The following is a 54,838-nucleotide window of genomic DNA, read 5'->3' as shown; positions in this document are numbered from 1 at the left end:
CGTTATCCGCTGACACCCTCCGCTGTCGCCCGGCGTATCGACAGCCTGGAAAACGCCGTGGGCAGCCAGCTTTTCATCCGCAGCACCCACGCGGTGCGGGCGACACCGGCAGGCCTGGCGTTTGCCGAGCGCGCGCGGCGGATCGTCGCCGAACTGCGCCTGGCCCGAGCCGAGGCGGTTTCCCTGAGCAGTGCACCGGAAGGCCTGATTCGTATCGACGCGCCTGCCGCGTTCGGGCGACGACACCTGGCGCCAGTGATTGCCGACTTCCTGATGCTCTACCCTGGCCTCGATGTGCAACTGCACCTGATCGACAGTTTCGTCGACATGCAGGGCCTTAACCTGGGCAAGGTCGACCTCGTGCTGCGCGCCGGACAAATGGCCGACACCCGCCTGGTCGCCACACCTCTGGCGCGGATGGTTCGAATTGCGTGCGCGAGCCCCGCCTACCTGAAGCTCCGTGGCGTGCCGGCGGAACCGGCGCAGTTGATCGAGCATGATGGCCTGGACTGGGACGGCCTGGCGCCGCCCTTCGCCTGGCGCTTTGAACAGCACGGACAGATGCAACTGCACCGCCCGGCGCGCATCCGCATGAGCGCCAACAATGCCGAAGCACTGGTGTGCGGTGCGTTGGCCGGGCTGGGCATTGCCCATCTACCCACCTGGCTTGCCAGCGAATACCTGCTGCGCGGCGAACTGCAACCGTTGTTTTGTGACAACGGACTGCCGCCGCCGGAAAGCACCGGGATCTACGCGTTGCGCCTGCAGCAGCAACCCAACCCACGCAGTCGCCTGCTGCTTGAGTACCTGAAGACCCGTTTCAGCCCGATCCCGCCCTGGGACCTGGTGCTGCAAAACACCCTGGGTCGGCACTGACCGCGAATTATCTGGCGCATTAAAGATTCGCCCACTAGATTGATGACGATGACTGATCAAGGCTTTGAAATGACCGACAAGCGCAACACTCCGGATAACTGTGACCACCTGCTGCTGGACAATCAGGTGTGTTTCGCCCTGCACTCCACGTCACTGATGATGACCAAAGTCTACAAACCGCTCCTGCAGGCGTTGGGCCTCACCTATCCGCAGTACCTGGCGATGCTGGTGTTGTGGGAGCGCGACGGCTTGACCGTAAGTGAAATCAGCGCCCGTCTGTTGACCGATCCCGGGTCACTGACGCCGCTGCTCAAGCGCCTCGAAGTCGAGGGCTTGCTCAGTCGTACCCGCAGCCGTGAGGATGAGCGGGTAGTGATTGTCGAGTTGACCGGGCCAGGCCGTGCATTGCGGGACAAGGCCCGCGATATTCCACAGTGCATCCTGGGGGCGAGTGGCCACACCTTGCAGCAGTTGCAGAAGCTGCAGGCCGAGTTGCAAGCGCTGCGTAGTCATCTGCAGGACAGCCTCTGAAGGTGAGAGCGAACGCCTCTGAAGGTGAAGCCCATTGCGGGAGCAAAGCTTGCCCGCGATAGCGGTATAACATCCAACATTGATGTCGACGGGTACTGCGCTATGAGGCGCTTCAAAATTTATCTTGCGCGCAAACTATTAGCGCGATACATTCATCTCGCACTTAATTTGCGCGCAAACATTTAGCGCGAAACATATCTGATCTGGCGAGTCCTAAATCATGCAAACGCTCTACACCGCAATCGCAACTTCCACTGGCGGCCGTGATGGTCGTGCGGTTTCCAGCGACAACGTCCTCGACGTCAAGCTCGCCACGCCTAAAGAGCTGGGCGGTGCGGGTGGCGCAGCAACCAACCCCGAGCAGCTGTTCGCGGCCGGCTACTCCGCCTGCTTCATCGGCGCACTGAAATTCGTTGCCAGCCAGACCAAGCGCAGCATCCCCAACGATGCCTCGATCACTGCCCATGTCGGCATCGGCCAGATCCCCGGCGGTTTTGGCCTGGACATCGACCTGCACATCAGCCTGCCGGGTCTTGAACAAGCCGACGCGCAATCGCTGGTAGAGGCGGCTCACCAGGTGTGCCCTTACTCGAACGCCACCCGCGGCAACGTTGAAGTGCGCTTGCACGTCACGGTTTAACAGCAAAAGATCGCAGCCTCGTTTCACTCGACAGCGCCTACAGGAAGAACCAGGAAGAACGTGATTCCCTTGTAGGAGCTGTCGAGTGAAACGAGGCTGCGATCCTGTGATTTTGCAGGCACAAAAAAGCCCGACTCAATGGTCGGGCTTTTTCATTCCTGAAGCTGTGCTTATTTAGCACGGCCTTTGTAGGAACCGCCTTCGCGGGTGTCGATCTCGATGCGGTCACCGATTTCGATGAAGTCAGCCACTTGCAGCTCGGTACCGTTGCTCAGCTTGGCAGGCTTCATCACCTTGCCGGAAGTGTCGCCACGAGCCGAACCTTCGGTGTAGTCAACTACGCGCACGATAGTGGTCGGCAGCTCTACGGAAACCAGACGCTCTTCGAAGAAGATCGCTTCGCAAACATCGGTCATGCCTTCTTCAACGAAAGGCAGAACGGCTTCGATGTCTTCAGCGTTCAGCTCGTACATGGTGTAGTCGGTGGTGTCCATGAACGTGTAGGTGTCGCCGCTGATGAAGGACAGGGTCGCTTCTTTGCGGTCGAGGATTACGTCGTCCAGTTTGTCGTCGGCGCTGTAAACGATCTCGGTCTTGTAACCGGTCAGCAGGTTTTTCAGCTTGGTCTTCATGATCGCGCTGTTACGACCGGATTTGGTGAATTCAGCTTTCTGAACCAGCCAAGGATCGTTTTCGAGACGGATCACGGTACCGGGTTTCAGTTCTTTACCAGTTTTCATTGCGAATATCCGAATTTGGATGGGATTTACAAAAATCTAGGCCGCGTATCATATCCAATTTACATAAAACTGTACCAGCGCCGCGGCAAGATCATCTTGCAAGGCCTGTTCCAGACACCACGCCTCGGCGTGTTGCTGCAGTTCTGGCGAGTGTTTACGGGTGGCCAGCCAGTGATCGCTCATTGTTACACCGGCATTCCAGGCTCGCCATAGACCGCTGATCGCCTCGCTGGCCGGCCGCGTCAGGCCCTTGGTGTACAGCGTGAGGAAGGCTTCGAGCTTGTCCAGGTGAATATCTTCGTCCTGCCGATAGATGTGCCACAGCAGCGGGCGCCCGGCCCATTGGGCACGCACGAACGAGTCCTCGCCGCGCACCGCATTAAAATCGCAGCTCCACAGCAACAGGTCGTATTGATCCTGTCGGACGAATGGCAGCACCTGCACGGTCAAACCGTCGCGAACGTGCACGTCCCCCGCCGCGAGCCCCTCGACCCCAAGCCAGCGCTCGACGTCGCCGAGGATCCGCCCTTCCGGCACCAGCATGTGCGAAGGCGTGGAATCGCTCGCCAGGCAATCAAGCCAGCTGGCCAACCCGGCATTCTCATAGGCGAACAGCGAAATCAACTGTCTGCCAGGGGCGCGATCGACGCCCAGGCCCTGGAGGAATTCGCGCTGCGCTGAAGCATCCTGCTGGAACTTGCGCCGTCGCTCGAGCAAGCCACGCTCGCGCAGCAAGCCGCCCGTGTCCTGGCGGAAACCGGGGAAGAAAAAGTACTTCTGCACGTGTCGGTATTTGACCGACGGCAAGCCGTGACAACCCACCACCCAGTCTTCGGCACTCAGGTAATCCAGGTTCAGCCACAGCGGTGGTTGTGCCCGCGCGGCCATGGCGTCCATATAGGGCGCCGGCAATTGGCAGGCAAATGCGGCGATGACCACATCAGCGGCATCAACCGGCAGCCATTCCGCCGGCCATTGCCGCACCTCGACGCCCTGCTGCCATTGCTGCGCCAGCTGAATGTCGATCTCCGGGCACAGCCGCTCGAAGGCGCGCAGGTCGTCGACCCACAGGCGCACTTGCACCGAGTGCTCGGCCACCAGTTGCCGGGCCAGCCGCCAGGTCACCCCGATGTCGCCAAAATTGTCGACCACGGTACAGAAAATATCCCAGCGGGGGTTCGTTTGAGGCATTCCAGGCTCCCGTTGGCAAAGGTAGCGATTGTCCGCATAAATTACCCCGCGCAGAAGAGCCGACGGCGATTAATCTTCATGCGACAATCGCCCTTCGCTTGCAACCACCCGCCAGGAGGCCGCCATGCCCTACCGCCCCAACCCGCGCCGCCCACTTGCCGTACGACTCAATGTGCTGCAACTGAGTGCCAGCATCGCTCTGGGCCTGTGGCTTGGATTCATGGCGATCGCCCTGACTTGCTGGCTCGCCTCACGCCTGTTGTTCAGCGAGCAGTTGGCGCCCGTGGCCACGGCGGTGGAGCAACTGGCCAGACCGCCCGTTCCGGCGCAGGTGCAACCACGACCTGACATTGCGCCGCAGAGTCCATTGTTCGAACAATACGAAGAAAACCTGCGCAAGAACGAGCAGCAGCAGCGACTGGATCAGGCCCGGGGCAGCAGCCGCAACCTGGCCAATCCGAAGTGCCAGTTCTGGCTGCAACAGGACCAGAACGCACCGAGTGAAAAGAGTCGCGCCAACGTCCAGCAATTTTGCGATTGATGAAGCCAGCCATGCACAAGAAGACCGTCCACCAACTCATACTCGACAAGCTGCGCATTGATCTCGACATCGCCGAGCGCGCGGCGCAGACCGCCTATGAGACCGCGACTCACGAAGAGAACATCGCCGAGAACAAGTACGACACCCTGGGCCTGGAAGCGTCCTACCTGGCAGCCGGCCAGGCCAGGCGCGTGGAGGAGATCAGGCAGTCACTGACCCTTTGCCAGAACCTGGCCCTGCGCCCCTACGACGAGCAACGCGGCATCGAAGTCGGTGCGCTGCTGGGGCTGGAAGACGAAAAGGGTCGCGAACAATGGCTGTTCCTCGCACCCGACGCGGCGGGGTTGAAGATCGATATGGTGGGGCAGATCATCACCGTCATCACCCCCCGCTCGCCCCTGGGCAAAAGCCTGCTGGGCAAGTTCGAAGGGGACGAGGTAGACATTCTGGTGGCGGGAACCCGGCAACAGTTTGCTGTTACCGAGGTGATCTAGACCGGGATCAATGCACCGGCAATTCGACTCCGTCGAACAGCTCTTCGAGCTCCTGCTTGTTATGGCACTGGATGGCCTTGGCCATGACTTCGCGCGTCAGGTGCGGCGCGAATTTCTCGATGAAGTCGCACATGAAACCGCGCAGGAAAGTACCGCGACGGAAGCCGATCTTGGTAATGCTGGACTCGAACAAATCGCTGGCATCGAGCATCACCAGGTCACTGTCGAGCTTGGCGTCAACGGCCATCTTCGCCACGATGCCCACGCCCAGGCCAAGCCGCACGTAGGTCTTGATCACGTCAGCATCGGCGGCGGTGAACACCACTTTGGGTGTCAGGCCACGGTGACTGAAGGCCTCGTCGAGCTTGGAGCGACCGGTGAAACCGAACACATAAGTTACGATCGGGTATTCGGCCAGCGCTTCGAGGGTCAGCTTCGACAGCTTGGTCAACGGATGGCCCTGGGGCACTACAACGCAGCGATTCCAGCGGTAGCATGGCATCATTACCAGGTCGCCGAAAAGCTCCAGCGCTTCCGTGGCAATGGCAAAATCCACTGTGCCGTCGGCGGCCATTTCGGCGATCTGCATCGGCGAACCCTGGTGCATGTGCAGGGCCACATCGGGGTATTGCTTGATGAAGTTGCTGATCACCGGCGGCAGTGCGTAGCGCGCCTGGGTGTGGGTGGTGGCGATCGACAGGGTGCCCTTTTTCTCGTTGGAGAATTCCTGGGCGATCTGCTTGATGCTTTCGACCTTGCGCAGGATCTCGCCGGCGGTGGTGATGATGCGCTCGCCTGCAGGGGTGACGCGGGTCAGGTGCTTGCCGCTGCGGGCGAAGACCTCGACGCCCAATTCGTCCTCCAGCAGTCGAATCTGCTTACTGATGCCCGGTTGCGAGGTGTAAAGGCTTTGGGCTGTAGCTGAAACGTTGAGGTCGTGGTGCGCCACTTCCCAGATGTAGCGCAATTGTTGAAGCTTCATATGAATCCCTCAAAGCAGGTAGACGCCACGGGCATCAGCGACGGTATATAACTATATTAATGGTTTGAAGAATAAATCTAGAACTTTTTATCAGTTCGCCACGATTCGTGTTCTAGCGATCTCCCAGGCGCCGACGCTCAACCAGCGGTACCAGGTAGACCGGCACCCTCGCCAGTTGCAACACCCGCGCAGCGGTGCGGCCCAAGGGTGTTTCCGCGCCGGCCCCGTGGCTGTGACTACCTACGATCAGCAAATCCACAGAGAGTTTCTGCGCCTGGTCAAGAATCACCTGTGAGGGATCTCCCTGGATCACCCGCACCGCCTGGATGCGCGCCAGGTCCTGGTCCCCCTCCTCACCCAGCTCCTCGCGGAAGCTGTCGAGCACCCGCTGCTCGATGTTGGCAATCACCGTATTCAGGCCCTGGCTGTGAAAATCGTTCAACGCCTGCTCATCAAGGTAGCTCTGCAGTACCGACTCGGCGAACAGCCCCATCGGCTCCACCGCATGCACCACATACAACTGCGCATCAAATGTCCGGGCCAGCGCCAGGGCATGCTGCATCACCAACGGTGCGTAAAGGCCGAGGTCAGTGGCATACAGCATCGAACGAATCATATGACCTCCTCGTGTGCCAACATGGCGGAGATGGGTTGAGCTTAGCAGTGCCTTGGCGAGTACGGCGGCCGGTGTAACGCATTGAACGGCGGGCTTAAACCTTTTGCTCGTTGCTTATGCCATGGGGCACATGGCCGGTCGCAACCACTTCACGGGCCAACTCGCAGTGCCCGGCCTGATCGTCGAAAAATACATCGGCAGCGAACGCTTCGAGAAAAGCCGACTTGGTCAGGCCGCCAAGGAACAGCGACTCATCGAGACGGATATCCCATTCGCGCAATGTGCGGATCACCCGTTCATGGGCCGGCGCCGAACGTGCCGTCACCAGGGCGGTGCGGATCGGACAGGCGTCGTCTGGAAATTCACGCTGCAACAAATTAAGTGCCGCGAGGAAGCCCTTGAACGGTCCACCCCGCAACGGTTGCCGGGCCGACTCCCGCTCGCTGGCCTGAAAGGCTTCCAGGCCACCGGCCTGGTAAACCCGCTCGGATTCATCGGAAAACAGCACCGCGTCACCGTCGAAGGCAATCCGCAATTCTTCGCTGGCCGCCCGGCTGGCACCACCGGACAGGATGGTCGCCGCAGCGAAACCGGCGTCCAGGGCACTGCGCACGTCTTCGGCATGGGTCGACAGGAACAGGTCACAGCCGAAGGCCTTGAGGTAGGGGTACGGACTGCGCCCGCCGACAAATGCTGCGCGCGAGATCGCCAGGCCGTAGTGGTGGATGGAGTTGAACACCCGCAGCCCGGTGTCGGCACTGTTGCGTGACACCAGGATCACCTCGACCCGGGCACGGCCCAGGCTGTTGTTGAGGTTGAGCAGTTTCTGCACCAAGGGAAATGCATCGCCCGGTTCGAGGATTTCGTCCTCGTGCTCGATCTGATATTGGCGGTAGGCCTCAACGCCACTGGACAGGTACACCTTGTGGCTTTCGCTCAGGTCGAACAGCGCTCGCGAGGAAATCGCCAGCACCAGCTTGTCATCGATAGTCTTTGCCATACCTTCCCTCACTGAATGACCGACTCAGGCAGGACGTCGATCGATGAAAGCCAAACTGCGGAACAGGGCTTCGATTCGCGGCATGTCGCATCCCGCGGCTTTCGCGGCTGCCAGGGGCCGGGCGTAGATCGCCTCCAGCTCCAGTGGCCGCCCGTGCAGATGATCGTGATACATGCTCGGCCAATAATCGGGCATCTTCTCGGTCATCATGAACAGATGCTCGGCGTACCCGGCGGGCACCTGATAACCACAGGCGGTGGCGCCCTGCACCACTTCGGCCATCAACGCCTTGATCAGTTCCCGGCTATTGGTATCGGCCATCAACGGCACAGTGCTCGCGCGCAACAGCACCGAGAGTCCGTTGTAGGGGATATTCCAGACCAGTTTCTGCCAGCGTGCCTGATGCAGATTTGCCATGGCCTGGGAGTCGATGCCGGCGAAGTGGAACAGTCCGGCGCCTTCTTCGGCTATTGCCTGGCGCGCCGGCAGGTCGGCGGCAGGACCGCTGTGATAACCGACATGCACTGCGCCAAGGGCCTGATGAGTAATAACCCCGGGCGCCTCGCGATGGACACAGATGTAACAGAGACCTCCGAGCACGTGCAGCGAATCAGGCAGCGATTCGCGCAGGCTGTCTTCGACGCCCAGGCCATTTTGCAACAGCAGCACCTTGGCGTCAGCCGCGCCAGCTCGAACGATGGTGGATGCCAGCTCGGCGTTACTGGTGGTTTTCGTCCCCACCAGCAACCAGTCACAGGGCGGCATGTCGTCGACCGAGGAATAGGCTTGCACCGGGAAAACGTTCAATGTCCCATGCTGCGCACTGTGCACTTGCAGGCCACGTTCGGCCACGGCGTGGAACTCGCTGCGCACCAGGAAATGCACATCGAAGCCGGCATGCGCCAACATCGCCCCGTAAAATCCACCGATCGCCCCGGTGCCTATAATGCCGATTGTCGGCCTCGCTGCTGCCCCCGTCATGGCAACTCCTCTGCTGTTCGTGTCAGCGCCTTAGTCAGCGCCTCATTGAGTTCAGTAGTCTCAAGGCGCGAATTCAGTGCCCCGAAGAATTCACCGTCACGCACGACAAACAGCGCTGGCAAGTGAAAGACCTGGTAACGCTCGACCACGCCACCGTTGCTGCCGGCATCAATCCAGCACAGCCGGTCGACCTCCAGCGCCTGCCCGGGCAAGCGAGCCCTGGCATAACGGCAACTGGCGCAGCCGACGCTGGTGAAAATCACCAGCGAAACACCGCTCAGCGCCAGCAGCCGTTGGTCGGCATCGAAATCGGTCAGTTCCAATTCGACCACTATACTGGGGGAAACGCTGTCAGATGACCGACACATGGAGTCTGTGTTCATGGGACGTTTTCTTCCTCACCCTGACGATGTGCCCGTTGAATTAACGTTGCTCAAACATGAATGCATATCGCGACAACGGCTGCACACTATCAGCCTCGGCGGCATGGCTTGCAATTATCACCGCGCCTGGCGCCACGGCACGGCGCTTGAAGTGCGCATGCCGACCCTCAACCCGGACCTGCGCTACCTGGGCTATGTAGCCTGGTGCCTGCGCCGCAAGCGCGGGTATCTGGTAGGCATAGCCTTTGTCGACGAACAGATGCTGTTCAGCGCGAGAATGGGCGAGCAGATTTGCCAGATCGAACGCTATTGCCGCCTGCATGAACCGCACAGCGAGCGCCAGGACAACCAGGCACTGGCGCTTGAATGGGTGCAGCAGCATGCCGATGAGTTCTCCCACGACACGGTAAGCAAGGCTTTTGCGCAGCCTGTGCTGGATTAAACCCACTTCTGCCCATTGTCGAGCCACGGTGTAACGCGCTAAGGTTCCGCTCCCCGACGCGCTTAATTTGCTGTGCTCCGCCGCGCGGGTTCGCTGGCGGCCGGCACCCGTGACCTGACGAGTAAACGATGGCTGATTTACCGATCAACGACCTAAACGTCGCCTCCAACGAGACGCTGATCACTCCTGACCAGCTCAAGCGTGATATGCCCCTGAGCGACGCTGCCTTGCGCACCGTCACCAAGGGTCGCGAAGTCATTCGCAACATTCTTGATGGCACCGATCACCGCCTGTTCGTCGTTATCGGGCCTTGCTCGATCCACGATATCAAGGCCGCCCACGAATACGCCGAGCGCCTCAAGGTGCTGGCCACCGAAGTGTCCGATACCCTGTATCTGGTCATGCGAGTGTATTTCGAGAAGCCACGTACCACCGTTGGCTGGAAGGGCCTGATCAACGATCCGTACCTGGATGACTCCTTCAAGATTCAGGACGGTCTGCATATCGGTCGTCAATTGCTGCTGGACTTGGCCGAGATGGGCCTGCCCACCGCCACCGAAGCCCTTGACCCGATCTCCCCGCAGTATCTGCAGGACCTGATCAGCTGGTCGGCCATTGGCGCGCGCACCACCGAATCCCAGACTCACCGTGAAATGGCTTCCGGCCTGTCCTCGGCTGTCGGCTTCAAGAACGGCACCGACGGCGGCCTGACCGTTGCGATCAACGCCCTGCAGTCGGTTTCCAGCCCGCACCGTTTCCTGGGCATCAATCAGGAAGGTGGCGTGTCGATCGTCACCACAAAGGGCAATGCCTACGGTCACGTGGTACTGCGCGGCGGCAACGGCAAACCGAACTACGATTCGGTTAGCGTCGCGCTCTGCGAGCAGGCACTGAACAAGGCGAAGATCAAGCCGAACATCATGGTCGACTGCAGCCACGCCAACTCCAACAAGGACCCGGCCCTGCAACCGCTGGTGATGGAGAACGTGGCCAACCAGATCCTCGAAGGCAACCAGTCGATCATCGGCCTGATGGTCGAGAGTCACCTGAACTGGGGCTGCCAGGCCATTCCGAAGGATCTGGCCGACCTGCAGTACGGCGTGTCGATCACCGACGCCTGCATCGACTGGTCTGCCACCGAGACGACCTTGCGCAGCATGCATGCCAAGCTCAAGGACGTACTGCCAAAACGCGCTCGCGACTGAGCACGGCCAAGCGGGTCAGTAAACGCAACGCAAAAAAAACGCCGGGGCAGCCCGGCGTTTTTTTGCGTTGCGTTTACTGGCTCAGCTTGGCGGCATGGCGCTGGTGACGTTCCATGTAGCGCTCCACATAGGAGCACGATGGAATGACCGTGTAGCCCATTTCCTCGGCGTACTGCAGCGCCTGCTCGGTCAACGCGGCGGCAATACCGCGACCACGCAACGCGTTGGGTACGAAGGTACGATAAATATCCAGGGTCTGTTTACCCAGGTCCATATAGGTCAGGTAGGCACGATGACCGTCCACATTGGTCTCGAACTGATGACCAGCCTGGTCATGGTGGATGGACAACGCCTCGCTCATCACTACTCCTCGCGGGTCTTGAATTTTGACCCCTACCTTACCGATGTTTTTCCGGCGAAGGAACATCTACGCCACCCCGTGCCTGAAAGGACACCGAGAAGAGCTGCACCAATCTCGCGCAACCGGGCACGTACAAATAGTAGGCACCATTGGCAAAAATGCTCAAGGTACGCTCGTCATTACGCAGATTGGCGGGTGCTGCTCCAGAGGAGACGCAGGGACTTCAAGACCGGGGATTTCCCGCAGCCGATTACCTGAACATTGCCGGATGTTGAGACTTAAGACGAGCGCCCGTTGTTAAAGTCACCTCAACTAGCAGAAAGATAAGCGAAGCACTGCACAATTCCCGAACAAAAGTGTAGACGAAATCATTTAGACAGACTTTACCCTAGACCGCAAAAACAGCGCTGCAGATCGGGAACTTTTTCCGGGGGGCTCGCTCATATCGGGGCTCGCAGCTGGATATTTTTTATACAAAGCAGTTAAAAGTTGCTCGAAAAAGAATCAACGCCTACAATTTTTTTTGCTTCTTGCTACACGTCAGTTTACTTACTACAAGTAATGGGTAGTATGTACGCCGGCTATTTCCTCACTCTGAGGAGACAGCTACTTAATAGAAAGTCCTTGAAGGGGAACACGATGAACAACGTTCTGAAATTCTCTGCTCTGGCCCTGGCCGCAGTTCTGGCTACCGGTTGCAGCAGCGCATCGAAAGAAACCGAAGCACGTCTGACTGCTACCGAAGACGCAGCAGCTCGCTCCCAGGCTCGTGCAGACGAAGCTTACCGTAAAGCTGATGAAGCTCTGGCTGCTGCTCAAAAAGCACAACAGACTGCTGACGAAGCTAACGAGCGCGCTCTGCGCATGCTCGACAAAGCTAGCCGCAAGTAATAATCCCTCGGGATTGTTATCAAGCCGACCCATTTTTGGGTCGGCTTTTTTATTGCCCGGATTTTCCTGCGGACAATAAAAAACCCGTCGACGCGATTCACGTCGACGGGCTTTTGCACAGGCCTACTGCTGCAGGTCGATAGGTGAGCTGGTCACCATCGGCGCCGCACCATTGGGTACGGCGATCTCCACCGGCAAGCCATCTTCGGCTGCGACCACATCACGCACCACATCCCAGTTCATGCGCAGGTTGTTGGTGATGTCCTCACGCTTGAGCATCGCGTTGATCACCGCCGTGTGCTTGTCGACCACCGACGGGTTGCCGTTGTCGTCAAGCGGCGTGTGCGCCTCGAGGTAGACCTTGCCGCCACTCACGCCGAACTTGTACGGGTCGTTGATGATACGCACCGAGGTACCCACCGGGACCATGCTCGCCATTTCCAGGACGTTATTGTTGAACATGCGGAAACAGCCATGGCTGGTGCGCATGCCGATGCCGAATTTCTTGTTCGAGCCATGGATCAGGTAGCCCGGGGTACCCAGGTTGAACTTGAACGGCCCCAATGGGTTGTCCGGACCGGCCGGTACGACGTTGGGCAGCGGATCGCCCTCGGCAAGGTGTTCGGCCTTGATCGACGCAGGCGGCGTCCAGGTCGGATTGTGTGTCTTGGCGGTGATGGTGGTATGCGCAATCGGCGAGCCCCAGCCTTCACGGCCAATGCCCAGCGGGAAGGTGTACACCACGTCCCGGCCTTTGGGGTAGTAATAAAGGCGGTACTCGGCGAGGTTGATCACGATGCCTTCACGCGGCCCTGGGGGCAGGATGAAGCGCGTTGGCAGAATGATTTCGGTGCCCACGCCAGGCAGCCAGGCGTCGACGCCCGGGTTGGCGGCGACCATTTCCGAATAGCCCAGGTCGTAGGTGGTGCCAAGGTCGGCGAAGGTATCTTCGTACTTGGCCTTGATCACTTGCACCTGGCCAATGATGTCTTCACCGGGTGGCGGAAGAGGCAACTCCAAGGCTGCCACGGGGCCTGCGGCACAGAGCGCGGCAAGAGTCAGGCAGCGGGTGACGGCGGGAAAGCGCGGCAACATCCGGAAAATCCTTCGCATGATCGACAAGGTATAAAAACGCGATTGTACACTGGCGCTTCGCTATTCGGGGAGACGCACCGATAGAGCGCGCATTGGCTGGGGGGCTTGGTGGGTGGGGGGTTCGGTTTATTTCGACACCCCTGCTAACGAATTCGGCCTGAGGTGATGGGGTCCCTGGGGTCCGGTGGAGCTGGGTAGCTGCGGGAGCCGTAGGAGCTGTCGAGTCAAACGAGGCTGCGATCTTTTGATCTTGCTTTGCGTACATATCCATTGCTGCGGTCAGGGCTGCTTATGGTTCCGCCCTTACGGCGGGTCACTTTCGAAAAGGCTGCGCGCCCCGGCGCAAAGTAACCCGCTGTAAGAGCGGAACCATCAGAAGCCGTTACCGCAAAAATGGATATGTACACAAAGCGGGATCAAAAGATCGCAGCCTCGTTTCTCTCGACAGCTCCTACGGCTCCTACAGCTCAAACCGCAACTCCGGCCAGATCGGCGAAGTCCCGCGTTTCTGCGATTCCAGAATCGCACGACACAACGAACACAAGCGCTGGTCCTGAAACACCCGACGATCCACACTCGACCAACGTGGCTGCGCCGGCAGGAGGCTGCCGCAGAGGGTCCGGTCTGCCGAGCCGCCCAGTTCAAGCTGTCGGGTCACCAGATGCACACGCACTTCCTGGCAGGCGAACAGATCCAGCTGCTCGTCAGGCTCGATCAGTTGATAGGCGAAAAGTGACCAGGCGGGACGCGGCATCGGGGGCTCCAAATCGGGGGCGCCACCTTAGCCGAAACGCAGCCAGTAGAAAAGCGTCAAAGCAGCGGTTTCAGTGTCGGCCAGACATTTTCCAGCAACTTGCCCTGAGCCCCTGCAGCCGGGTGCAGGCCGTCGCTTTGCATCAGGTCCGGATGCCCACCCACCCCCTCCAGAAAAAAGGGTACCAGCGGGATTTTTTTCTCGTCGGCCACGGTGCTGTAGACCTCGGCAAAAGCCTTGGTATAGCGAGCACCATAATTGGGCGGCAATTGCATGCCCAGCAGCAACACTTTTGCTCCGCTGGCGCGCGAGCTGTCGATCATCGACGCAAGATTTTGTTGCAATTGAGTTGGGAGCATCCCGCGCAAGCCATCATTGCCACCCAGCTCGAGGATCACCAACTCCGGCTTATGCTCTGCAAGCAGCGCCGGCAGGCGCGCCTGGCCTCCGGCACTGGTGTCGCCACTGATGGATGCGTTGACCACCTTATCGTCGAAACCTTCGCGCTTGAGCCGCTGCTCAAGCAAAGACACCCAGCCTAAGCGGGTATCCAGGCCGAAACCCGCGCTGATACTATCGCCAACGATCAGGACTGTACCCGCCGCTGCGTTCTGGGCCATGCACATCAAGGCCAGGCCAGCACTCAAAAACCACACTCGCATCGGATTCTCCATGGGCGCAAGCATTCTCACCGCGAAGAACCTCAGCAAAGTGGTACCCAGCGCGGAAGGTGAACTGACTATCCTGCACGAACTCAGCCTGGAACTGAACAAGGGCGATAGCCTGGCTATTGTCGGCGCCTCAGGATCAGGCAAATCCACCCTCCTCGGTTTGCTCGCCGGCCTCGACCTGCCCAGCAGCGGCGAAGTCACACTGGCCGGCCAGGCCCTGAGTAATCTTGACGAAGACCAGCGCGCGCGCATCCGGGCCGAGCACGTCGGTTTCGTGTTCCAGTCGTTCCAGCTGCTCGACAGTCTCAACGCCCTGGAAAACGTCATGCTGCCGCTGGAGCTGGACGGTCGCAAGGACGCCCGCGAACGGGCCACGCAGTTGTTGCAGCGGGTAGGCCTGGGCCAGCGCCTGACCCATTCACCGCGCCAGCTCTCTGGTGGCGAACAGCAACGCGTGGCAATTGCCCGCGCGTTCGCAGCCGAGCCCGACGTACTGTTTGCCGACGAGCCCACGGGCAACCTCGACAGCCACACGGGCGAGCGCATCAGCGACCTGCTGTTCGAACTCAACAAAGAGCGCGGCACCACGCTGGTGCTGGTGACTCACGACGAACGCCTGGCACACCGGTGCCGGCGCCTGATCCGCCTTGAAGCCGGCCTGCTGGTCGCCCCTCTGGAGCCTTGATGGCACGCCTGCCGCTATTGCGCCTGTTCAGCCTTGCCCTGCGCCAACTGCTGCGCGACGCCCGCGCCGGTGAGCTGCGGGTGTTGTTCTTCGCCTTGCTGGTCGCCGTGGCGGCGAGTACGGCCATTGGTTATTTCGGCGCCCGCCTGAACGGCGCCATGTTGCTGCGGGCCACCGAGTTCCTCGGCGCCGACCTGCTGCTCGAAGGCAGCTCGCCAGCGCGACCGGAACAGATCACCAGCGGCGTCGAGCTGGGACTCGAACACGCCCAGGTGGTCGAGTTCTCCAGCGTGATCGCCACCGACAACGGGATCCAGCTGTCGAGCATCAAGGCGGCAGATAACGCCTACCCATTACGCGGCGAACTGAAAAGCGCGCCTGCGCCCTTCGCCCCGGAAGAACCCGGTGGAGGTCCGAAACCCGGCGAAGCCTGGGTTGAAGCGCGACTGCTGACAGCCCTGGACCTGAAGATCGGCGACAGCATCGACGTCGGCATGAAAACGCTCAAACTCGCCAGGGTACTGACCTATGAACCCGATCGAGCGGGGAATTTCTACAGCCTGACGCCTCGGGTCATGATCAACCTCAGCGACCTGGCGGCCACTGGCGTGGTCCAGCCCGGCAGCCGGGTCAGCTACCGGGAACTGTGGCGCGGCAAGGCCGAGGCACTGGAAAGCTATCGACAAGCGATCAAGCCCGGCCTGGCGCCGAATCAGCGGCTGCAGGATGCCCGCGATGGCAATCGGCAAATCGGTGGTGCGCTGGGCAAGGCCGAGCGCTACCTGAACATGGCCAGCCTGGTCGCGGTGCTGTTGTCCGGAGTAGCGGTGGCCCTGTCGGCCACGCGCTTCGCCACTCGCCGCTTCGATGCCAGCGCACTGCTGCGCTGCCTGGGCCTGTCACGCCGGGAAACCCTGCTGTTGTTCAGCGTGCAGCTGGCTGTGCTGGGCTTGCTGGCGAGTATCAGCGGCGCGGTGATCGGTTGGCTGGCGCAGCTCGGGTTGTTTGCATTACTGCATGACCTGCTGCCTACCGATGTCCCGCCTGGCGGCCTGTTCCCGGCCATCGCCGGGATCGGCACCGGGCTGGTGGCGTTGGCCGGCTTTGCCCTGCCGCCCCTGGCGGCGTTGGGTCGGGTGCCGCCGCTGCGCGTGTTGCGTCGAGACATGCTGCCCATACCGTCCAGCACCTGGATGGTCTATGGCGCGGCGTTGGGGGCACTGGGGCTGATCATGTGGCGCCTGAGCCTGGACCTGGTGCTGACCTTCGCCCTGCTCGGCGGCGGCGTCATTGCCGCGCTGGTCCTGGGCGGCTTGCTGTTGCTGCTGCTCAAAAGCCTGCGGCGCATGCTGGCAAGCGCTTCCCTGCCCTGGCGCCTGGGGCTGGGCCAGTTGCTGCGCCACCCCCTGGCAGCTGCGGGGCAGTCCCTGGCGTTCGGCCTGATCCTGCTGTCCATGGCGTTGATCGCCCTGCTGCGCGGCGAATTACTCGATACCTGGCAGAACCAGCTGCCGAAAAATGCTCCAAACTATTTTGCACTGAATATTTTGCCGGCAGACAAGCAGGCATTCACCGACCGCCTGATCGAACTCTCGGCACAGGCAGCACCCTTGTATCCGGTGGTGCCCGGAAGGCTGATCAGTATCAATGGCGAACCGGTGCAGCAAATCGTCAGCAAGGACTCAGCCGGAGATCGGGCCATCCAGCGCGACCTGAGCCTGACCTGGGCGGCCGACCTGCCAGCGGGTAACAAGCTCACCGCCGGCAACTGGTGGACCGAACAGACGCCCGACGAGATTCCCGGGGTATCGGTGGAGGGCAAGGTTGCCGAAAGCCTGAAGCTCAAGCTGGGCGATCACATGGTTTTCACCGTTGGCGGCGTCAATCGCGAAGCGAAAGTCACCAGCTTGCGTGACATCAACTGGGACAACTTCCAGCCCAACTTCTTCATGATCTTCCAGCCCGGCACCCTTAAGGACCTGCCGGCCACCTACCTGACCAGCTTCTACCTGGCCGCTGGGCATGACCAGCAGATCGTCGACCTGTCCCGAAGCTTTCCGGCAGTGACCATCCTGCAAGTCGAAGCCCTGCTGGAACAGCTGCGCAGCATCCTCGCCCAGGTCACCCTGGCGGTGGAGTACGTCCTGCTGTTCGTCCTGGCGGCTGGCATGGCGGTGCTGTTTTCCGGATTGCAGGCAACACTGGATGAACGCATTCGCCAGGGCGCCCTGCTACGTGCGCTGGGCGCGGAACGGAAGCTGTTGGTCAAGGCCCGGCGGATCGAGTTCGGTCTGCTGGGGGCAGTGAGTGGCCTGCTCGCGGCACTGGGCTCGGAACTGGTCAGCCTGGTGCTGTACCGCTATGCATTTGACCTGCCGTGGCAGCCGCATCCATGGCTGCTGGTATTGCCATTGATCGGTGCCGTGCTTATTGGCGGCGCGGGCGTATTCGGTACCCGTCGGGCCCTGAATGCCAGCCCGCTGACCGTGCTGCGCGAGGGTTGATCGACGCCTGAGCGGTCGCCCTACCCTGGGGGATCGTTTGGCGTTTGCCCGTAGGAGATGGCGTTGATCCACCACAACGTTTCGCCCCCCGGGGTCTGCACCACCGCCTCGTCACCCACTTCCTTTTTCAGCAACGCGCGCGCCATCGGTGAATCGATCGAGATGTAATCGTTGCGCCCGTAGATTTCGTCATACCCCACCACGCGAAATTTCTTGATGTCCCCGGCCTCGTTTTCAATCTCGACCCAGGCGCCGAAAAACACCCTTCCCTCCTGCTCCGGCGAGTACTCGACCACCCGCACATCCTCCAGCCGCTTGCGCAGGTAGCGCACCCTGCGATCAATTTCGCGCAGCAGCTTCTTGTTGTACTGGTAATCGGCATTCTCACTGCGGTCGCCCAGGGAGGCGGCCCAGGTGACCTTGCGAGTCGTGTCCGGACGCTTCTCCCGCCAAAGGTAATCGAGCTCCTGTTTCAGGGCGTCATGCCCTTCTTTTGTGATGATGTTGGTACTCAAGTCGAGGGCCTCCTTGGGGCGAGTCACGAATGCATGGCACTGAAAAAAAATTTTCCTTTTCTACCCAGGCTTGCGGGAAATGAACGTCTGACAACTCAGGTAGTTAGCTGCAAGTACTCAACTGACTCTACGGAACGTCTGTCGGGTATCGCTAGTTTTATGACGCTTTCCCGGGCAAAAGCAAAATACCTTGCTAACATCTTGTTACATAGGCCAATAAATTGGCACCTTGAATTCACGCAAATTCCCTTTCATCCACAAGATCCATCGGGAGGACGGCATGATCGTGCAGCAGCTGCTTGAGAAAAGCCAAACGAAGATTCGAAAGATTGGGTTATCCAGCGCGAGTCATCAGCTTTTTTTGAAGACGGTCAACGCCTTCATGCTGTTCAAGATACTGCGCGGGGTCACGCTGCAGAAAGTCGACCCCGCGTTCCTCGACTACCCATCGCACTTCAAGCCGATGTTCCTGAGTGAACAGATGATGCGCCACTACGCGCGCGATCCAGTCAATGAGATGCCCGAGAGCTTTATCGAAGAATCCCTGGCCAAGGGCGATCAATGCTTCGGCATCTTCGATGGCGCGGTATTAGCCTCTTATGGCTGGTATTCACGCAAACCGACGCACATCGATCCGCCAGAACTGTTCCTGCACTTCAGCCCCTCTTACGTCTACATGTACAAAGGCTTCACCCATCACGAGTATCGCGGTCAGCGCCTGCACGCCATAGGCATGAACCTTGCTCTCAAGCATTACCTGGAGAAGGGTTACAAAGGCCTGGTCTCTTATGTGGAGTCGAGCAACTTCGATTCGTTGAAGTCCATTTACCGCCTGGGCTATCTGAACGTAGGCTCGATCTACCTGATCCGTCTGTTCGGTAACTACCAGAGCTTTGCCAGCAAAGGCTGTGACGCTTTTGAGTTGGCCCTTAAGACGCTCGTCTGATTGATTCGCGCGAATACCGACGCCAGTGCCAGCCGCTGGCACGCGCCGTCAATCGACAAAACGGTAACATTCAGCGTCGTGTGATCAGGCCCTGGCGGGCCACGCGGATCAATTGGCTGATCATTTCGCTGGCCCCTTCAACAGTCGGTGACTGAATCACCGCCAGGTCGAAGCTGTCGCTGGCGAAACGCGCCAGGGTCTCACCGTCTTCGACGAACTGGATAAGGAATGCCGCAGGACCACCCGTGCGGCGAGGCCAGCCATCGAGATAACGCAGGAGCGTTGGCTGATGTTTGCCGCCAAGCAGGATTTTGGGATTGCGCTGGGTGAGGTGTGCCGTGATCGGCGCGGGGCGTACAACGGGGCTTAATGCATTCATCGTGTCGTGTCTCTGCTTCAAAGGTCTGCATGGCAGGTGAGAGGCAACACCGAACCAGCGCTTTAGCGGAATTTCGAAGCCTGTTTCCAAGCTTTTGTCGGTAACTGATCGAGTCACCTGGCGCCCCGCAAGTAGCTGTTTAAATCGGCGCATGAGCAGCATCCTAGAGAAGCCGACACGGCAGTGTCAAGAATTGCGAGCAACAAAAAAGGCCCGCGTGATGCGGGCCTTTTGGTTGATCCAGAGCGGTTAGCCGGCGATGGCGCGGTCTGCCGACAGCTTGCCGGCGCCTTCGATCAACACCGCAATGGAGCCACCGAGCAGGGCCAGGGCGAATTCGTAACCGTTGTTGGCCATGAACAGGCCGTTGCTGATGTGCACGCTGAAGATGGCAACCAGCGACACAAACGTGAGGCCCAATGCCGCCGGGCGCACCAACAGGCCGATGATCAATGCCAGGCCGCCAAAGAACTCGGTGCCTCCAGCCAGCGTCGCCATCACATAGCCAGGCGTCAGGCCCAGGCTTTCCATGTACTGCGCAGTGCCGGCCAAACCGTAACCGCCAAACGCACCAAAGAGCTTCTGCGCGCCGTGGGCGGCAAAGATGATGCCGACGAAGATCCGCAGGACAGTCAAGCCGTAGCCGGCGCGGGTAAACAGGACCTTGTTGATCAGTGTGCTCATGCTGTGTCATCCATTCTTGGTTTGAGTGTGGTTGGCCGCTATATTAATCGGTTATTTTTATGTTAAAAGCGTAAATATCTCAGCATAACAATCAGTTTAGTAGATCATTTCCGTGTGACAACCTTTTGCCCCTGAGGCTCCAGCGATTCTCGCTCCCGATCGAACGCCAGGTAATACTTGTTCACGCTATTAACATAGCTGACCGGCCCCATTCCAACCTGCTCCATGGCAATGCGCTCCACCTGGAAAAACCATTGATTAGGGTTCAAGCCTCGACGTCGTGCCTCGGCGCGCATGCCCTGGACCCGCTCCGGCCCAATGTTGTAAGCGGCCAGCACAAACGCCATGCGCTCACGCTCATTGAGCTTGGGGCTGGCAAAGAATTTGCGGCGAATCATCGCCAGGTACTTGGCCCCGGCCTGAACATTGGCATCCAGTTCCTGAATGTTATTGACGCCTACCCGTTGCGCCGCCGCCGGGGTGATCTGCATCAGCCCGGTCGGGGCACCGCCGCTGCGGGCACTGGGTTGCAGCCCGGATTCCTTGAATGCCAGCGCCGCCAGATTCAGCCAGTCCATGCCTTGGGCCGCCGCGTGCTTCTGCAGCACCGGGCGCAGCTTTTCCAGGCGCTGACGATTGGCCTTGGCCAAGGGATAGTGCACTTGATACAGCCGACGGTAGATGCGCAGGAAGGCCACATCCTGGTCCGAAGGTTTCTTGTAGGTGAGTAGAAAGCGGTCGATGCTGGCCCGCAGCATTGAAGCATCGCGCCGCACGAACCAGAACTCTTCTCCCGGCTCGCTGATCAGCACCTTCCGGTCGAGGCGCAACTTGGGCAGAATCTTGCCCCAGCGCTCGGCAATCGGTTGTTCGACTATCGTCAGGTGGAAGATGCCGCCCTGGACCATTTCCAACACATCCTCGACCGCGAGGCTGGGGTCGACCCACTCGACGTTCACCGGCGGCAATTTATGCAGCGCCAGTTTCTGATTGATCTGGCTGAGCGCATCCCCGGCAGCGCTGCCCGTCGGCAGGGCCAGGGTCTTGCCGGACAACTGCTCCAGGCGGGTGTAACTCCGCTCGCCCTTGATCCCGACCAACACCAACGGAATATTGCTGGCAATGGGTTGACTGGTGCTGATGGCGTGGCCGGGCTGCAGGTCGAGCAATTCCCCTGGCGCCACCAGGTCACCCTCCCCGCGCTGCAATGCGCCGATCAGTTGATCTTTGCCTTTGGGGATTATCTTGAGGGAGATTTCCTGACCGTCACGGGCGTGACCATTGAGGTATTGCTCAAAGGCGCGCAGGCGGTGGTATTCGACGCCGATCGCCTGGCCTTCGACTTCCCCGGAGCTGTTGCGGCTTTGGTTAACCAGCACGCGCAGCACCCGGCTGCTGCGGATTTCCGCCAGATCACGGACCTTCGCGGCGGGTACGGCTTGCAGCGGGCCGGCCAGACGCGCAACCGCCGGCATCGGCAGTAGCAACGATAAACACAGCAACAGCAACACCGAGGGACGGGTCATCCACTCTCCGGAAAGAAAACTGGGCCGATTTCAAGGAGTGAGCGAAATCGAACGTCAGAAACAGCGCTGACAAGGCGCGAGAAAACGGCTTCATGCGGGCCAACTGACCAGCACGACCTCCCTCGCGGAATCAAGAGACAGCTACAACTGATTGTAGTTCTTGGCTTTTCTTATAAATCTGCAGCTCTGATATGCTTTCCGGCCTTTGGTCCGAGGTAGCACCATGCAACTCATCGATATCGGCGTCAACCTGACCAACCCCAGTTTTGCCGACAAGCACCAGGCGGTACTCGACCGTGCGTACGCCGCCGGCGTGTGCCAACTGGTCCTTACCGGCACCAGTGTCGAAGGCAGCGAACAGGCCTTGGAGCTGTGCCAGCAGCTGGACGAAAGCAACCAGCGGCTGTTTGCCACTGCCGGCATCCACCCGCATTCCGCCAGCGACTGGAACGCCGATAGCGCCCGGCGCCTGCGCAGTTTGCTCAAGGAACCCAACGTTGTCGCCGTGGGCGAATGCGGGCTGGACTTCAATCGCGACTTCTCGCCGCGCCCGCAACAGGAGAAGGTGCTGGAGGAGCACCTGGCCATGGCGGTCGAACTGCAATTGCCGGTGTTCCTGCACGAGCGCGATGCCAGCCAGCGCCTGCTGGACATCCTGCGCGACTATCGGGATCAGTTGCCGGCTGCCGTGGTGCATTGTTTTACCGGGGAAAAAAAGGCCTTGTTCAGCTACCTCGACCTGGACTTGCACATCGGCATTACCGGATGGATCTGCGACGAACGCCGGGGCACGCACCTGCACCCTCTGGTAAAGGAGATCAAACGCGGTCGATTGATGCTGGAGAGCGATGCGCCGTACCTGTTGCCCCGCAGCTTGCGGCCCAAACCGAAGAATGGCCGTAACGAACCCGCGTATCTGACGGAGGTGTTGCGTGAGGTGGCATTGCATCGGGGGGAAAGCGAGGAAGACCTGGCAGCACACACCACCGCGTGCGCCCGCACGTTCTACGGGCTGCCCGAGGTGGATACTCACTGAACTCGCCCTCTGTAGGAGCGAGCTTGCTCGCGATGAACTCAGAGGCGCCGCATTAACCAGCATTAACGCGTCTTCGTTGACGACCATCGCGAGCAAGCTCGCTCCTACAGTGAATCTCGTGGGGGGGTGATGCACCACGTTTGTTTAGTGGCCGCTGCGCAGCATTTCCTTCGGCACATACTTGCCGATCTCGAACTTGCCAATGGCGGCGCGGTGCACTTCGTCCGGGCCATCGGCCAGGCGCAAGGTGCGTTGCATCGCGTACATGTAGGCCAGCGGGAAATCGTTGGAAACCCCGGCGCCGCCGTGAATCTGAATCGCGCGGTCGATCACGCGCAAGGCCACGTTGGGAGCAACCACCTTGATCTGCGCGATCTCGCTCCTGGCCACCTTGTTACCGACGGTGTCCATCATGTAAGCGGCCTTCAAGGTCAGCAGGCGCGCCATGTCGATTTCCATACGCGAGTCGGCGATCTTGTCGATGTTACCGCCCAGGCGCGCCAGTGGCTTGCCGAACGCGGTACGGCTCACTGAACGTTTGCACATCAATTCCAGCGCACGTTCGGCCATGCCGATAGAACGCATGCAGTGGTGAATCCGCCCCGGGCCAAGGCGACCCTGGGCGATTTCAAACCCGCGGCCCTCGCCCAACAGGACGTTTTCAAACGGCACCCGGACATTTTCAAACAGCACTTCGGCGTGACCATGCGGTGCATCGTCGTAACCGAACACCGGCAGCGGACGCAGGATCTTCACGCCAGGGGCATCCACCGGCACCAGGATCATCGAGTGCTGGGCATGCCGCGGTGCGTCAGGATTGCTCAGGCCCATGAAGATCAGGATTTTGCAGCGCGGATCACAGGCGCCGGAGGTCCACCACTTTTTGCCATTGATGACCCACTCATCGCCGTCACGCACGGCGCGGGCGGCCATATTGGTAGCGTCGGAGGACGCCACGTCGGGCTCCGTCATGGCGAAGGCTGACCGAATTTCGCCACGCAACAGGGGCTCGAGCCAGCGCTGCTTCTGCTCATCGTTGGCGTAACGCACCAGCACTTCCATGTTGCCGGTGTCGGGAGCCGAGCAGTTGAAGGGCTCAGGGCCGAGCAAGGAGCGACCCATGATTTCCGCCAGCGGCGCGTATTCCAGGTTGGTCAGGCCGGCACCCAGCTCGGACTCGGGCAGAAACAGATTCCACAAGCCCTCGGCCTTGGCCTTGAGTTTGAGTTCTTCCATGATCGCGGTCGGCTGCCAGCGATCGCCTTCGGCGACCTGACGCTCGAACACGGCTTCAGCGGGATAAACGTAGGTGTCCATGAACGCGGTCACGCGCTCACGCAGTTCTTGCACCTTGGGCGAATAAGCGAAATCCATGGGCAGCTCTACCTTTTAACGGGGGTTTTAATAAGTTGTTCAGGTCATGGATTTGATGCTAGAACAGTGACGAAAATTTACCTAGCCTATTCTCGGCGTGTATTAACATTCATCACCGATATATGATCCACTGATCGCCAAGGCCACCGAGCCCACACAATAAGAGTGCAGCGCCATGAATCTGAGCAAGGTCGACCTCAACCTTTTCATCGTCTTTGACGCGATCTACACCGAAGCCAACCTGACTCGCGCCGGACAGATCGTTGGCATCACCCAGCCGGCGGTGTCGAACGCCCTCGCCCGCCTGCGCGAGACATTCAACGACCCGTTGTTCGTGCGCACCGCCCAGGGCATGGTCCCGACGCCCATGGCGCAGAACATCATCGGGCCGGTGCGCAATGCGCTCTCGCTGCTGCGTGTATCCGTTCAGGAAAGCCGCATATTCAACCCGCTGCAGGCAGTCAAGACGTATCGCATCAGCATGACCGACCTCACCGAGGCGGTGATCCTGCCCCCGCTGTTCCAGCGCCTGCGTCGCCTGGCGCCGACCGTGATCATCGAGAGCTTTCTGTCCAAGCGTCGCGAGACGACCAAGGAACTGGCGGCCGGGCGCCTCGACTTCGCCGTCGATGCCCCGCTCAATACCGATCCTCAGGTACGCCATGTCAAGTTGATGGAGGACCGCTACGTGTGCGCCATGCGCAGGGGGCATCCGCTGGCGAACAAGGAAAAATTCAGCCTCGATGACTACTTGTCCCTGACCCACATTCATATTTCCAGCCGGCGCAGTGGCCTGGGCCATGTCGACCTGGCGCTGGGCAAGATGGGCATCCAGCGCAAGATCGCCCTGCGCTCGCAGCATTACCTGATGGCGTCGCAAGTGCTGCAGCAGACGGATATGGTAATGACCGTGCCCGAGCGCTTTGCCCGTCGCAACGATCTGCATGCCTTCAGTTTACCGGTCAACGATGTGCCCCCGGTGGAGACCCACCTTTACTGGCACGAAAGCACTGACCAGGACCCGGCCAACCGCTGGATGCGCGAGCAGATGATCGAGTTGTGCCAGCAGGTGACGGCGCATGAGAAGAAACTGGATAAGGTGTAGGGCTTTTGCCCTTGACGTAAACGTCAACCTGCCTTTAGCTTAGCGCCATGACCCTTTTTCGAGCGCGCCCATGAGCAGCCTGACCTACAGCATCTCCGACCTCGCCCGCGAGCTGGACATTACCACCCGGGCGATCCGCTTCTATGAAGAACAAGGCCTGCTCAGCCCCGAGCGACGCGGCCAGGAACGCATCTATTCGCCCCGGGACAAGGTCAGCCTGAAGCTGATCTTGCGCGGCAAGCGCATCGGTTTTTCACTGGCCGAATGCCGCGAGCTGATCGAACTCTACGACCCTGCCGGGGGCAACCAGAAACAGTTGCAGACCATGTTGAACAAGATCGCCGAGCGTCGTGATCAACTGGAACAGCAGATGCTCGACATCGAGCAGATGAAGCTGGAACTGGACACGGCGCAGGAGCGCTGCACCCAGGCCCTGGAACAGACGATCAAGAGCCAGCAAGCACTTCAATAATCCCACACATCTCCCCTGCAGGAGCAAGCTTGCTTGCGATGGAGTCAAGGTCAACGCGTTTAATCAGGAAACCCGCGTTATCGCTAACGACCATCTCGAGCACGCTCGCTCCTGCAGGGCTATCAGCACAGGTCTATTCCCATGTCCCTTCCAACTCACGTGCGCCTGATCGAAGTGGGTCCCCGCGACGGTTTGCAAAATGAAGCCCAGCCCATCAGCGTCGCCGACAAGGTGCAACTGGTCGACGCGCTGAGCGCCGCTGGCCTTGGTTACATCGAGGTCGGCAGTTTCGTTTCGCCCAAATGGGTGCCGCAGATGGCAGGTTCGGCAGAAGTCTTTGCGCAGATCCAGCGCAAACCAGGCGTCACCTACGGCGCACTCGCCCCCAACCTGCGTGGGTTCGAAGACGCCATTGCTGCCGGGGTCAAGGAAGTTGCGGTGTTCGCCGCCGCCTCCGAAGCCTTCTCCCGGCGCAACATCAATTGCTCGATCAGCGATAGCCTGGAGCGCTTCGTTCCCATCATGGACGCAGCCCGACAACACGGGATAACGGTGCGCGGTTACGTGTCCTGTGTGCTGGGCTGCCCCTACGAAGGAGATGTAGCACCCGAGCAAGTCGCACGGGTTGCTCGCGAGCTGTACGCGATGGGCTGTTACGAGGTCTCCCTGGGCGACACCATTGGTACCGGCACCGCAGGCGCCACTCGCAGGATGTTCGAAGTGGTTTCGGCCGATGTCCCTCGAGACAAACTCGCCGGGCATTTCCATGACACCTACGGGCAGGCCATGGCCAATATCTACGCCAGCCTGCTGGAAGGCGTCTCGACCTTCGACAGCTCCATCGCCGGCCTCGGCGGCTGCCCCTATGCCAAAGGCGCCAGCGGTAACGTGGCTACCGAGGATGTGGTCTACCTGCTTAACGGCCTGGGCATACACACCGGTATTGACCTGGACGCCTTGATTCTGGCAGGCCAGCAGATCTGTACCGTGTTGGGCCGCCCTACCGGATCGCGGGTTGCCAAGGCACGCAGTGCACAGTGAGCGAGCGGTTGTGTCGGGGTGTTACCGCCAGCCGTGAAATGTGGGCGCAATCGAGTAACACGGAAACAGATTATGAGAGTCAGAGCCTTCGGCAAAAACCAGTCAAATCATAAGTATCTGTTTTTAAAGCTTTTTTAAAAGTTGGCACGGCTCCTGCTATCTCTTTGGCATAACAAGAATAAAAAGCAGCAAACCAATAAAAATAAGACGTAACGACTCTGACATAACAAGAACAACACGGCAGAGACGCAGCTAACAGATTTTTTTGGAGAAGGTGTGCTTTTCAGGGTGCTTTTCGGAGTAACCCGCAACCGGGCAGAGAACAATAAAACTACCTTCAGGTAGCTCCCGAACTGGTTGGATCGCTTGGCGAAAAAGCAGATCAGCGCTCAAAAAAATACGTTTGCTCTTGATCCCGGATGGGGATCGACAAAAACAGCGGTAAAGGGTCACGGTTACCAAAAACAACAACAGACCGCCCCTCAATAATAAAAAAAGAGCACGCGCAACGACAAATTAAAGGGGAGCTTCGGCTCCCCTTTGTGCTGTCTGGGATTCGGGTTTTCGACATCACCACCACCAACAATGAATTTACCCTGTGGGAGTAACAGTCTTCCCCCTGCCACATCAGTATCGAATGTGCAGACGCCATCGCGGGCAAGCCCGGCTCCCACAATCGTCATCTCCCGAGAAGGGTCCGCTTTCTATCCTCATCCGCCCTACTGCCGCCCAAGTTGACGTTAACGTAAAGGGTGATTGACAGCGCTTCGTCACAGGCTTACGTTAACGTAAAGGTGAGAGCTGCAGCACCGCCCTCCCCACCCAACAAAAAAGCCAAAAGGTGTCCCATGAGCTACCCATCCCTGAACTTTGCCCTCGGTGAAACCATCGACATGCTGCGTGATTCGGTTCAGTCCTTTGTTGCCAGCGAGATCGCCCCGCGCGCCGCCCAGATCGACATCGACAACCTGTTTCCAGCAGACCTGTGGCGCAAGTTCGGCGACATGGGCCTTTTAGGCATCACTGTCAGCGAAGAATACGGTGGCGCTGGCCTGGGTTACCTGGCGCACGTGGTGGCCATGGAAGAAATCAGCCGCGGCTCGGCTTCAGTTGCGCTGTCCTACGGCGCGCACTCCAACCTCTGCGTCAACCAGATCAACCGCAACGGCAATCATGAGCAGAAGACCAGGTACCTGCCCAAGCTGATCAGCGGCGAGCACATCGGCGCCCTCGCCATGAGCGAACCGAACGCCGGGTCCGACGTCGTATCGATGAAACTGCGCGCCGACAAGCGTGGTGATCGCTACGTGCTCAATGGCAGCAAGACCTGGATTACCAACGGCCCCGACGCCAACACCTACGTGATCTACGCCAAGACCGACCTGGAAAAAGGCCCTCACGGCATTACTGCTTTCATCGTCGAACGCGACTCGAAAGGCTTCAGCCGCAGCAACAAGTTTGACAAGCTCGGCATGCGTGGCTCGAACACCTGCGAGCTGTTTTTTGATGACGTCGAGGTGCCGGAAGAAAACATCCTGGGCGTACTCAATGGCGGCGTGAAAGTATTGATGAGCGGTCTCGACTACGAGCGCGTTGTGCTGTCCGGCGGCCCGACCGGCATCATGCAGGCCTGCATGGACCTAATCGTTCCCTACATCCATGACCGCAAGCAATTTGGCCAGAGCATCGGCGAGTTCCAGCTGATCCAGGGCAAGGTCGCCGACATGTACACCCAACTCAATGCCAGCCGAGCCTATCTGTACGCAGTGGCCCAGGCCTGCGAGCGCGGCGAGACCACGCGCAAGGACGCCGCCGGCGTCATCCTGTACAGCGCCGAACGCGCCACGCAAATGGCCCTCGACGCGATTCAGATTCTTGGTGGAAACGGCTACATCAATGAATTCCCCGCGGGCCGTCTGTTGCGTGACGCCAAGCTCTACGAAATCGGCGCGGGTACCAGTGAAATTCGTCGCATGCTCATCGGTCGTGAATTGTTTAACGAAACCCGCTAACCGGAGTTGTCCATGGCTATCCTGCATACCCTGCTCAACCCCCGCTCGGCGGAGTTCGCGGCCAACAGCGCGGCGATGCGCAAACAGGTCGACGCCCTGCACACCCTGCTCGCCCAGGTGCAGCAAGGTGGCGGCCCCAAAGCGCAAGAGCGACACACATCAAGGGGCAAGTTACTGCCTCGTGAGCGCATCAACCGGCTGCTCGATCCCGGTTCGCCCTTCCTGGAAATCAGCCAGCTGGCAGCCTACGAGGTGTACGGTGAGGATGTTCCGGCGGCTGGCGTGATCGCCGGAATTGGCCGCGTGGAAGGCGTCGAATGCATGATCGTCGCCAACGATGCCACGGTAAAAGGTGGCTCGTACTACCCACTGACCGTGAAAAAACACCTGCGCGCCCAGACCATCGCCCAGCAAAATCGCCTGCCTTGCATTTACCTGGTGGACTCCGGTGGCGCGAACTTGCCACGCCAGGATGAAGTGTTCCCGGACCGCGAGCACTTTGGCCGAATCTTCTTCAACCAGGCCAACATGAGTGCCATGGGCATTCCGCAGATCGCCGTGGTCATGGGCTCCTGCACCGCTGGCGGCGCCTATGTTCCGGCCATGGCAGACGAGGCAATCATGGTGCGCAACCAGGCGACCATCTTCCTTGCCGGCCCGCCTTTGGTGAAAGCCGCGACGGGTGAAGTGGTCAGCGCCGAAGACCTTGGTGGCGCCGATGTGCACTGCAAGGTTTCCGGTGTCGCCGATCATTACGCCGAGAGCGACGAGCACGCCTTGGCCATTGCCCGGCGCAGCATTGCCAACCTTAACTGGCGCAAGCTCGGCGAAGTGCAGCAACGCACCCCGATCGCCCCGCTGTATGGCAGCGATGAGCTCTACGGCGTTGTATCGGCTGACGCCAAGCAACCTTTTGATGTGCGTGAAGTCATCGCACGGCTGGTGGACGGCTCGGTGTTCGACGAGTTCAAGGCGTTGTTCGGCACGACGCTGGTCTGCGGTTTTGCCTACCTGCACGGTTATCCGATCGCGATTCTCGCCAACAACGGCATTCTGTTCGCCGAAGCCGCGCAGAAAGGCGCGCACTTCATCGAACTGGCCTGTCAACGCGGCATCCCATTGCTGTTCCTGCAGAACATCACCGGCTTCATGGTTGGCCAGAAATACGAAGCCGGAGGCATCGCCAAGCACGGTGCCAAACTGGTGACCGCCGTGGCGTGCGCCAAGGTGCCAAAGTTCACCGTGATCATTGGCGGCAGCTTCGGCGCCGGCAACTACGGCATGTGCGGACGCGCCTACGACCCACGCTTCCTGTGGATGTGGCCAAATGCGCGGATTGGCGTGATGGGTGCCGAGCAGGCTGCCGGCGTGCTGGTGCAAGTCAAGCGCGAGCAGGCCGAGCGCGGTGGCCTGAGCTTCAGCGCCGAGCAGGAAACCGAGATCAAGCAACCTATCCTCGATCAGTACGAACAGCAGGGACATCCCTACTACTCCAGCGCCCGGCTGTGGGACGACGGCGTCATCGACCCCGCGCAGACCCGCGATGTGTTGGCCCTGGCCTTGTCGGCCGCGCTGAACGCGCCAGTAGAACAGAGCCGTTTCGGCGTATTCCGGATGTGATTTTCTGTGTGAGCGGGCTTGCTGGCGAAGGATTCACCGCGGTCTTCCATGTACCGCGCTATCGTTCTTCGCCAGCAAGCCCGCTCACACATGAGTTGTGGAGACAGACAAAATGAGCGACTTCAACACCCTCCAATTGCACACCGACCCCCGGGGTTTCGCGACCTTGTGGCTCGCTCGCGAAGACAAGAACAACGCCTTCAACGCGCAGATGATCCGCGAGCTGATCATCGCCCTGGATAAGGTTTCGGCCGATACCAGCCTCAGATTCCTGCTGTTGCGCGGCCGCGGCAAGCATTTCAGCGCCGGCGCCGACCTGGCCTGGATGCAGCAGTCCGCCGAACTGGATTACCACACCAATCTCGACGATGCCCGCGAGTTGGCCGAGTTGATGTACAACCTCGCCAAACTGAAAATCCCCACCCTGGCCGTAGTGCAAGGGGCGGCGTTTGGGGGAGCACTGGGTTTGATCAGCTGCTGTGATATGGCCATTGGTGCCGATGACGCGCAATTGTGCCTGTCGGAAGTGCGCATCGGCCTGGCGCCTGCCGTGATCAGTCCGTTCGTGGTGCAAGCGATCGGCGAACGCGCAGCGCGTCGCTACGCCCTGACGGCCGAGCGGTTCAACGGCCAGCGGGCACGGGAGATCGGCTTATTGTCAGAAAGCTACCCGCTGGCAGAGCTGGAATCGAAGGTCGAGCAGTGGATCGACAATTTACTGCTTAACAGCCCCGCCGCCATGCGCGCCAGCAAGGATTTACTGCGCGAAGTGGGGAACGGCGCGCTGACACCGGCGCTGCGGCGCTACACAGAGAATGCTATTGCGCGGATCCGCGTCAGCCCTGAAGGCCAGGAAGGCTTGCGTGCCTTCCTGCAAAAACGCCCGGCGAACTGGCTCGCCACCCCAAACACGAAGGAGCCGCGTTGATGAGCACGCCCGTCATTACCACTTTACTGGTGGCCAACCGCGGCGAAATCGCCTGCCGGGTGTTGCGCACCGCCAAGGCCCTGGGCCTGACCACCGTGGCCGTGCACAGCGCCACTGATCGTGAGGCCAGGCACAGCCGCGAGGCCGATATCCGGGTGGACCTGGGTGGCAGCAAAGCCGCCGACAGCTACCTGCAGATCGACAAACTGATTGCTGCTGCACTGGCCAGTGGTGCCCAGGCGATTCATCCGGGGTATGGTTTCCTGTCCGAGAACGCCGGATTTGCCCGGGCCATCGAGAATGCCGGCTTGATCTTCCTCGGCCCTCCCGCCTCGGCGATCGATGCAATGGGCAGCAAATCCGCCGCCAAGGCGTTGATGGAAACCGCCGGCGTGCCACTGGTGCCTGGTTATCACGGCGAAGCCCAGGACCTGGAAACCTTCCGCACAGCCTGTGAACGCATCGGTTATCCAGTGCTGCTCAAGGCCACGGCAGGCGGCGGCGGTAAAGGCATGAAAGTGGTCGAGGATGTCAGCCAACTGGCCGAAGCCCTGGCCTCGGCGCAGCGTGAAGCCCAATCGTCATTTGGCGACTCACGCATGCTGGTAGAAAAATACCTGCTCAAACCGCGGCACGTGGAGATCCAGGTCTTTGCCGATCAGCAGGGCAATTGCCTGTACCTCAATGAGCGCGACTGCTCGATCCAGCGTCGCCACCAGAAGGTTGTTGAAGAAGCCCCTGCTCCAGGCCTGAGCGCGCAATTGCGCCGCGCCATGGGCGAAGCCGCCGTACGCTCGGCACAGGCCATTGGCTACGTCGGAGCCGGTACGGTGGAGTTCCTGCTGGACTCTCGAGGCGAGTTCTTCTTCATGGAGATGAATACTCGTCTGCAGGTCGAGCACCCGGTGACCGAAGCCATTACCGGGCTCGACCTGGTCGCCTGGCAAATCCGCGTGGCCCGGGGTGAAACCCTGCCGATGACCCAGGAGCAGGTGCCCCTGATCGGACACGCCATTGAAGTCAGGTTGTACGCCGAAGACCCTGGTAATGACTTCCTGCCAGCGACCGGACGTCTGGAGTTGTATCGCGAGTCGGCGCCCGGCGACGGACGTCGAGTCGACAGCGGCGTGGAAGAAGGTGATGAGATCTCGCCGTTCTACGACCCGATGCTGGGCAAGCTGATTGCCTGGGGCGAAGACCGCGAACAGGCGCGGCTACGCCTGCTGGGCATGCTCGACGAGTTCGCGATTGGTGGCCTCAGGACCAACATCAACTTCCTGCGCCGGATCATCGGCCATCCAGCTTTTGCCGCCGCAGAACTGGATACCGGGTTCATCCCGCGATACCAGGAGCAGTTGCTGCCAAAACCGGCAGAGCTGGGTGAGGATTTCTGGCAAGCCGCTGGCCAGGCATTTGCCCAAAGTCAAACCACCGCGCCGCGCACTGACGACCTGGCGTCGCCTTGGGCGAGCGGCAACGGTTTTCGTACCGGGCTGCCAACGCAGATCAGCCTGCACCTGAGCTGCGAAGGCCAGGACCGTGCTCTTACGCTGGGCGCAGTCGATGCAAGCACAGCACAGCTCAAGGGCGAGCAACTGCTGACCGAGCAAGAAGGCCTGCGCCGACAGCACCGGGTCATTCGCCGCGACGGCGTGGTCTATCTGCAATGGGATGGGGAGCTTCGCCGCATCGAATCCTACGACCCGATCAGTGCCGTGGAAGCCAGTCATAGTCATCAGGGCGGCCTGACCGCACCCATGAACGGCAGTATCGTGCGGGTCCTGGTAGAGGTCGGGCAATCGGTTGAAGCCGGCGCGCAGCTGGTAGTGCTGGAAGCCATGAAAATGGAACACAGCATTCGTGCGCCGCACGCGGGAGTGATCAAGGCGCTGTACTACCAGGAAGGCGAAATGGTCAGTGAAGGCAGCGCGCTGGTCGAGCTGCAAGAGGCTTGAAACAAGGAACGGTCCTACCCCCTGGCAGGGCCGATCTGATCAGAACTTGGCGGTGGCCTGTACGACCACGCCGATGATTCGGCAGTCGGCAGTGTACAAAGCCTTCGGATAAGTAGGGTTGAGCGGGACCAGGTAACGTTGGCCGCCCTCCTCGATCAATTTGCGGAAAGTGGCTGCGGCGCTGCCGGGCCATTGGGCAATCACCAGCTTGCCGGGCAGCACCTCAACCTCCGGATCGACCAGGATCAGCATGTCGTGGGCAATGCTCGGCCCACTGGGCGCGTTCATCGCATCACCCTCTACCTTGAGCCAGAACGCGCCGCCACGAGCGTGGTAGTCGGACAGCTCGAACTGCGTCGCACCGTACACCGGCAACTCCCCATCGCGCAGCTGCTGTGCGTCTTGCCAATCACTGATCGGGTAGCGAAATGAAGGGTTATAGCGCTGCGCCAAGGGAGGATTATCTTCCTCGTAAGCCTCGACCTCCCGGAGCACCATTGCCACTTCGAGGAAATCCAGGCCCAAGGCTTGCAGCACACGGTTCATGTCGTCGACAGCAGGCTGACGTCGTTTATTCAGCCAGTGTCCAACACCACCCTGCGACATCCCAAGACGATCTGCGAGTATCTCCTGAGTGATATTGAGCTCACTCATCTTGGCCTTGACCAATTCAATCCATTTATCCATGTCGGCACGATACGCGGGCTCCTATCCGCGCTCAAAACACAATCTGTATTATTTAATTGGTCGAAACAAATACGTTTTGTACTAATCTGGTTTTACGGATTTGACCATAAAAAAGGAGTTTACGTCACCATGGCAATCACCAGCACCGACCTGCCCGACGAGCCAATGGATACCACCCTCAACTCGCCACAGGGCTTCGCTGCCGCACAGCGCGCGCTCGATCATTACTTGAAACCAGCCGTGTCAGCAGAGCCCGAACAACCGCGCTTTTTTGCTGTAAACAAGAACGTCAGCAGCGAGGAGGCACTTGTACATGCCTCTGACCTGATGCGGTGCGCGGCCTCCGTTGCCTATGAGTCGGCCAGTAACCTTCGAGGCGCCAGCCGGGACCTGACGCTGTCGACGGTGCACCTGATCGATATGGCCAGGGCCATGGTGGATCGGTCGCTTGACGAAGGTAAGAAGGGCTGAAACGAAGGCACCAGGAAAGAATTTCCCTGGCGAACAGCGAAAAGCGTTTGACTTGCAAACGAGAATGATTATTATTGCATCATCTGGTCGCGAGATCAGTCGATGGACCAAGAGACCTTAGGTCGGTCTCCTGGACTATCTCCTCATCAGGCTAATCACGGTTTTTGACCCGGCTTTTTGCCGGGTCTTTTTTTGCCAGTTATTCTGGCTTTTGGCTTCAGGCTAATGAAGTCTTCAGGCACTGCAAATTCGATGGCGCGGATGATATCAAAAGAATGTTCCTTGGCAAGGGAGGCCCGGTAACATTGGGCCAAACTATTGATAAATAGCACTTGAGAATCAATCGCACAGTCTCTAAGCTGCGTCGGCGTCAAGGAGGACGCCCCCCAAATTCCTGGCAATTTCCCCGATTTTTCCCTTCCCTGCGTGTAAAGTAACAGCCATAAAAATCATATTCAGGAATCGACTATGACCGTGGCTAAATCCTCTTTCGACATCAGCGCAAATTTCGACAGCGGCAATATTGAAGTGATCGATATCAGCAATCCGCTGCAAGCGTTGCTGGCCATTCGACCCGATACCCGCAGCCCGCACTTCCAGTGGTTCCACTTCAAGGCCAGCGGCCTGCACGTGGGCCAGGAGCACTGGTTTCGCCTGAGTAACGCCAGCAAGTCCTCCTATAACAAGGCCTGGGACGGTTACCAGGCCGTTGCCTCGTATGACCACGTCAATTGGTTCCGGGTACCCACCATCTTCGAAGGCGACTGCCTGCGCTTCAGCCTGGAAGCCACTGCTACCCATGCCTGGTTCGCCTACTTCGAACCCTACAGTCGCGGGCGGCACGACTGGCTGATCGAGCAGGCGCTGACCAAGGCCGGCACCGAGCTGCTGGCTACCGGTAAAAGCGTCGAAGGCCGGGACATCCAGCTTCTGCGCAAAGGCACCGGAGCCGAGGGTCGACGCAAGGTGTGGATGATTGCCCAGCAGCACCCGGGCGAACATATGGCCGAATGGTTTATGGAAGGTGTGATTGAGCGCCTGGAAAAACACGACGACCCGGTCCTCAACAAACTACTGGCCAGTGCCGATCTGTACCTGGTGCCGAACATGAATCCGGACGGCGCCTTCCATGGCCACCTGCGCACCAATGCCATGGGCCAGGACCTGAACCGCGCCTGGCAGAACGCCAGCCAGGAAGTCAGCCCCGAAGTGCTGTTCGTGCAACAACGGATGGAACGCTACGGCGTTGACCTGTTCCTCGACATTCATGGCGACGAAGAGATTCCCTACGTGTTCACCGCCGGCTGCGAGGGCAACCCTGGTTACACCCCGCGGCTCGCCAAACTCGAAGAGCAATTTCGCAGTCATTTGAAGCACCTTACCAAGGACTTCCAGACCAAGCACGGCTACACCCGCGATGAGCCGGGCAAAGCCAACATGACCCTGGCGTGCAACAGCGTCGGCGAGAAATTCGACTGCCTGTCGCTGACCCTGGAAATGCCCTTCAAGGACAACGACGACGCGCCGAACCCGCTGACGGGCTGGTCGGGCAAGCGCTCCAAACAGTTGGGCAAGGACGTGCTGACGACTGTTGCCGACATGGTTGACGTGTTGCGCTGATTGGCTATGGCCGCAGCTGCAGCTGCGGCCATCGAAGTCAGGCGCGGTCCTTGCCCCGCAGCATGCTGTCGAGCACCTCGTCACGGCGCACCCAGCCATGGAACAGCGCCGCCGCCAGGTGCAGCAACACGGTCAGGAACAGCAGGTAGGCCAGGTACCCGTGGGCCTTGCGCAAAATGGCAAATACCTGCGCGTTGGCCGGCACAATCGAAGGCAGCTGCAACGAACTGCTGAGCATTACCGGATCGCCCGCCGCCGAAATCATTGCCCACCCCAGTAGAGGCAGTACCAGCATCAATGCGTATAGCAGCAGGTGCGAGCCTTTGGCCGCGAGCACTTGCCATCCCGGCAAATCGGCAGGCAGTGGCGGCTGTCGAGTGGAGAAACGCACGACGATGCGCACGATCACCAACACCAGAATGGCGATGCCCAAGGGTTTGTGCAGGTGGATCAGCCACTCATGACGCTCGGACACCGAGGCAACCATGCCTGCCCCAATAAACAGCATGGCAATAACCATCAGTGCCATCAGCCAGTGCAGCAACCGCGCCAATGGCGCGAAGTGGTTCGGTTGAGTGCTCATTGGCGAGCCTCCTGTTGGGCGGCGGGCAACTGGCTGACTTCACTGGTACGACGCAAGTAGGAACTGGCATAACCGGCTGAACGAGCGGCGAGCAGTGGATCGCCCGAGCCCTCGATGCCGGCAGGTAGTACCAGCGGGTCATAGTTGATGTCCCGGCACTCGCCACTGAGTTGCGGCTGGACGTTTTCGAGCACCAGAGTCCCGGCATTTACCACCTTGCGCCCTTCGGGCCAGGCCTTGCTGGCATCGTCTATCGGATCACCGGGGTTGGCCAGGGTGATGTTCAGCTGCCAGCGCAACGGCCCGGCGCCCATTCGCTGGGCCAGGTCCTGCTCGAGAAAATCGGTGCCTTGCGGCGCCGTCGCACCGGGTGAATCCTGGGCAACCGGCACCATGCTCCAGCGCACCGCCTGGCGCTGACCGGCGGCGTTGACCAGGTAAAACGCGTTCACGCTGTTGTAGGTTTCAGTCACGTAGCTGGCCGAAGGCTTGGCGGTCTTGATCCACGCCAGAAACGGCGCTGCTTCCGGATGCGCGCCGAAGAATGCTGGTACCGCCGCAGGGTCGGGTTTCCCGGTGGCGGGTACGGGTGACTGGGCCTGCTGCAATTGATAGAAGGCTTCGGGGGTGCCAACCGGGAACACCGGCATGCTGTTCATCCCGGTGCGCCATTGTTGTCCATTGGCCTGGGTAAAGCGCAGCGCCATGCTGCGGATCGGCACGCTGCTGTCCGGTGCGTAGGGATTGCCAGCCGGCAGCGCGAACCGCCCGACCACCGGGGTGCGTGCTTCATTGAATACCTGGGCGCTGGAGTAGCTGCGCGCCTCTCCGCTGCTCTCGAAATGCCCGATCACGCAAACACCTTTGGAGTGGTTGCGCCGGTACCCCGGGTGCACGCCGTTGTTGGTTTCCAGCACGTTGATCAGTTTTTTCGGCGTCAGCCGCTGTGGGTCAAATGTGCCGTTGACGTAGGCAAAGGCCCCGGCAACGGCGGCGACCACCAAAGCGATACCGCCAAGGCGCAACACCAGGCTGGTGGCGCTCAGCGGTGGCCGGGTGGGCGGTGATGAGCGATCTACCATGAAAGACTCCAGGGCCTGTGGCCGCAAGTGAGAAGAATCAAGCAGACGAACCCCCGGACGGTTTATTCCATCACCGGGTGTTTATTTATTCGCGCGTGGAATAACCTCGAACGCCGAGCGTCTTCCTGGTCCACAGCGTAGTGACTAGTCAGAACTTCATGAACGATATCGACGAACAACTGAGTGAAATCATTCCCAGGTTGAGGCGATTTGCGCTGTCCCTGACGCGTAATCCCAGCAGCGCCGATGATCTGGTGCAGACCTGCCTGGAGCGCGCACTCTCACGCTGGAGCGACAAACGCCCGGAGGGAGACTTGCGCGCCTGGTTGTTCTCGATTCTCTATCGACAGTTCCTCGACGCCTACCGGCGCTCCCGGCGTTATGCGCGAATGCTCGAATTTTTTACCGGCCGTGAAGAAGCCGAGCCGTCTGCAGAGCGCACGGTGATCGCGCAATCGACGCTCAAGGCCTTCGACCAGCTCACCACCGAGCAACGCGCACTGTTGCTGTGGGTATCAGTCGAAGGCTTGAGCTACAAAGCGGTGGCCGAGATTCTCGAAGTGCCCATTGGCACCGTGATGTCCCGCCTGTCCCGCGCCCGCCAGGCGTTGCGCCAGCTCAGCGAAGGTGAAATCACCCGCCCTGCCCTGCGGAGACTCAAATGATCAGCATGCCCCCTGACGAGCGTGATCTGCACGCCTACATCGACTGCCAGCTCAGCGCGGCGGACCGACTTCTGGTTGAAACTTATCTGACAAACAATCCGCCCGTGGCCGCCACCGTGCGCGCCTGGCAGCAGGATGCCCAACAGTTGCGAGCCGACCTGAGCGGCGCGCTGCAGCAACCGGCCAATCCGCAGCTGCAGCCGGCGCTCATTCGCCAAGGGCTCAAGCGCCAATCCCGCCGTCACCTGGCCAGCGCCGCCGTACTGCTGCTGGCCGTCGGCGTTGGCGGTTTCAGCGGCTGGCAGGCCCGGGAAATGACCCTGCTCAGCGCTGCGGCACCGATGGCCGATGCCATGCAGGCGTATCGTCTGATCGCACAGCAAGGCCTGTTGCCGGCGGACTTCAAAGTCGGCGAACAGGGCGACATGCAGGCCTGGCTAGACCGTTATTTCACCCAGGCCAACCGACTTCCCGACCTCGCTCACGCCGGCTTCAAACCGGTCAGCGGGCGCCTGCTCAGCACCGAGCAAGGGCCGGCGGCGATGGTGGTCTACGAGAACCGGAACGGACAGAAGATCAGCTTCTACGTGCGCCCGCCAGGGCCGAAGAACTTCCTGCTACCCCGAGGCAGTCGCAGCGATGGTGAGCTGCAGGCCGAGTACTGGTCAGGTGCCGGGTATAACTATGCAATGGTCAGCCCCAGCGATACGCCAGCGGCGCAGTTGCTCAGGCAAACGAAAACGTTTTGACCCACAGCGCTGGAAGCAAAACTACCCATTTGGTTAAACTGTGCCGCCGCCGCGCGGGGCGCCGGCGAGAAAATCACGGGGTGACATTCCAGTGGCTGTTCGACCACCCAAGCGTTTGCGACTCACACCACGTTGGCCGGCACTGCGCCGCCTGTTTGCCAAGGCATCGACTACACCGGTGGCCAGCGCAAGGGTGATCCACGACTACTTTCGCCACAAGGCGCATGCCCAAGGCTATACCCTCAGCCACAGTCAGCAGCGCGTGATCGATTGCATGGCGCACTACGCCCCCTTGCTGCCAGGCTCAGCGCAGCGAAAACTTCCCGGGCTGTATCTGCACGGCGCCGTGGGGCGGGGCAAGAGCTGGTTGCTGGACGGTTTTTTCCAGGCCGTCCCGATCGCCGAAAAACAGCGGCTGCACTTCCATCAGTTTTTTGCCCAACTGCATCAGGAAATGTTCACTCATCGCGAGCAGACCGATGCCATGGAACACAGCCTTGAACACCTGCTGGACGGTTGTAGGGTGTTGTGTTTTGACGAGTTTCACGTCCACGATATCGGCGACGCGATGCTCATTACCCGCTTGTTCCAGGCGCTGTTTCGCCGAGGCATCCTGCTGCTGGTCACCTCAAACTATCCGCCGGAAGGCTTGCTGCCAAACCCGCTGTACCACGCACGCTTCAAACCGGTCATCGACCTGATCAACTCGAAAATGCAGGTCATGGAAGTCGGCGGGCCCCACGACTACCGCAGTCAGGCGCGGCACCACGCCCAGCAAGTCTTCACCCAAGGGCATTACCTCTGGCCGGACACACTGGAGATCAGACGCCGGTTGAATTTCCCCGAGGCTGATGCTCCGCCCCTGCAACTGTCTGTCGGCACCCGTCAACTGCAGGCCCGCTTCAGCGATCGGCGCACGATCGGATTCACTTTCACCGACCTGTGTGAACACCCCACGGCCGTCATGGACTACCTGGAACTGTGCCGACAGTTCAACCACTGGATCATCGTCGACCTGCCCCTGCTCGCCGACACCACCATCGCCGCGCAGCAGCGGTTTATCAACCTGGTCGACGTGCTTTACGATCAGGACAAACACCTGACGTTGGTCAGCCAGCATTCGCTGAGTGCGAGCCTGGGTGGTGATGCAATCGACCTGGCGCGAACTCGCAGTCGGCTGGGGCAGTTGATGGAAATCAATGAGTTGAATTGATCATTCTTCGCCTTGAATGCCAATCGCGAGCAGGCTCGCTCCCACAGGTGCTCGGAAATCATTGTGGGAGCGAGCCTGCTCGCGATTGGTACAGTCACCACATGTCTCGCTATCATGCGGGCGCCCCTCTCCAAATGAATAGCGAATCGATTTCATGGACACCCTTGACCAACTGCGCGCCGGCCAACTGGCGGGCAGCACCCGCCTTGATCTCGCCTGCGGCCTGAGTGACTTCCCCCGGGAAATATTCGACCTGGCGGACTCCCTTGAAATCCTCAACCTCAGTGGCAACGCGCTCAGCCAACTACCAGACGACCTGCATCGACTGACCCGCCTGCGGGTGTTGTTCTGCTCGGACAACCTGTTCACCGAACTGCCCGCATGCCTGGGCCAGTGCAGTTCATTGACCATGGTCGGTTTCAAGGCCAACCGCATTACGCAGGTTCCGGGCAGCGCACTCCCGCCATTGCTGCGCTGGCTGATCCTGACTGACAACTGCATCAGCGAACTGCCGAGCGAACTGGGCGCGCGCCCGCACCTGCAAAAACTCATGCTCGCCGGTAATCAGCTCCAGCGCTTGCCTGACAGCCTGCAACACTGTCATCGACTGGAACTGATCCGGGTCGCCGCCAACCAGCTAACCGAACTCCCCGAATGGCTGCTCACCCTGCCAAGCCTGACCTGGCTGGCGTACGCCGGTAACCCGCTGGAAACCGAGGCCGATGCTGCGCTGCTTGAATCGACTGCCGTCATCCCCTGGCCGGCATTGCGCCTTGAGCAGCAACTGGGCGAAGGTGCTTCCGGGGTGATCCATCGAGCGACCTGGACCCGACCAGGCGCTGGGGAGCTGCCAGTGGCGGTCAAACTCTACAAAGGTGAAATGACCAGCGACGGTTCGCCCTTGCATGAAATGAACGCGTGCATCACTGCAGGCGAGCACCCCAACCTCATCCGGGTCGAGGGACGAATCGTCGACCATCCACAGGCTCAGACCGGACTGGTCATGGAGCTGATAGAGCCGAGCTTCCGCAACCTGGCGGGTCTGCCGAGCCTGGATTCCTGCAGCCGCGACGTCTACGCCGATCACACCCGCTTCAGCGCCAGTGTGGCCCTGCGCATCGCTCGCGCCATCGCTTCGGTGGCCGAACATCTGCACCGCCAGGGGATCACCCACGGCGACCTCTACGGCCACAATATTCTCTTTAACGAGCGGGGTGATTGCCTGCTGGGAGACTTTGGCGCGGCGTCTTTCCACGCGAAATCAGACAGTGCCGAAAGCCGCGCCCTGCAGCGACTTGAAGTGCGCGCCTTTGGGGTACTGCTGGGGGAATTGCTGGAGCGGATCGATTCGGGCTTGACCGCGCATGGCCGTGAACAACTGGACCAATTGCAACAGCGTTGCTGTCAAGCGCAGGTGATGGAGCGGCCCGGGTTTGGCGAGGTGGTCCGGGTTCTACAGGATCTGTGACCGGCACAGACCCTGTCGCACCAAACTCGCTCCCACGACCCGTGGGAGCAAGCCAGTCCGCGATAGCGGTATTACGAAAGAAACCGATTAACCCGCCAAGCCGACAAACATGTCCTGCACATCATCATGGTTGTCCAGGCCTTCGAGGAAAGCCTCGACTTCAGCCATCTGTTCGTCGCTCAAGCCACTCACCGGGTTCTTCGGCTGGTAGCCCAGCTTCGCCGACAGTACGGTAAAACCTTGCTCAGGCAAGGCTTTCTGAACCGCATCGAGGTCCGCAGGCTCGGTCAGGAACAGGGTCGTGCCCTCTTCTTCGCCCGGCTCAAAATCCTGTGCACCGGCTTCGATTGCGGCCATTTCCGGATCAGCATCCGGGCTGTCCGGGGACGCCTCGATCATGCCGACATGGTTGAAATCCCAGGAAACCGAACCCGAAGCGCCCAACTGGCCCTTGCGAAAGGCAACACGAATCTCGGCAACAGTACGGTTGATGTTGTCGGTCACGCACTCAACGATCAGCGGCACCTGATGCGGGGCAAAGCCTTCGTACGTCACACGATGGTATTGCACGGTTTCGCCGAGCTGTCCCGAACCTTTCTTGATCGCACGTTCCAGGGTTTCGCGAGGCATGGACGCCTTCTTCGCCTGCTCCACCACCAGGCGCAAATGCGCGTTAGTCGCGACATCGGCACCATTGCGCGCGGCAATCGTGATTTCCTTCACCAGTTTGCCGAAAATCTTGCCCTTGGCATTGGATGCCGCTTCTTTGTGTTTAACCTTCCACTGTGCGCCCATTACTCACTCTCTTGTCTGTGGCGCCGAAACATCTATTGGCCGACGCTTTGTGCAAGTTTATACGGCCTAAAGTCGGCAATCGACCAAAAATTCCACCGGTCTGATCGCCATGATGGACAGGCTTCTTCAATGATGGTGGCTCCCACAAGGAAATGCGCTAACCGGCTGTGGGAGCAAGGCTCGCCCGCGATGGCCGCACTGCGGTCTATCCGCCCGGCGCCAATTCAAAGAATGCCTGGATCAAGCGCAAATCCCGCCGCCGCGCCATGCACCCCATCATGTGCCGATTCACCAACCCCTCGCCCATGATCGGCACCGCCGTCACCCGCGGGTCATGGCTGACTTCCACCGACGACACCACGCCAACGCCCAACTCAGCCGCCACGGCTTCGGTCACTGCCTCGCGGCTGTCCAGCTCCAGTAACACCCGAGGACTGACCCTCGCCTGGAGACAGGCATCATCAAACGTGCGACGGGTGATCGAACTCGGCTCGCGCAACACCATGATCACCTGGTCCAGTTCCTTGAGCGACACCTTCAAACGTTGCGCCCAGGGATGATTGTGCGGCACCAACGCGCACAGCCGGGATTCGCTCAACGCTTGCAAATGCAGGCCTTTGCGTGGCTCGACCTCAGTGAGTACGGCAATGTCCGCATGCTCGGACAACAACGCAGCCAAGGTCTCCTGGGCGTTACCCAGGCGCAGGTTCACCGTGATTCCGGGGTACCGGGCGCGCAAACTGGCAAGCATCGGCATGACCAGGTGCGGCCCGTCCGCCGCCACCTCCAGGCGCCCGGTAAGCAACTGCCGGTTAGCCTCCAGCATCACCTGCGCTTCCTCGGCCAGGCCAAACATCGCCCGGGTGATCGCCGCCAGTTTGGTGCCTTCCTCCGTCAGTTCCACCCGTCGCGCAGTACGGCGCAACAAGGTGATCTGGTAATGCTCTTCCAAAGCCTTGATGTGCCCGGTGACCGCCGGCTGGCTGATGAACAGCCGCGCAGCGGCCCTTGTGAAGCTGCCTTCGCGCGCCACCGCATCGAAGGCGCGTAGCTGGAACAGGTTCATGAATAACCCTCACTGATGACTGGCATAACAACAAACAATTTGATTGATAGCACGGCAAATTGCAATTTAAGTCCCGTAGCTTCATGCCATCGATTGCGAGGACACGAGAATGAGTACTGCTGAGCCCATCCTGCTCACCCCTGGCCCGTTGACCACTTCGGCGCGCACCCGTCAGGCGATGATGGTCGACTGGGGTTCATGGGATGACCGCTTCAACCACCTGACCGCCAGCCTCTGCGAGCAATTGCTGGCAATCATCAACGGCGGCGAAAGCCACCACTGCGTGCCACTGCAAGGCAGCGGCACCTTTGCGGTAGAAGCGGCCATCGGCACTTTGGTGCCCCGTGACGGCAAGGTGCTGGTGCTGATCAACGGCGCCTATGGCAAACGTCTGGCGAAAATCTGCGAGGTCCTCGGTCGCTCTTTCAGCACTTTCGAGACCGCCGAAGACGAGCCCACCACGGCGGCCGATGTCGACCGTCTGTTACGGGCGGACGCCAGCATTACCCACGTCGCGTTGATTCACTGCGAAACCAGCACCGGCATCCTCAACCCGCTGCCGGAAATCGCCCAGGTCATCGCGCAACAGGGTAAACGCCTGATCATCGACGCCATGAGTTCCTTCGGGGCCTTGCCGATCGACGCTCAGCAGGTGCCGTTCGATGCGCTGATCGCCGCCTCGGGCAAATGCCTCGAAGGCGTACCGGGCATGGGTTTTGTTTTCGCCCGCAAGGAAGCCCTGGCCAATGCCGCCGGCAACTCCCATTCGCTGGCCATGGACCTGTTCGACCAGCACACCTACATGGCCAAGACCGGCCAATGGCGCTTCACCCCGCCGACCCACGTGGTCGCGGCGCTGCATGAAGCCCTGCTGCAATACAACGAAGAAGGCGGCTTGCCGGCCCGGCACCAGCGCTACGCCAACAACTGCCAGGTATTGCTCGACGACATGGCAAAACTGGGCGTGCGCAGCTTTTTGCCCGCTGCGATCCAGGCGCCGATCATCGTCACTTTCCATGCGCCAAAGGACCCGCGCTATCAGTTCAAGGAGTTCTACGAACGGGTCAAGGCCAAGGGTTTCATTCTCTACCCCGGCAAACTGACCCAGGTCGAAACCTTCCGCGTCGGCTGCATCGGCCACGTCAACCAGGCCGAGATGCACGCGGCTGTGGCGGCGGTGGCTGAAGTGCTGCGGGAGATGGAAGTGCTCGAAATCTAGTGCTCCTGCTCGCGATGACGCCCGATCAGTCAACACACCGTGGAATGAAAGACTGCTTTGCCGAGCAGGCTCACCCCTACATAAAGCCAATCATTTGAACATTGTGCCCACACAGGAATTCGTCACCATGAACTACAACAACCCAACCAAACTCCAGGCCGCCATCCTCGACTGGGCCGGTACCGTCGTCGACTTCGGCTCTTTCGCGCCGACCCAGATCTTTGTCGAAGCCTTCGCCGAGTTCGACGTCCAGGTGTCCATCGAAGAAGCTCGCGGGCCGATGGGCATGGGCAAGTGGGATCACATCCGCACCTTGTGCGATCAGCCACAGGTTGCCGAGCGTTATCGCGCGGTGTTCGGACGCACGCCCAACGACGATGACGTCACCGCCATCTACAAACGCTTCATGCCCCTGCAGATCGAGAAAATCGCCGAGCATTCGGCGCTGATCCCCGGCGCACTGGATACCATCGCCAACCTGCGCCAACAAGGCATCAAAATCGGTTCCTGCTCCGGTTACCCGAAGCAGGTCATGGACAAAGTGGTCGAGTTGGCGGCCACCAACGGTTACGTCGCCGACCACGTGGTCGCCACCGATGAAGTTCCGAACGGTCGCCCATGGCCGGCCCAGGCGCTGGCCAACGTGATAGCCCTGGGCATCGACGACGTTGCCGCGTGCGTGAAGATCGACGACACCGTGCCGGGCATTCTCGAAGGACGTCGCGCGGGAATGTGGACGGTTGCCCTGATCTGTTCGGGTAACGCACTGGGCCTGGACTACGAGGGCTATCGCGCCCTCGGCAGTGACCAGCTGGACAGCGAGCGCCAGCGCATTCACGCCATGTTTGAAGGCTCGCGCCCGCACTACATGATCGATACGATTTCGGACCTGCCCGAAGTCATCGCCGACATCAACCAACGCCTGGCCAACGGTGAAATGCCTCAGACCCGTTGATCACGCTGTCGTGATCCTGTAAGGCGCCAGCCCCCGTCGGGCCTGGCGCCTTTTTTGTTGGCTGAAGGTTGACCCAGGGCATTGAAAGAAGGATCGCGACAGGCGCACGGGACGAAACGGGCTTACAGTTAAGGCACACCGTCGAAAGAGCGGTGAACCTGCAAACCGCCCGTGAGGAATACCTGTATGCCGTGGAAGAGTTCTGAATCACGTTACAGCACCGTATCCATCACCTTGCATTGGTTGATGCTGGTCCTGCTGGCGCTGGTGTATGCCTGTATCGAGTTTCGTGGAGCGTTCCCCAAAGGCAGTGGCGGGCGGACGTTGATCACCGAATCGCATTTCATGCTCGGCCTGACGGTCTTCGTCCTGGTCTGGCTGCGCCTGTTGGCGCGCAGTGTCGGCCCCGCCCCCAGAATATTCCCGGCCTCACCGCGCTGGCAAAACGCACTCGCCAAGGCGATGCATTGGGCGTTATATCTGTTCATGATTGCCATGCCGATACTGGGTTGGCTGACCACCAGCGCCAAGGGCCACCAAGTGATGTTCTACGGCTTCGACCTGCCGTTACTGATCCCGGAAGACAAGGCGCTGGCGAAACAGATCGAGGGCTGGCATGAGCTGGGTGGCACGATCGGCTACTGGCTGATTGGGCTGCATGCACTGGCGGGGCTTTATCACCATTACGTGGTGCGTGATAACACCTTGTTGCGGATGATGCCTAAACGGGGCTGAGGCGAACGCGGGGCTCAGGGACTTGGCGCCGTCTGAAATCCTCGCCGGCCTTGCAAGCCGCCTGTATGGATGAAGATCAGGCGCGACCCTGGCTTGAGTTTGCCGGCGTCGATGTGCTGTTTTAGCGCGAGCAATGCCTTGCCGGTGTAGAGCGGTTCCAGTGCAATACCGCTGGCCTGCTCGGTCTGCTCGATGAATTCAAGTAACGGCGCATCGACCTTTGCGAACCCGCCGCGACTGGCGTCGAGCAATTGATAAGCGCTGTGGGGCGAACCGGCCTGCTGCATGATTGCTTCGACCTGCTGCTCCACGCCATGGTCATCCGGCACCGCCAGCGCGCCGTGGACCGGATGCGCACCCGCCTCCGCGAGCACCAGGCCGGCCAGGGTGGTACCGGTGCCACAGGCCAGCCACCAGCCGTCGTAACCACTCCAGCCCAGGCCATGCAATTGCTGGGCGACCATCGACTTGAGTTGCATGCAGCCTTTGGCCCCGAGCAAACCGCCGCCCCCTTCCGGCACCGCCAGCAAGTCTGGATACAGGGCGCGCCAAGGCTCCCAGAACCCTGCCTCATGCCGCGCGCGATAACCGCCATAACCCAGCCAGTGCAATTGCATGCCGTACGCCTGCAGGTCTAGAACGGTGGGCGTGTCCTGGGGATGACCGCGCAACAGCCCGACGGTGCCGAAGCCGAAGCGCTTGCCTGCCGCCGCTAATGCGTGGAGATGATTGGAGTGCGCGCCGCCGAGGCTGATGATGCCCTTGGCACCGACGAGGTCTGCAGCCTTGAGATGCTCAATGAGCTTGAACCATTTGTTGCCGCTGATCAGTGGGTCGATCTGGTCGAGGCGCAGGACGGCGACTTCGATACTGGATCGTGAGAGCCAATCGAGCTGAAGGGGTTCGAGGGGGGCGTGGGGGAGCCAACTGGAAGGAGGAAAAAGCATTCGCGTCTGATTGTACTTGGAAAGAGCCAGCATTCTAGTCGCTTGAAGGACGCTATCGCGAGCAGGCTCGCTCCCACACTGAATCTGTGGGAGCACGCCTGCTCGCGACAGCCATTGGCACGCTGGACCTGCTGTTACAACTGAGCAGCCAGTCGCGAACCCTGGTTGATGGCGCGCTTGGCGTCCAGTTCGGCCGCCACATCCGCGCCGCCGATCAGGTGCACATTCTGTCCCGCCGCGACCAGGCCATCGTGCAACTCGCGCAACGGGTCCTGCCCGGCGCAGATCACGATATTGTCCACCGCCAACACCTGCGGCTCGCCGGTTTCGCCAATGCGGATATGCAAACCTTCATCATCGATCTTCAGGTACTCGACACTGTTGAGCATCTGCACCTGTTTGTTTTTCAAGCCGGTGCGGTGGATCCAGCCGGTGGTCTTGCCCAGACCGTCACCGACCTTGGATTTCTTACGTTGCAGCAAGAACACTTCACGGGCCGGAGCGTGGGGCTCTGCCTTGATTCCGGAAACGCCGCCGCGCGCCTGCAGAGCAGTATCGATACCCCACTCTTTCCAGAACGCTGTCCGGTCCAGGCTGGTCGATACGCCTTGGTGCACCAGGAATTCCGAGACGTCGAAGCCGATACCCCCCGCACCGATCACCGCCACGCGCTTGCCTACCGGTTTGCGCTCGAGGATCACGTCCAGGTAACTCAACACCTTGGCATTTTCCACCCCCGGAATCGCTGGCGTTCTCGGCGCGATACCGGTGGCGAGAATGATCTCGTCGAAACCGCCCTCCACCAGTTGCGCGACGTCTACACGGGTGTTCAGGCACAGTTCCACGTGGGTGGTCTGCAGCTTGCGCCCGAAATAGCGCAAGGTTTCGAAGAACTCTTCCTTGCCCGGCACGCGCTTGGCGATGTTGAACTGGCCGCCGATCTCACTCGCCGAATCGAACAGCGTCACCTGATGACCGCGCTCTGCGGCCACGGTGGCCGCCGACAAACCGGCAGGACCGGCGCCGACGACGGCAATTTTCTTGATCTGCTGCACCGGCAGGTAGTTGAGCTCGGTTTCATGACAGGCCCGCGGATTCACCAGGCAGCTGGTGAGTTTGCCGCCAAAGGTGTGGTCCAGGCACGCCTGGTTACAGCCGATGCAGGTATTGATTTCATCGGCGCGGCCAGCGGCGGCCTTATTGACGAAGTCGGCGTCGGCGAGGAATGGTCGCGCCATCGACACCATGTCGGCGTCGCCTTCGGCCAGAATCTGTTCGGCGATTTCCGGTGTATTGATGCGGTTGGTGGTGATCAGGGGAATGCTCACCGAGCCGCGCAGCTTGGCCGTGACTTTGCTGAACGCGGCTCGCGGTACCTTGGTGGCGATGGTCGGGATGCGCGCTTCGTGCCAGCCGATACCGGTGTTGATGATGGTCGCGCCAGCCTGTTCGATGGCCTTGGCCAGGGTGACGATTTCTTCCCATGAGCTGCCGCCTTCCACCAGGTCGAGCATCGACAGGCGGAAGATGATGATGAAATTCGGGCCTACCGCTTCGCGCACTCGCCGGACGATTTCCACCGGCAGGCGCATGCGGTTTTCGTAGCTGCCACCCCAGCGGTCGGTGCGATGGTTGGTGTGAGCCGCGAGGAACTGGTTAATGAAGTAACCTTCGGACCCCATGATCTCCACGCCGTCGTACTCGGCTTTCTGTGCCAGGGTCGAGCAGGTGACAAAATCGCTGATCTGCTTCTCGATGCCTTCCTCGTCCAGCTCTTTAGGCTTGAACGGGTTGATCGGCGCCTGGATGGCACTCGGCGCCACCTGCTTGGGGCTATAGGCATAGCGGCCAGCGTGCAGTATCTGCATGCAGATCTTGCCACCGGCCTCGTGCACGGCGCGGGTGACGATCAGGTGTTTGAGTGCCTCTTCCTCTGTGGTCAGCTTGGCCGCGCCGGAGTAAACCCCGCCCTCGTCGTTCGGGCCGATGCCGCCGGTGACCATCAGGCCGACACCGCCACGAGCGCGTTCGGCAAAATAAGCCGCCATGCGCTCGAATCCACCCGGCTTCTCTTCAAGGCCGGTGTGCATCGAGCCCATCAGGGTACGGTTGCGCAGCGTGGTAAAACCCAGGTCCAGCGGGGCCAACAGGTGCGGGTAATAAGCGGCGGCCATCGGTAACTCCACAACGAGCGATCACGGAAAAAGTGCAGGAGCTCTACGGCCCCGTCATTCATGCTGGACAGACTAAGAGCCGCGTCGCCATCGCTCAATGACCGAAACTGACAACTTATTGATCCAAATGCGCAGCGCCACTTGGCAAGCGCCGACATGGGCCCTACCCTAGTCGCGAACCCTGCACACGGCCGTTGACTGTTTTCCCATGCGTAAACTTCTGTACCTGACCTTATCCATGGCATTGATTGCCGCCCTGACGACCTACGCGATGTGGGCCGCAGACCGTCCCGTGGGACATTACCTCTCCGACCTGCGCATTGATCTCGCGGTCGACCAGGGTGTTCCGGGCACTCATGGCAACCTGTTGGGTATCCAACCCGAGTTGTTCCCCACCGATTATCAAAGCCCGGCGCGCCTGCATCGCAAACTGGCGGCTTACCTGCAAAAGGCCGAACAACAGGGCCTGCTCAACGAAAAAACCATCGTCGTGCTGCCGGAACACGTCGGCACCTGGCTGATGGTGAGCGGCGAAAAAGACGAGTTGTACCAGGCCACCACGCTGAAGGAAGCCATGAACTGGCTGGCCGCGAGCAACCCCTTGAAGTTCGCCCGGGCCTGGATCGGCGCCGAAGGCGACAATCGCCTGGATGACGCGCATTTGCGAATGAAGGCCAAGGGCATGGCCAAGGACTACCAGGCACTCTTCGGTGGCCTGGCGAAAGAATTCAACGTGACCCTGGTCGCAGGGTCCATCGTGCTACCCGAACCGAGCATCATCGATGGCAGGCTGAGGATCGGCCGTGGTGCGCTGTTCAACAGCAGCGTGGTGTTTGGTCGTGACGGATTGCCAATCGGCCAGCCACAACGGCAGATCCATCCGGTGTTCGATCAAAGTGATGTGATCGCTGCCAATGGCGAGCACGCCATGAATGTCGTCGACACGCCGGCCGGACGCCTGGGCGTACTGATCGGCAGTGACAGCTGGTACCCGGACAACTACCGCAAACTCAACGAACAGGGCGCGCAACTGGTAGCAGTACCGGCCTATGTCATGGGACGCGGCGCCTGGGATCAACCATGGCGCGGCTACAAAGGGCTGGCCACTCCGAGCTCGGTCAGCCTCAAGGCCGGTGAGCTCAGTGAAGGCCAGGCCTGGCAACGCCTGACCCTTACTGCGCAACCACCGAGCAGCCAGGCCATCGGCGGCATGAGTGTGTTCCTGCGTGGCCAGTTCTGGGACAAGGGTAGCGCCGGGCATAGTTTTCTCAGCAGCAACGGCCAGCATTTTGCCGACGGCGATGCCCGTGGCGCACGCCTGCTGAACCTCTGGTTGTAGGCCATGAAACCGCTGCCGATGCGCCTCGGAGACCTGTCGGTGGGCTTCGTCCACAGCCTGGCCGATGCGGTGCGCAGCCACGACCTGGACCCACAGCCCTTGCTCGAGCAATACGGGCTCGACGCCGCGCGCTTGAGCGAAGCCGGTGCGCGGTTATCGATCCCTCGCTACATGCGCCTGGGCCACAGCGCAATCCAACTGACCGGCAATCCCGCACTGGGTCTGCGCATGGGCCAGCTCAGTCGCCTGAGTCAGGCCGGCCTGGCGGGCATCACCGCCGCCCAGGCTCCGACAGTACGCGAAGGAGCCCGCTGCCTGATTCGCTTTGAAGCCTTGTACGGGTCCAATTACCGCGGCCAATCGAGCTTTCACGAAGACGCCCAGGGTGCCTGGTTGCGGTTCTATTCCATCAGCCCGTACAACAGCTACAACCGCTTTGTGGTGGATTCGATCATCTCGGGCTGGTTGCATCAACTGTCGAGCCTGTGCCCTGCCCCGTTGCGCGCCGAACGCATCGAAGTCGAGTTCCAGACCCCAGACTACGCGCAAGCTTACGAAGGCCTGGGCGACTGCCCGATTCAGTTTGGCAGCGAGCACAACCAGCTGCGCTTGAGCCTTGCCAGCCTCGGCCAGCGTAACCCGGAGCACTGCCCCAGCACTTGGCGCCACCTGTTGCAGCTGTGTGAGCGGGAACTGGAACAATTGACCCGCACGCGCAGCCTGCGTGAACGCATCACTCAGCTGCTGGGGCCGTTATTGAATGGCGGCCGGGAACCCGACCTGGAAGAAGTGGCGGCACGCCTGAAGCTGCCCACCTGGACCTTGCGGCGCAAGCTTGCTGAAGAAGGCACGCAGTTTCGTGCAATCCTCAACGATACCCGTCGCGACCTGGCCATGACCTACATCCGTGACACCGAACTGGCATTCGGAGAAATCGCCTATTTGCTGGGCTTCGCTTCAGCCGAAGCCTTTCAAAGGGCCTTCAAGCGCTGGAGCGGCCAAACCCCCGGCGAATTTCGCCGAAGCCATCGCCAATCAGCCTGAGGCCTAGAGCTCGGTAGCGTCTTCGGCAGGTTCCAGCGGATCGAGTTCGAATGCCTGGTACTCGAGCAGTTCTTCTTGATAATCGTCCATTGTTACATCCCTCACTGCTCGTTAAAAAAAACGCCTGAATAAATGACCAGCGCCTTGAGCATAAAGTGCCCGCATGAAAGAAAAATGACGCAGGTGCGCCGCTCGGCGGCTACCGATTAAAACGTAGCAGGCGTCAGGGAATTTATCGCGGGGGTTTTTCTAGACAGGCCGTAGAGCTACGGCCTGGGTGACATGGATCAATGACCGAATATTACTGACCTGAAGCGGGCATGGCCGGGATCGGTTCGCTGGGCGGCGGCAGGCTCGATTCGGGCGGTGGCGTGACTGTTTCAGTCGATGACGCAGGCTCGCTGACTTCGGCTGGCGTGATCGGTGCCGCTTCAGCCGGTGGCGTAACCGGCTCGGAAGCCGCAGGAGCCGTTTCGATCGGCGCCGGGGCAGGTTCCGTTATCGGTGCTGCTGGCGCCGGCTCAGCAGCCGGTACTGGTGCTGGTGCGGGTACCAGCGCAGCCGGTGCCGCCTTGGTTTCAGGCATGCCCAGATCGGTTTTCGGCTTTTCCGGAATGTGTGCAGCTTTTTTTGCTTCCGGGGGCAGGAACAGCTCGACCAGGGCAAAAAAGCGTTCGTAAAATTTGGCGGACGATACCGTTTCGCTGGCCACCTTCACCATCGAATCATCCGACGAACCGATCGGCATCGATACCGAGCCCAACACACCGACACCCAGGCTTGCGGAATTGTTGGTCTTTTTCAATGCATAGCGGTCTTGCAAGGCGTTGGCGAACATGGTCGCGTGGTGCCCTTCGCTGCCGTCATCGGCGCACACCACACTGAAACTGATTTCCATGTGGGTTTCGCCAGTCTGCTGAAAGCTCTTGTGGCCACTCACCAGTTTTGGATCGCTGCTGGTGATGATATAGCCCTGGCTCAACAGAGCCCGACGAGCGGCTTCACAGGTTTGTGCGTCGGTCACCGGGTAATTGCGTGAAAACGTACCGGAGTCATCGAAGTTCTCATGCTCGTAGATGGCGGCTTTCTTCGACGAACAGCCGGCAGCAGCGCCCAGCACCAATGCCAGCCCGACAACACGCATGGGAAATGATTTAAACATTGAACATCCTGAAGAAAACGGTCCGGGGCGTATTGTGCAACAGATCGATGCTTAGCGTCGCATCGATTGCGTCTTGTAACAATTACAGGTGGTTGACCATCATTTCAGCCTCCCATTCCATCTTGCTTATCAGCAATGTCACTTAACCGAATGCGAGCTCAAAAAAAAACCCCAGCCGGCTGGCTGGGGTTTTCGTCTAGCGTGTAGCGTGGCAAGGCATCAGAAACGCTTGATGTCTGCAGCACTTTCCAGCTGTTTACGGTACGCGGCAAAGTCCTGCTGGCCAATGCGCGAGGCGAGGAAGCGACGGTATTGAGCCTTCTCTTCGTCGGTCGGTGCAGCGGCTTCGTTGACCGAATTCAGTCGCACGATTACCAGGCTGCCATCTGCCAGGGTCACGCTGCTGTAGGTCGGTTGGTCCTTGGCAGCCGGCTTCGGCATGCGGAACAACGCCTGCAGCACAGCCGGGTCAACCCCTTCCTGAGCACGAGTGGCGGCTTCGATGACTTTCCAGCCTTGACCGTCAATCGCCTTGTCCGCTGGGGCCTTGCCCTCGCGCAGGCTGGCGATCAACTCGTCGGCCTTGGTCTTGGCGGCAGCACTGGCGTGCTCCTTGGCCAACTGCGAACGAATGCTGGCATTCACGCTTTCCAGCGGCAGTTGGGCAGGCTTGAGGTGTTCCTTTGCACGCAACACGATCACAGTTTCAGGATCCAGCTCGATGGCGGTGCTGTTGGCACCTTCATCCAGTACTTCCGGGCTGAACGCTGCAGTGACCACGGCACGATTGGCCGTAACACCTTCGCCACCCTCGCGGCCGAACGGCTTGGAGGTGTGCACGGTCAGGTTCAAGTCCTGGGCCGGCTGTGCCAGGTCGGAGGCTTCGAACGAGGAGTCTTCGAGCTGCTTGGTAGCCTCGACGAAACGCTGTTCAACCTGCTGGGCTTTCAGTTCGCGGGTCAGCTTGTCTTTCAGGCTGGCCAGCGTCGGCACTTCAGGTGCTTCCACGCCCAACAGTTTGATCAGGTGGAAACCGTAGTCGGTGCGAACCGGTGCGGAAACCTGATCCTTGGCCAGGGTGTACAAGGCCGTTTCGAAGGCCGGGTCATACACACCCGGACCTGCGTAGCCGAGGTCGCCACCGTTGTTCGCCGAACCCGGATCCTGGGAAAATTCCTTGGCCAGCGCCTCGAACTTCTCGCCCTTGGCCAAGCGCGCCTGAATGTCTTCGATCTTCGCCTTGGCTTGCGCCTCGGTGACCTTGTCATTCACTTCGATCAGGATGTGCGCCGCCCGACGCTGCTCGGACAGGTTCGCGATCTCTTTCTGATAAGCCGCCTGCAGGTCCTCGTCCTTGACGCTGACCTGATCGAAGAAGGAGGACTTCTTCATTTCGATGTAATCGATGACCACCTGGTCCGGCGTCATGAACTCCTTGGCGTGCTCGTCGTAGTAAGCCTTGACCTCATCGTCAGTCAGCTTCACAGCCGCCGGATCGGCCTTGACATTCAAGGTGGCGAAATCACGGGTCTGTTTTTCCAGGCGAGCAAACGCAAGCACTTGGGCGTCGGTGACAAAACCGCTGCCTGCCAGGCCTGCACGCAACTGGCCGATCAGCATTTCCTGAGCCAGCATCTGACGGAATTGCATCCGGCTGTAGCCCAATTGACGAATAACCTGATCAAAGC

Annotated in this window: 56 protein-coding genes (2 of these 56 only partly in view); 30 read left to right on the top strand and 26 right to left on the bottom strand. The window is 60.1% G+C overall.

All coding sequences use genetic code 11. The annotated features are described in order from the left end of the window. The 3 genes from IMW75_RS14045 to IMW75_RS14035 all read left to right on the top strand — a co-directional run. Positions 1-876, top strand: partial view of a LysR family transcriptional regulator gene (locus tag IMW75_RS14045; protein ID WP_045060240.1) — the 3' portion only. It extends 81 nt beyond the left edge of the window; the window shows 876 of its 957 coding nt (coding positions 82-957); its start codon lies off the left edge, out of view; the stop codon is at positions 874-876. A 69-nt stretch (positions 877-945) separates the two neighbouring features. Continuing rightward, positions 946-1,407 (top strand): MarR family winged helix-turn-helix transcriptional regulator, encoded by a 462-nt coding sequence (locus IMW75_RS14040; RefSeq protein ID WP_205892960.1) that lies wholly within the window; start codon positions 946-948, stop codon positions 1,405-1,407. A 220-nt stretch (positions 1,408-1,627) separates the two neighbouring features. Further along, entirely contained in the window at positions 1,628-2,047 is a 420-nt protein-coding gene (locus IMW75_RS14035) for an organic hydroperoxide resistance protein (protein ID WP_045060209.1), read from the top strand. Between the two features lie 170 nt (positions 2,048-2,217). Here IMW75_RS14035 and IMW75_RS14030 read toward each other — a convergent pair whose 3' ends face one another. Next, positions 2,218-2,787, bottom strand: coding sequence for an elongation factor P (locus IMW75_RS14030; protein ID WP_032626910.1), 570 nt, complete (start codon positions 2,785-2,787; stop codon positions 2,218-2,220). 48 nt (positions 2,788-2,835) lie between these two features. Next, a complete protein-coding gene (gene earP, locus IMW75_RS14025) occupies positions 2,836-3,978 on the bottom strand; it encodes an elongation factor P maturation arginine rhamnosyltransferase EarP (protein WP_205892950.1) in 1,143 nt (380 codons plus the stop codon). A gap of 124 nt (positions 3,979-4,102) precedes the next feature. Here earP and IMW75_RS14020 point away from each other — a divergent pair, with 124 nt between their 5' ends. After that, positions 4,103-4,519, top strand: a complete 417-nt coding sequence (locus tag IMW75_RS14020; protein ID WP_205892949.1) for a hypothetical protein — start codon at positions 4,103-4,105, stop codon at positions 4,517-4,519. 11 nt (positions 4,520-4,530) lie between these two features. Then, positions 4,531-5,013, top strand: a complete 483-nt coding sequence (locus IMW75_RS14015; RefSeq protein WP_045060238.1) for a GreA/GreB family elongation factor — start codon at positions 4,531-4,533, stop codon at positions 5,011-5,013. A gap of 7 nt (positions 5,014-5,020) precedes the next feature. On the opposite strand, the gene cysB is transcribed toward IMW75_RS14015, so the two are convergent. The 5 genes from cysB to IMW75_RS13990 all read right to left on the bottom strand — a co-directional run bounded on the left by cysB (position 5,021) and on the right by IMW75_RS13990 (position 8,975). Continuing rightward, the gene (gene cysB / locus IMW75_RS14010) at positions 5,021-5,995 is read right to left on the bottom strand and encodes an HTH-type transcriptional regulator CysB (protein ID WP_008148549.1); all 975 of its coding nucleotides are present in this window, start codon (positions 5,993-5,995) and stop codon (positions 5,021-5,023) included. Between the two features lie 112 nt (positions 5,996-6,107). Next, complete coding sequence (locus tag IMW75_RS14005; RefSeq protein ID WP_045060206.1) at positions 6,108-6,611, bottom strand: universal stress protein; 504 nt, start codon at positions 6,609-6,611, stop codon at positions 6,108-6,110. Positions 6,612-6,705: 94 nt separating this feature from the next. Next, positions 6,706-7,611 carry a 5'-nucleotidase gene (locus IMW75_RS14000; protein ID WP_205892948.1) on the bottom strand — a complete coding sequence of 302 codons (906 nt, stop codon included), beginning with the start codon at positions 7,609-7,611 and terminating at the stop codon, positions 6,706-6,708. A 24-nt stretch (positions 7,612-7,635) separates the two neighbouring features. Next, positions 7,636-8,592, bottom strand: a complete 957-nt coding sequence (locus IMW75_RS13995; protein ID WP_205892947.1) for a putative 2-dehydropantoate 2-reductase — start codon at positions 8,590-8,592, stop codon at positions 7,636-7,638. Continuing rightward, complete coding sequence (locus IMW75_RS13990; RefSeq protein WP_045060203.1) at positions 8,589-8,975, bottom strand: YbbN family protein; 387 nt, start codon at positions 8,973-8,975, stop codon at positions 8,589-8,591. The genes IMW75_RS13995 and IMW75_RS13990 overlap by 4 nt, the downstream gene beginning before the upstream one ends. Between IMW75_RS13990 and IMW75_RS13985 the strand changes: the two genes are divergently transcribed. Together IMW75_RS13985 and IMW75_RS13980 are read left to right on the top strand one after the other, a co-directional pair. Further along, entirely contained in the window at positions 8,974-9,417 is a 444-nt protein-coding gene (locus IMW75_RS13985) for a PilZ domain-containing protein (protein WP_045060202.1), read from the top strand. The two genes, IMW75_RS13990 and IMW75_RS13985, sit on opposite strands and share 2 nt — an antisense overlap. Positions 9,418-9,545: 128 nt before the next feature. Next, on the top strand, positions 9,546-10,622 hold the full coding sequence (locus IMW75_RS13980) for a 3-deoxy-7-phosphoheptulonate synthase (RefSeq protein ID WP_205892946.1): 1,077 nt from the start codon (positions 9,546-9,548) through the stop codon (positions 10,620-10,622). Positions 10,623-10,695: 73 nt separating this feature from the next. On the opposite strand, the gene IMW75_RS13975 is transcribed toward IMW75_RS13980, so the two are convergent. Then, the gene (locus IMW75_RS13975; protein ID WP_020800382.1) at positions 10,696-10,983 is read right to left on the bottom strand and encodes a GNAT family N-acetyltransferase; all 288 of its coding nucleotides are present in this window, start codon (positions 10,981-10,983) and stop codon (positions 10,696-10,698) included. A 639-nt stretch (positions 10,984-11,622) separates the two neighbouring features. Between IMW75_RS13975 and oprI the strand changes: the two genes are divergently transcribed. Further along, complete coding sequence (oprI, locus tag IMW75_RS13970) at positions 11,623-11,874, top strand: outer membrane lipoprotei OprI (RefSeq protein ID WP_003199355.1); 252 nt, start codon at positions 11,623-11,625, stop codon at positions 11,872-11,874. A 123-nt stretch (positions 11,875-11,997) separates the two neighbouring features. Here oprI and IMW75_RS13965 read toward each other — a convergent pair whose 3' ends face one another. The 3 genes from IMW75_RS13965 to IMW75_RS13955 all read right to left on the bottom strand — a co-directional run bounded on the left by IMW75_RS13965 (position 11,998) and on the right by IMW75_RS13955 (position 14,385). Next, a complete protein-coding gene (locus tag IMW75_RS13965) occupies positions 11,998-12,969 on the bottom strand; it encodes a L,D-transpeptidase family protein (RefSeq protein WP_205892945.1) in 972 nt (323 codons plus the stop codon). Between the two features lie 460 nt (positions 12,970-13,429). Next, entirely contained in the window at positions 13,430-13,723 is a 294-nt protein-coding gene (locus IMW75_RS13960; protein WP_003226812.1) for a hypothetical protein, read from the bottom strand. Positions 13,724-13,779: 56 nt separating this feature from the next. Then, positions 13,780-14,385: an arylesterase gene (locus IMW75_RS13955; protein WP_045060199.1), complete on the bottom strand. Its 606-nt coding sequence runs from the start codon at positions 14,383-14,385 to the stop codon at positions 13,780-13,782. A gap of 10 nt (positions 14,386-14,395) precedes the next feature. Here IMW75_RS13955 and IMW75_RS13950 point away from each other — a divergent pair, with 10 nt between their 5' ends. Together IMW75_RS13950 and IMW75_RS13945 are read left to right on the top strand one after the other, a co-directional pair. Next, positions 14,396-15,079: an ABC transporter ATP-binding protein gene (locus tag IMW75_RS13950; RefSeq protein WP_028619977.1), complete on the top strand. Its 684-nt coding sequence runs from the start codon at positions 14,396-14,398 to the stop codon at positions 15,077-15,079. Further along, on the top strand, positions 15,079-17,583 hold the full coding sequence (locus tag IMW75_RS13945; RefSeq protein ID WP_205892944.1) for an ABC transporter permease: 2,505 nt from the start codon (positions 15,079-15,081) through the stop codon (positions 17,581-17,583). Before IMW75_RS13950 ends, IMW75_RS13945 begins: the two co-directional genes overlap by 1 nt. Positions 17,584-17,603: 20 nt before the next feature. Here the strand turns inward: IMW75_RS13945 and greB are convergent, their stop codons facing one another. Further along, on the bottom strand, positions 17,604-18,098 hold the full coding sequence (greB, locus tag IMW75_RS13940) for a transcription elongation factor GreB (RefSeq protein ID WP_205892943.1): 495 nt from the start codon (positions 18,096-18,098) through the stop codon (positions 17,604-17,606). A 382-nt stretch (positions 18,099-18,480) separates the two neighbouring features. Here greB and IMW75_RS13935 point away from each other — a divergent pair, with 382 nt between their 5' ends. Further along, entirely contained in the window at positions 18,481-19,044 is a 564-nt protein-coding gene (locus tag IMW75_RS13935; protein ID WP_205892942.1) for a GNAT family N-acetyltransferase, read from the top strand. A gap of 70 nt (positions 19,045-19,114) precedes the next feature. Here the strand turns inward: IMW75_RS13935 and IMW75_RS13930 are convergent, their stop codons facing one another. From IMW75_RS13930 to IMW75_RS13920, 3 genes are all read right to left on the bottom strand, one after another. Continuing rightward, entirely contained in the window at positions 19,115-19,423 is a 309-nt protein-coding gene (locus IMW75_RS13930; protein ID WP_045060196.1) for a hypothetical protein, read from the bottom strand. A 249-nt stretch (positions 19,424-19,672) separates the two neighbouring features. Continuing rightward, a complete protein-coding gene (locus IMW75_RS13925) occupies positions 19,673-20,107 on the bottom strand; it encodes a DoxX family protein (protein ID WP_045060195.1) in 435 nt (144 codons plus the stop codon). Positions 20,108-20,211: 104 nt separating this feature from the next. Then, entirely contained in the window at positions 20,212-21,633 is a 1,422-nt protein-coding gene (locus tag IMW75_RS13920) for an MltF family protein (RefSeq protein WP_205892941.1), read from the bottom strand. 223 nt (positions 21,634-21,856) lie between these two features. Between IMW75_RS13920 and IMW75_RS13915 the strand changes: the two genes are divergently transcribed. Then, a complete protein-coding gene (locus IMW75_RS13915) occupies positions 21,857-22,669 on the top strand; it encodes a TatD family hydrolase (protein WP_205892940.1) in 813 nt (270 codons plus the stop codon). Between the two features lie 144 nt (positions 22,670-22,813). Here the strand turns inward: IMW75_RS13915 and IMW75_RS13910 are convergent, their stop codons facing one another. Next, complete coding sequence (locus tag IMW75_RS13910; RefSeq protein WP_205892939.1) at positions 22,814-24,043, bottom strand: acyl-CoA dehydrogenase; 1,230 nt, start codon at positions 24,041-24,043, stop codon at positions 22,814-22,816. A 175-nt stretch (positions 24,044-24,218) separates the two neighbouring features. Here IMW75_RS13910 and IMW75_RS13905 point away from each other — a divergent pair, with 175 nt between their 5' ends. The 7 genes from IMW75_RS13905 (at position 24,219) to IMW75_RS13875 (ending at position 33,176) form a co-directional block, all read left to right on the top strand. After that, the gene (locus IMW75_RS13905; protein ID WP_045060191.1) at positions 24,219-25,148 is read left to right on the top strand and encodes a LysR family transcriptional regulator; all 930 of its coding nucleotides are present in this window, start codon (positions 24,219-24,221) and stop codon (positions 25,146-25,148) included. A 70-nt stretch (positions 25,149-25,218) separates the two neighbouring features. Continuing rightward, positions 25,219-25,620, top strand: coding sequence for a MerR family transcriptional regulator (locus tag IMW75_RS13900; protein ID WP_045060190.1), 402 nt, complete (start codon positions 25,219-25,221; stop codon positions 25,618-25,620). 141 nt (positions 25,621-25,761) lie between these two features. Continuing rightward, positions 25,762-26,661, top strand: a complete 900-nt coding sequence (locus IMW75_RS13895) for a hydroxymethylglutaryl-CoA lyase (protein ID WP_205892938.1) — start codon at positions 25,762-25,764, stop codon at positions 26,659-26,661. Positions 26,662-27,509: 848 nt separating this feature from the next. Continuing rightward, positions 27,510-28,673, top strand: a complete 1,164-nt coding sequence (locus IMW75_RS13890) for an isovaleryl-CoA dehydrogenase (RefSeq protein ID WP_045060188.1) — start codon at positions 27,510-27,512, stop codon at positions 28,671-28,673. A 12-nt stretch (positions 28,674-28,685) separates the two neighbouring features. Next, positions 28,686-30,293: a carboxyl transferase domain-containing protein gene (locus tag IMW75_RS13885; RefSeq protein ID WP_205892937.1), complete on the top strand. Its 1,608-nt coding sequence runs from the start codon at positions 28,686-28,688 to the stop codon at positions 30,291-30,293. Between the two features lie 112 nt (positions 30,294-30,405). Then, on the top strand, positions 30,406-31,221 hold the full coding sequence (locus IMW75_RS13880; RefSeq protein ID WP_045060186.1) for a gamma-carboxygeranoyl-CoA hydratase: 816 nt from the start codon (positions 30,406-30,408) through the stop codon (positions 31,219-31,221). Continuing rightward, positions 31,221-33,176 (top strand): acetyl/propionyl/methylcrotonyl-CoA carboxylase subunit alpha, encoded by a 1,956-nt coding sequence (locus IMW75_RS13875; RefSeq protein ID WP_205892936.1) that lies wholly within the window; start codon positions 31,221-31,223, stop codon positions 33,174-33,176. Before IMW75_RS13880 ends, IMW75_RS13875 begins: the two co-directional genes overlap by 1 nt. 39 nt (positions 33,177-33,215) lie before the next feature. On the opposite strand, the gene IMW75_RS13870 is transcribed toward IMW75_RS13875, so the two are convergent. Further along, positions 33,216-33,863: a LexA family transcriptional regulator gene (locus tag IMW75_RS13870; protein ID WP_045060184.1), complete on the bottom strand. Its 648-nt coding sequence runs from the start codon at positions 33,861-33,863 to the stop codon at positions 33,216-33,218. A 129-nt stretch (positions 33,864-33,992) separates the two neighbouring features. Between IMW75_RS13870 and IMW75_RS13865 the strand changes: the two genes are divergently transcribed. After that, a complete protein-coding gene (locus IMW75_RS13865; RefSeq protein WP_205892935.1) occupies positions 33,993-34,334 on the top strand; it encodes a DUF6124 family protein in 342 nt (113 codons plus the stop codon). 155 nt (positions 34,335-34,489) lie between these two features. Here IMW75_RS13865 and IMW75_RS13860 read toward each other — a convergent pair whose 3' ends face one another. Beyond that, positions 34,490-34,708 carry a hypothetical protein gene (locus IMW75_RS13860; RefSeq protein WP_205892934.1) on the bottom strand — a complete coding sequence of 73 codons (219 nt, stop codon included), beginning with the start codon at positions 34,706-34,708 and terminating at the stop codon, positions 34,490-34,492. 94 nt (positions 34,709-34,802) lie between these two features. On the opposite strand from IMW75_RS13860, the gene IMW75_RS13855 reads away from it, so the two are divergent. Next, on the top strand, positions 34,803-35,954 hold the full coding sequence (locus IMW75_RS13855; RefSeq protein WP_205892933.1) for a M14 family metallopeptidase: 1,152 nt from the start codon (positions 34,803-34,805) through the stop codon (positions 35,952-35,954). A gap of 37 nt (positions 35,955-35,991) precedes the next feature. On the opposite strand, the gene IMW75_RS13850 is transcribed toward IMW75_RS13855, so the two are convergent. Continuing rightward, positions 35,992-36,537 (bottom strand): cytochrome b, encoded by a 546-nt coding sequence (locus tag IMW75_RS13850; RefSeq protein WP_045060181.1) that lies wholly within the window; start codon positions 36,535-36,537, stop codon positions 35,992-35,994. Then, entirely contained in the window at positions 36,534-37,619 is a 1,086-nt protein-coding gene (locus IMW75_RS13845; RefSeq protein WP_205892932.1) for a catalase family peroxidase, read from the bottom strand. Before IMW75_RS13845 ends, IMW75_RS13850 begins: the two co-directional genes overlap by 4 nt. Before the next feature lie 158 nt (positions 37,620-37,777). Between IMW75_RS13845 and IMW75_RS13840 the strand changes: the two genes are divergently transcribed. From IMW75_RS13840 to IMW75_RS13825, 4 genes are all read left to right on the top strand, one after another. Beyond that, positions 37,778-38,284 carry a sigma-70 family RNA polymerase sigma factor gene (locus tag IMW75_RS13840; protein WP_205892931.1) on the top strand — a complete coding sequence of 169 codons (507 nt, stop codon included), beginning with the start codon at positions 37,778-37,780 and terminating at the stop codon, positions 38,282-38,284. Further along, complete coding sequence (locus IMW75_RS13835; protein ID WP_045060178.1) at positions 38,281-39,033, top strand: anti-sigma factor family protein; 753 nt, start codon at positions 38,281-38,283, stop codon at positions 39,031-39,033. Before IMW75_RS13840 ends, IMW75_RS13835 begins: the two co-directional genes overlap by 4 nt. Before the next feature lie 91 nt (positions 39,034-39,124). Then, a complete protein-coding gene (gene zapE, locus IMW75_RS13830) occupies positions 39,125-40,246 on the top strand; it encodes a cell division protein ZapE (RefSeq protein ID WP_205892930.1) in 1,122 nt (373 codons plus the stop codon). A 154-nt stretch (positions 40,247-40,400) separates the two neighbouring features. Beyond that, positions 40,401-41,714, top strand: coding sequence for a leucine-rich repeat-containing protein kinase family protein (locus IMW75_RS13825; protein WP_045060176.1), 1,314 nt, complete (start codon positions 40,401-40,403; stop codon positions 41,712-41,714). Between the two features lie 87 nt (positions 41,715-41,801). Here the strand turns inward: IMW75_RS13825 and IMW75_RS13820 are convergent, their stop codons facing one another. Together IMW75_RS13820 and IMW75_RS13815 are read right to left on the bottom strand one after the other, a co-directional pair. Next, a complete protein-coding gene (locus tag IMW75_RS13820; protein WP_045060175.1) occupies positions 41,802-42,509 on the bottom strand; it encodes a YebC/PmpR family DNA-binding transcriptional regulator in 708 nt (235 codons plus the stop codon). Positions 42,510-42,714: 205 nt separating this feature from the next. Beyond that, on the bottom strand, positions 42,715-43,575 hold the full coding sequence (locus tag IMW75_RS13815; protein WP_205892929.1) for a LysR substrate-binding domain-containing protein: 861 nt from the start codon (positions 43,573-43,575) through the stop codon (positions 42,715-42,717). A gap of 109 nt (positions 43,576-43,684) precedes the next feature. Between IMW75_RS13815 and IMW75_RS13810 the strand changes: the two genes are divergently transcribed. The 3 genes from IMW75_RS13810 to IMW75_RS13800 all read left to right on the top strand — a co-directional run bounded on the left by IMW75_RS13810 (position 43,685) and on the right by IMW75_RS13800 (position 46,484). Then, complete coding sequence (locus IMW75_RS13810; RefSeq protein WP_205892928.1) at positions 43,685-44,794, top strand: 2-aminoethylphosphonate--pyruvate transaminase; 1,110 nt, start codon at positions 43,685-43,687, stop codon at positions 44,792-44,794. 127 nt (positions 44,795-44,921) lie between these two features. Continuing rightward, positions 44,922-45,749 carry a phosphonoacetaldehyde hydrolase gene (gene phnX, locus IMW75_RS13805; protein ID WP_205892927.1) on the top strand — a complete coding sequence of 276 codons (828 nt, stop codon included), beginning with the start codon at positions 44,922-44,924 and terminating at the stop codon, positions 45,747-45,749. Positions 45,750-45,935: 186 nt separating this feature from the next. Further along, on the top strand, positions 45,936-46,484 hold the full coding sequence (locus IMW75_RS13800; protein WP_205892926.1) for a cytochrome b: 549 nt from the start codon (positions 45,936-45,938) through the stop codon (positions 46,482-46,484). Between the two features lie 14 nt (positions 46,485-46,498). Here the strand turns inward: IMW75_RS13800 and IMW75_RS13795 are convergent, their stop codons facing one another. Both IMW75_RS13795 and IMW75_RS13790 read right to left on the bottom strand, forming a co-directional pair. Next, a complete protein-coding gene (locus IMW75_RS13795; RefSeq protein WP_205892925.1) occupies positions 46,499-47,431 on the bottom strand; it encodes a 1-aminocyclopropane-1-carboxylate deaminase/D-cysteine desulfhydrase in 933 nt (310 codons plus the stop codon). 134 nt (positions 47,432-47,565) lie between these two features. After that, positions 47,566-49,605, bottom strand: coding sequence for an NADPH-dependent 2,4-dienoyl-CoA reductase (locus IMW75_RS13790; RefSeq protein WP_205892924.1), 2,040 nt, complete (start codon positions 49,603-49,605; stop codon positions 47,566-47,568). 208 nt (positions 49,606-49,813) lie between these two features. Here IMW75_RS13790 and IMW75_RS13785 point away from each other — a divergent pair, with 208 nt between their 5' ends. Further along, positions 49,814-50,944 (top strand): carbon-nitrogen hydrolase family protein, encoded by a 1,131-nt coding sequence (locus tag IMW75_RS13785; protein WP_045060235.1) that lies wholly within the window; start codon positions 49,814-49,816, stop codon positions 50,942-50,944. 3 nt (positions 50,945-50,947) lie between these two features. Next, positions 50,948-51,988, top strand: a complete 1,041-nt coding sequence (locus tag IMW75_RS13780; protein WP_205892923.1) for an AraC family transcriptional regulator — start codon at positions 50,948-50,950, stop codon at positions 51,986-51,988. Between the two features lie 301 nt (positions 51,989-52,289). Here IMW75_RS13780 and IMW75_RS13775 read toward each other — a convergent pair whose 3' ends face one another. Both IMW75_RS13775 and IMW75_RS13770 read right to left on the bottom strand, forming a co-directional pair. Further along, complete coding sequence (locus IMW75_RS13775) at positions 52,290-53,150, bottom strand: DUF2242 domain-containing protein (RefSeq protein WP_045060168.1); 861 nt, start codon at positions 53,148-53,150, stop codon at positions 52,290-52,292. 219 nt (positions 53,151-53,369) lie between these two features. Beyond that, a protein-coding gene (locus tag IMW75_RS13770; protein ID WP_122839345.1) for a SurA N-terminal domain-containing protein crosses the window boundary here: on the bottom strand, positions 53,370-54,838 show its 3' portion. The gene runs 403 nt beyond the window's last position; the window shows 1,469 of its 1,872 coding nt (coding positions 404-1,872); the start codon falls outside the window, past its right edge; its stop codon occupies positions 53,370-53,372.

The organism is Pseudomonas gregormendelii, assembly GCF_017114825.1.
GTDB classification, from domain to species: Bacteria; Pseudomonadota; Gammaproteobacteria; order Pseudomonadales; family Pseudomonadaceae; genus Aquipseudomonas; species Aquipseudomonas gregormendelii.
Note: the sequence above shows the minus strand (reverse complement) of the source record. Positions and strands in the feature narration are given on the sequence as shown.

What these genes read in the sequence shown, in the direction of transcription:
- IMW75_RS14040 (WP_205892960.1), top strand. Translation starts at nt 946, where the DNA reads ATGACCGACAAGCGCAACACTCCGGATAACTGTGACCACCTGCTGCTG.
- IMW75_RS14035 (WP_045060209.1), top strand. Translation starts at nt 1,628, where the DNA reads ATGCAAACGCTCTACACCGCAATCGCAACTTCCACTGGCGGCCGTGAT.
- IMW75_RS14030 (WP_032626910.1), bottom strand. Translation starts at nt 2,787, where the DNA reads ATGAAAACTGGTAAAGAACTGAAACCCGGTACCGTGATCCGTCTCGAA.
- earP (WP_205892950.1), bottom strand. Translation starts at nt 3,978, where the DNA reads ATGCCTCAAACGAACCCCCGCTGGGATATTTTCTGTACCGTGGTCGAC.
- IMW75_RS14020 (WP_205892949.1), top strand. Translation starts at nt 4,103, where the DNA reads ATGCCCTACCGCCCCAACCCGCGCCGCCCACTTGCCGTACGACTCAAT.
- IMW75_RS14015 (WP_045060238.1), top strand. Translation starts at nt 4,531, where the DNA reads ATGCACAAGAAGACCGTCCACCAACTCATACTCGACAAGCTGCGCATT.
- cysB (WP_008148549.1), bottom strand. Translation starts at nt 5,995, where the DNA reads ATGAAGCTTCAACAATTGCGCTACATCTGGGAAGTGGCGCACCACGAC.
- IMW75_RS14005 (WP_045060206.1), bottom strand. Translation starts at nt 6,611, where the DNA reads ATGATTCGTTCGATGCTGTATGCCACTGACCTCGGCCTTTACGCACCG.
- IMW75_RS14000 (WP_205892948.1), bottom strand. Translation starts at nt 7,611, where the DNA reads ATGGCAAAGACTATCGATGACAAGCTGGTGCTGGCGATTTCCTCGCGA.
- IMW75_RS13995 (WP_205892947.1), bottom strand. Translation starts at nt 8,592, where the DNA reads ATGACGGGGGCAGCAGCGAGGCCGACAATCGGCATTATAGGCACCGGG.
- IMW75_RS13985 (WP_045060202.1), top strand. Translation starts at nt 8,974, where the DNA reads ATGGGACGTTTTCTTCCTCACCCTGACGATGTGCCCGTTGAATTAACG.
- IMW75_RS13990 (WP_045060203.1), bottom strand. Translation starts at nt 8,975, where the DNA reads ATGAACACAGACTCCATGTGTCGGTCATCTGACAGCGTTTCCCCCAGT.
- IMW75_RS13980 (WP_205892946.1), top strand. Translation starts at nt 9,546, where the DNA reads ATGGCTGATTTACCGATCAACGACCTAAACGTCGCCTCCAACGAGACG.
- IMW75_RS13975 (WP_020800382.1), bottom strand. Translation starts at nt 10,983, where the DNA reads ATGAGCGAGGCGTTGTCCATCCACCATGACCAGGCTGGTCATCAGTTC.
- oprI (WP_003199355.1), top strand. Translation starts at nt 11,623, where the DNA reads ATGAACAACGTTCTGAAATTCTCTGCTCTGGCCCTGGCCGCAGTTCTG.
- IMW75_RS13965 (WP_205892945.1), bottom strand. Translation starts at nt 12,969, where the DNA reads ATGTTGCCGCGCTTTCCCGCCGTCACCCGCTGCCTGACTCTTGCCGCG.
- IMW75_RS13960 (WP_003226812.1), bottom strand. Translation starts at nt 13,723, where the DNA reads ATGCCGCGTCCCGCCTGGTCACTTTTCGCCTATCAACTGATCGAGCCT.
- IMW75_RS13955 (WP_045060199.1), bottom strand. Translation starts at nt 14,385, where the DNA reads ATGCGAGTGTGGTTTTTGAGTGCTGGCCTGGCCTTGATGTGCATGGCC.
- IMW75_RS13950 (WP_028619977.1), top strand. Translation starts at nt 14,396, where the DNA reads ATGGGCGCAAGCATTCTCACCGCGAAGAACCTCAGCAAAGTGGTACCC.
- IMW75_RS13945 (WP_205892944.1), top strand. Translation starts at nt 15,079, where the DNA reads ATGGCACGCCTGCCGCTATTGCGCCTGTTCAGCCTTGCCCTGCGCCAA.
- IMW75_RS13935 (WP_205892942.1), top strand. Translation starts at nt 18,481, where the DNA reads ATGCTGTTCAAGATACTGCGCGGGGTCACGCTGCAGAAAGTCGACCCC.
- IMW75_RS13930 (WP_045060196.1), bottom strand. Translation starts at nt 19,423, where the DNA reads ATGAATGCATTAAGCCCCGTTGTACGCCCCGCGCCGATCACGGCACAC.
- IMW75_RS13925 (WP_045060195.1), bottom strand. Translation starts at nt 20,107, where the DNA reads ATGAGCACACTGATCAACAAGGTCCTGTTTACCCGCGCCGGCTACGGC.
- IMW75_RS13920 (WP_205892941.1), bottom strand. Translation starts at nt 21,633, where the DNA reads ATGACCCGTCCCTCGGTGTTGCTGTTGCTGTGTTTATCGTTGCTACTG.
- IMW75_RS13915 (WP_205892940.1), top strand. Translation starts at nt 21,857, where the DNA reads ATGCAACTCATCGATATCGGCGTCAACCTGACCAACCCCAGTTTTGCC.
- IMW75_RS13910 (WP_205892939.1), bottom strand. Translation starts at nt 24,043, where the DNA reads ATGGATTTCGCTTATTCGCCCAAGGTGCAAGAACTGCGTGAGCGCGTG.
- IMW75_RS13905 (WP_045060191.1), top strand. Translation starts at nt 24,219, where the DNA reads ATGAATCTGAGCAAGGTCGACCTCAACCTTTTCATCGTCTTTGACGCG.
- IMW75_RS13900 (WP_045060190.1), top strand. Translation starts at nt 25,219, where the DNA reads ATGAGCAGCCTGACCTACAGCATCTCCGACCTCGCCCGCGAGCTGGAC.
- IMW75_RS13895 (WP_205892938.1), top strand. Translation starts at nt 25,762, where the DNA reads ATGTCCCTTCCAACTCACGTGCGCCTGATCGAAGTGGGTCCCCGCGAC.
- IMW75_RS13890 (WP_045060188.1), top strand. Translation starts at nt 27,510, where the DNA reads ATGAGCTACCCATCCCTGAACTTTGCCCTCGGTGAAACCATCGACATG.
- IMW75_RS13885 (WP_205892937.1), top strand. Translation starts at nt 28,686, where the DNA reads ATGGCTATCCTGCATACCCTGCTCAACCCCCGCTCGGCGGAGTTCGCG.
- IMW75_RS13880 (WP_045060186.1), top strand. Translation starts at nt 30,406, where the DNA reads ATGAGCGACTTCAACACCCTCCAATTGCACACCGACCCCCGGGGTTTC.
- IMW75_RS13875 (WP_205892936.1), top strand. Translation starts at nt 31,221, where the DNA reads ATGAGCACGCCCGTCATTACCACTTTACTGGTGGCCAACCGCGGCGAA.
- IMW75_RS13870 (WP_045060184.1), bottom strand. Translation starts at nt 33,863, where the DNA reads ATGGATAAATGGATTGAATTGGTCAAGGCCAAGATGAGTGAGCTCAAT.
- IMW75_RS13865 (WP_205892935.1), top strand. Translation starts at nt 33,993, where the DNA reads ATGGCAATCACCAGCACCGACCTGCCCGACGAGCCAATGGATACCACC.
- IMW75_RS13855 (WP_205892933.1), top strand. Translation starts at nt 34,803, where the DNA reads ATGACCGTGGCTAAATCCTCTTTCGACATCAGCGCAAATTTCGACAGC.
- IMW75_RS13850 (WP_045060181.1), bottom strand. Translation starts at nt 36,537, where the DNA reads ATGAGCACTCAACCGAACCACTTCGCGCCATTGGCGCGGTTGCTGCAC.
- IMW75_RS13845 (WP_205892932.1), bottom strand. Translation starts at nt 37,619, where the DNA reads ATGGTAGATCGCTCATCACCGCCCACCCGGCCACCGCTGAGCGCCACC.
- IMW75_RS13840 (WP_205892931.1), top strand. Translation starts at nt 37,778, where the DNA reads ATGAACGATATCGACGAACAACTGAGTGAAATCATTCCCAGGTTGAGG.
- IMW75_RS13835 (WP_045060178.1), top strand. Translation starts at nt 38,281, where the DNA reads ATGATCAGCATGCCCCCTGACGAGCGTGATCTGCACGCCTACATCGAC.
- IMW75_RS13825 (WP_045060176.1), top strand. Translation starts at nt 40,401, where the DNA reads ATGGACACCCTTGACCAACTGCGCGCCGGCCAACTGGCGGGCAGCACC.
- IMW75_RS13820 (WP_045060175.1), bottom strand. Translation starts at nt 42,509, where the DNA reads ATGGGCGCACAGTGGAAGGTTAAACACAAAGAAGCGGCATCCAATGCC.
- IMW75_RS13815 (WP_205892929.1), bottom strand. Translation starts at nt 43,575, where the DNA reads ATGAACCTGTTCCAGCTACGCGCCTTCGATGCGGTGGCGCGCGAAGGC.
- IMW75_RS13810 (WP_205892928.1), top strand. Translation starts at nt 43,685, where the DNA reads ATGAGTACTGCTGAGCCCATCCTGCTCACCCCTGGCCCGTTGACCACT.
- phnX (WP_205892927.1), top strand. Translation starts at nt 44,922, where the DNA reads ATGAACTACAACAACCCAACCAAACTCCAGGCCGCCATCCTCGACTGG.
- IMW75_RS13800 (WP_205892926.1), top strand. Translation starts at nt 45,936, where the DNA reads ATGCCGTGGAAGAGTTCTGAATCACGTTACAGCACCGTATCCATCACC.
- IMW75_RS13795 (WP_205892925.1), bottom strand. Translation starts at nt 47,431, where the DNA reads ATGCTTTTTCCTCCTTCCAGTTGGCTCCCCCACGCCCCCCTCGAACCC.
- IMW75_RS13790 (WP_205892924.1), bottom strand. Translation starts at nt 49,605, where the DNA reads ATGGCCGCCGCTTATTACCCGCACCTGTTGGCCCCGCTGGACCTGGGT.
- IMW75_RS13785 (WP_045060235.1), top strand. Translation starts at nt 49,814, where the DNA reads ATGCGTAAACTTCTGTACCTGACCTTATCCATGGCATTGATTGCCGCC.
- IMW75_RS13780 (WP_205892923.1), top strand. Translation starts at nt 50,948, where the DNA reads ATGAAACCGCTGCCGATGCGCCTCGGAGACCTGTCGGTGGGCTTCGTC.
- IMW75_RS13775 (WP_045060168.1), bottom strand. Translation starts at nt 53,150, where the DNA reads ATGTTTAAATCATTTCCCATGCGTGTTGTCGGGCTGGCATTGGTGCTG.